General features: G+C 62.1%; 49 protein-coding genes, 4 tRNA genes and 2 pseudogenes (1 of these 55 cut by a window edge). 42 read left to right on the top strand and 13 right to left on the bottom strand.

Annotation, left to right across the window (positions count from 1 at the left end; genetic code table 11):
* Together P8H27_RS14430 and P8H27_RS14435 are read left to right on the top strand one after the other, a co-directional pair.
* Positions 1 to 401, top strand: a 401-nt coding sequence (locus P8H27_RS14430; RefSeq protein WP_289638266.1) for a hypothetical protein, incomplete at its 5' end; no start/stop codon positions are given.
* Between the two features lie 91 nt (positions 402 to 492).
* Complete coding sequence (locus P8H27_RS14435) at positions 493 to 894, top strand: hypothetical protein (protein WP_289638267.1); 402 nt, start codon at positions 493 to 495, stop codon at positions 892 to 894.
* A gap of 283 nt (positions 895 to 1,177) precedes the next feature.
* Here the strand turns inward: P8H27_RS14435 and P8H27_RS14440 are convergent.
* Positions 1,178 to 1,366: pseudogene (locus P8H27_RS14440) on the bottom strand (IS110 family transposase); the annotation flags it as partial.
* A 146-nt stretch (positions 1,367 to 1,512) separates the two neighbouring features.
* Here P8H27_RS14440 and P8H27_RS14445 point away from each other — a divergent pair.
* From P8H27_RS14445 to P8H27_RS14480, 8 genes are all read left to right on the top strand, one after another.
* Positions 1,513 to 1,785 carry a CopG family ribbon-helix-helix protein gene (locus P8H27_RS14445; protein ID WP_289638268.1) on the top strand — a complete coding sequence of 91 codons (273 nt, stop codon included), beginning with the start codon at positions 1,513 to 1,515 and terminating at the stop codon, positions 1,783 to 1,785.
* Positions 1,782 to 2,072, top strand: coding sequence for a type II toxin-antitoxin system RelE/ParE family toxin (locus tag P8H27_RS14450; protein ID WP_289638269.1), 291 nt, complete (start codon positions 1,782 to 1,784; stop codon positions 2,070 to 2,072). The genes P8H27_RS14445 and P8H27_RS14450 overlap by 4 nt, the downstream gene beginning before the upstream one ends.
* A 78-nt stretch (positions 2,073 to 2,150) precedes the next feature.
* Positions 2,151 to 2,582, top strand: coding sequence for a hypothetical protein (locus P8H27_RS14455; protein ID WP_289638270.1), 432 nt, complete (start codon positions 2,151 to 2,153; stop codon positions 2,580 to 2,582).
* A 73-nt stretch (positions 2,583 to 2,655) separates the two neighbouring features.
* Complete coding sequence (locus P8H27_RS14460) at positions 2,656 to 3,129, top strand: AAA family ATPase (RefSeq protein WP_289638271.1); 474 nt, start codon at positions 2,656 to 2,658, stop codon at positions 3,127 to 3,129.
* A 114-nt stretch (positions 3,130 to 3,243) separates the two neighbouring features.
* Positions 3,244 to 3,768 (top strand): DinB family protein, encoded by a 525-nt coding sequence (locus P8H27_RS14465; protein ID WP_289638272.1) that lies wholly within the window; start codon positions 3,244 to 3,246, stop codon positions 3,766 to 3,768.
* Between the two features lie 106 nt (positions 3,769 to 3,874).
* Positions 3,875 to 4,216, top strand: a complete 342-nt coding sequence (locus P8H27_RS14470; protein WP_289638273.1) for a hypothetical protein — start codon at positions 3,875 to 3,877, stop codon at positions 4,214 to 4,216.
* A gap of 77 nt (positions 4,217 to 4,293) precedes the next feature.
* Complete coding sequence (locus P8H27_RS14475) at positions 4,294 to 4,668, top strand: hypothetical protein (protein ID WP_289638274.1); 375 nt, start codon at positions 4,294 to 4,296, stop codon at positions 4,666 to 4,668.
* 89 nt (positions 4,669 to 4,757) lie between these two features.
* Positions 4,758 to 5,198, top strand: a complete 441-nt coding sequence (locus P8H27_RS14480; protein ID WP_289638275.1) for an acetyltransferase — start codon at positions 4,758 to 4,760, stop codon at positions 5,196 to 5,198.
* Positions 5,199 to 5,524: 326 nt separating this feature from the next.
* On the opposite strand, the gene P8H27_RS14485 is transcribed toward P8H27_RS14480, so the two are convergent.
* From P8H27_RS14485 to P8H27_RS14495, 3 genes are read right to left on the bottom strand one after another with little or no spacing between them, the layout of a single operon-like run.
* Positions 5,525 to 5,869 (bottom strand): YdbL family protein, encoded by a 345-nt coding sequence (locus P8H27_RS14485; protein ID WP_289638276.1) that lies wholly within the window; start codon positions 5,867 to 5,869, stop codon positions 5,525 to 5,527.
* 11 nt (positions 5,870 to 5,880) lie between these two features.
* Positions 5,881 to 6,072 (bottom strand): YnbE family lipoprotein, encoded by a 192-nt coding sequence (locus P8H27_RS14490; protein ID WP_289638277.1) that lies wholly within the window; start codon positions 6,070 to 6,072, stop codon positions 5,881 to 5,883.
* 15 nt (positions 6,073 to 6,087) lie between these two features.
* Positions 6,088 to 8,697: a YdbH domain-containing protein gene (locus P8H27_RS14495; RefSeq protein WP_289638278.1), complete on the bottom strand. Its 2,610-nt coding sequence runs from the start codon at positions 8,695 to 8,697 to the stop codon at positions 6,088 to 6,090.
* Positions 8,698 to 9,429: 732 nt separating this feature from the next.
* Here P8H27_RS14495 and P8H27_RS14500 point away from each other — a divergent pair.
* Positions 9,430 to 9,777, top strand: a complete 348-nt coding sequence (locus P8H27_RS14500) for a tetratricopeptide repeat protein (protein WP_289638279.1) — start codon at positions 9,430 to 9,432, stop codon at positions 9,775 to 9,777.
* 195 nt (positions 9,778 to 9,972) lie between these two features.
* Positions 9,973 to 11,334, top strand: coding sequence for a DNA recombination protein RmuC (gene rmuC / locus P8H27_RS14505; protein ID WP_289638398.1), 1,362 nt, complete (start codon positions 9,973 to 9,975; stop codon positions 11,332 to 11,334).
* Between the two features lie 46 nt (positions 11,335 to 11,380).
* On the opposite strand, the gene P8H27_RS14510 is transcribed toward rmuC, so the two are convergent.
* Positions 11,381 to 12,637, bottom strand: coding sequence for an MgtC/SapB family protein (locus tag P8H27_RS14510; RefSeq protein WP_289638280.1), 1,257 nt, complete (start codon positions 12,635 to 12,637; stop codon positions 11,381 to 11,383).
* Between the two features lie 136 nt (positions 12,638 to 12,773).
* Positions 12,774 to 16,256, bottom strand: a complete 3,483-nt coding sequence (locus P8H27_RS14515) for a PAS domain-containing hybrid sensor histidine kinase/response regulator (RefSeq protein WP_289638281.1) — start codon at positions 16,254 to 16,256, stop codon at positions 12,774 to 12,776.
* Positions 16,257 to 16,505: 249 nt separating this feature from the next.
* Here P8H27_RS14515 and P8H27_RS14520 point away from each other — a divergent pair, with 249 nt between their 5' ends.
* From P8H27_RS14520 to P8H27_RS14540, 5 genes are all read left to right on the top strand, one after another.
* Positions 16,506 to 17,075: a GNAT family N-acetyltransferase gene (locus P8H27_RS14520; RefSeq protein WP_289638282.1), complete on the top strand. Its 570-nt coding sequence runs from the start codon at positions 16,506 to 16,508 to the stop codon at positions 17,073 to 17,075.
* Positions 17,076 to 17,078: 3 nt separating this feature from the next.
* Positions 17,079 to 17,909 carry an AraC family transcriptional regulator gene (locus P8H27_RS14525; RefSeq protein ID WP_289638283.1) on the top strand — a complete coding sequence of 277 codons (831 nt, stop codon included), beginning with the start codon at positions 17,079 to 17,081 and terminating at the stop codon, positions 17,907 to 17,909.
* An 84-nt stretch (positions 17,910 to 17,993) separates the two neighbouring features.
* Positions 17,994 to 18,704, top strand: coding sequence for an AzlC family ABC transporter permease (locus P8H27_RS14530; protein WP_289638284.1), 711 nt, complete (start codon positions 17,994 to 17,996; stop codon positions 18,702 to 18,704).
* Positions 18,704 to 19,033 carry an AzlD domain-containing protein gene (locus P8H27_RS14535; RefSeq protein WP_289638285.1) on the top strand — a complete coding sequence of 110 codons (330 nt, stop codon included), beginning with the start codon at positions 18,704 to 18,706 and terminating at the stop codon, positions 19,031 to 19,033. Before P8H27_RS14530 ends, P8H27_RS14535 begins: the two co-directional genes overlap by 1 nt.
* Before the next feature lie 200 nt (positions 19,034 to 19,233).
* Positions 19,234 to 21,111 carry an MFS transporter gene (locus tag P8H27_RS14540; protein WP_289638399.1) on the top strand — a complete coding sequence of 626 codons (1,878 nt, stop codon included), beginning with the start codon at positions 19,234 to 19,236 and terminating at the stop codon, positions 21,109 to 21,111.
* A gap of 46 nt (positions 21,112 to 21,157) precedes the next feature.
* On the opposite strand, the pseudogene P8H27_RS14545 reads toward P8H27_RS14540, so the two are convergent.
* A pseudogene (locus P8H27_RS14545) lies at positions 21,158 to 21,526 on the bottom strand (biotin/lipoyl-binding protein); the annotation flags it as partial.
* 105 nt (positions 21,527 to 21,631) lie between these two features.
* Here P8H27_RS14545 and P8H27_RS14550 point away from each other — a divergent pair.
* From P8H27_RS14550 to P8H27_RS14585, 8 genes are all read left to right on the top strand, one after another.
* Complete coding sequence (locus P8H27_RS14550; protein WP_289638286.1) at positions 21,632 to 22,552, top strand: LysR family transcriptional regulator; 921 nt, start codon at positions 21,632 to 21,634, stop codon at positions 22,550 to 22,552.
* Positions 22,553 to 22,584: 32 nt separating this feature from the next.
* Positions 22,585 to 24,066 (top strand): glutamate--tRNA ligase, encoded by a 1,482-nt coding sequence (gene gltX / locus P8H27_RS14555; RefSeq protein WP_289638287.1) that lies wholly within the window; start codon positions 22,585 to 22,587, stop codon positions 24,064 to 24,066.
* A 123-nt stretch (positions 24,067 to 24,189) separates the two neighbouring features.
* A tRNA-Ala gene (locus P8H27_RS14560) sits at positions 24,190 to 24,265 on the top strand.
* 65 nt (positions 24,266 to 24,330) lie between these two features.
* A tRNA-Glu gene (locus P8H27_RS14565) sits at positions 24,331 to 24,406 on the top strand.
* Between the two features lie 51 nt (positions 24,407 to 24,457).
* Positions 24,458 to 24,533, top strand: a tRNA-Ala gene (locus P8H27_RS14570).
* Between the two features lie 211 nt (positions 24,534 to 24,744).
* Positions 24,745 to 24,820, top strand: a tRNA-Glu gene (locus P8H27_RS14575).
* 171 nt (positions 24,821 to 24,991) lie between these two features.
* Entirely contained in the window at positions 24,992 to 25,531 is a 540-nt protein-coding gene (locus P8H27_RS14580; RefSeq protein WP_289638288.1) for a TetR/AcrR family transcriptional regulator, read from the top strand.
* A gap of 42 nt (positions 25,532 to 25,573) precedes the next feature.
* Complete coding sequence (locus P8H27_RS14585) at positions 25,574 to 26,413, top strand: alpha/beta fold hydrolase (RefSeq protein WP_289638289.1); 840 nt, start codon at positions 25,574 to 25,576, stop codon at positions 26,411 to 26,413.
* Here the strand turns inward: P8H27_RS14585 and P8H27_RS14590 are convergent.
* Positions 26,383 to 28,242 (bottom strand): diguanylate cyclase, encoded by a 1,860-nt coding sequence (locus P8H27_RS14590; RefSeq protein WP_289638290.1) that lies wholly within the window; start codon positions 28,240 to 28,242, stop codon positions 26,383 to 26,385. The genes P8H27_RS14585 and P8H27_RS14590 overlap by 31 nt on opposite strands.
* A gap of 358 nt (positions 28,243 to 28,600) precedes the next feature.
* On the opposite strand from P8H27_RS14590, the gene P8H27_RS14595 reads away from it, so the two are divergent.
* Both P8H27_RS14595 and P8H27_RS14600 read left to right on the top strand, forming a co-directional pair.
* The gene (locus P8H27_RS14595; RefSeq protein WP_289638291.1) at positions 28,601 to 29,050 is read left to right on the top strand and encodes a thioesterase family protein; all 450 of its coding nucleotides are present in this window, start codon (positions 28,601 to 28,603) and stop codon (positions 29,048 to 29,050) included.
* A gap of 102 nt (positions 29,051 to 29,152) precedes the next feature.
* Positions 29,153 to 30,136 (top strand): tRNA-dihydrouridine synthase, encoded by a 984-nt coding sequence (locus tag P8H27_RS14600; RefSeq protein WP_289638292.1) that lies wholly within the window; start codon positions 29,153 to 29,155, stop codon positions 30,134 to 30,136.
* Between the two features lie 34 nt (positions 30,137 to 30,170).
* Here the strand turns inward: P8H27_RS14600 and P8H27_RS14605 are convergent, their stop codons facing one another.
* From P8H27_RS14605 to P8H27_RS14615, 3 genes are all read right to left on the bottom strand, one after another.
* Positions 30,171 to 30,917, bottom strand: a complete 747-nt coding sequence (locus P8H27_RS14605; protein WP_289638293.1) for an SDR family oxidoreductase — start codon at positions 30,915 to 30,917, stop codon at positions 30,171 to 30,173.
* A 68-nt stretch (positions 30,918 to 30,985) separates the two neighbouring features.
* Positions 30,986 to 34,288, bottom strand: coding sequence for a PAS domain S-box protein (locus P8H27_RS14610; protein WP_289638294.1), 3,303 nt, complete (start codon positions 34,286 to 34,288; stop codon positions 30,986 to 30,988).
* Positions 34,289 to 34,380: 92 nt separating this feature from the next.
* The gene (locus tag P8H27_RS14615) at positions 34,381 to 35,286 is read right to left on the bottom strand and encodes a LysR family transcriptional regulator (protein ID WP_289638295.1); all 906 of its coding nucleotides are present in this window, start codon (positions 35,284 to 35,286) and stop codon (positions 34,381 to 34,383) included.
* A 215-nt stretch (positions 35,287 to 35,501) separates the two neighbouring features.
* Between P8H27_RS14615 and leuC the strand changes: the two genes are divergently transcribed.
* The 14 genes from leuC (at position 35,502) to P8H27_RS14685 (ending at position 52,043) form a co-directional block, all read left to right on the top strand.
* Positions 35,502 to 36,929 carry a 3-isopropylmalate dehydratase large subunit gene (gene leuC / locus P8H27_RS14620; protein WP_289638400.1) on the top strand — a complete coding sequence of 476 codons (1,428 nt, stop codon included), beginning with the start codon at positions 35,502 to 35,504 and terminating at the stop codon, positions 36,927 to 36,929.
* Positions 36,930 to 36,940: 11 nt separating this feature from the next.
* Positions 36,941 to 37,588, top strand: coding sequence for a 3-isopropylmalate dehydratase small subunit (leuD, locus tag P8H27_RS14625; RefSeq protein ID WP_289638296.1), 648 nt, complete (start codon positions 36,941 to 36,943; stop codon positions 37,586 to 37,588).
* 76 nt (positions 37,589 to 37,664) lie between these two features.
* Positions 37,665 to 38,747, top strand: coding sequence for a 3-isopropylmalate dehydrogenase (gene leuB, locus P8H27_RS14630; protein ID WP_289638297.1), 1,083 nt, complete (start codon positions 37,665 to 37,667; stop codon positions 38,745 to 38,747).
* Positions 38,748 to 38,802: 55 nt separating this feature from the next.
* Complete coding sequence (gene asd, locus P8H27_RS14635; RefSeq protein WP_289638298.1) at positions 38,803 to 39,915, top strand: aspartate-semialdehyde dehydrogenase; 1,113 nt, start codon at positions 38,803 to 38,805, stop codon at positions 39,913 to 39,915.
* 162 nt (positions 39,916 to 40,077) lie between these two features.
* Positions 40,078 to 41,088 carry an aspartate-semialdehyde dehydrogenase gene (locus P8H27_RS14640; RefSeq protein WP_289638401.1) on the top strand — a complete coding sequence of 337 codons (1,011 nt, stop codon included), beginning with the start codon at positions 40,078 to 40,080 and terminating at the stop codon, positions 41,086 to 41,088.
* Between the two features lie 155 nt (positions 41,089 to 41,243).
* Entirely contained in the window at positions 41,244 to 44,060 is a 2,817-nt protein-coding gene (locus P8H27_RS14645; RefSeq protein ID WP_289638299.1) for a FimV/HubP family polar landmark protein, read from the top strand.
* A gap of 3 nt (positions 44,061 to 44,063) precedes the next feature.
* Positions 44,064 to 44,930, top strand: a complete 867-nt coding sequence (truA, locus tag P8H27_RS14650) for a tRNA pseudouridine(38-40) synthase TruA (RefSeq protein ID WP_289638300.1) — start codon at positions 44,064 to 44,066, stop codon at positions 44,928 to 44,930.
* Positions 44,931 to 44,975: 45 nt separating this feature from the next.
* Positions 44,976 to 45,596, top strand: coding sequence for a phosphoribosylanthranilate isomerase (locus P8H27_RS14655; protein ID WP_289638301.1), 621 nt, complete (start codon positions 44,976 to 44,978; stop codon positions 45,594 to 45,596).
* Positions 45,597 to 45,817: 221 nt separating this feature from the next.
* Positions 45,818 to 46,708, top strand: coding sequence for an acetyl-CoA carboxylase, carboxyltransferase subunit beta (accD, locus tag P8H27_RS14660; RefSeq protein ID WP_289638302.1), 891 nt, complete (start codon positions 45,818 to 45,820; stop codon positions 46,706 to 46,708).
* Positions 46,705 to 48,012, top strand: coding sequence for a bifunctional tetrahydrofolate synthase/dihydrofolate synthase (gene folC / locus P8H27_RS14665; RefSeq protein ID WP_289638303.1), 1,308 nt, complete (start codon positions 46,705 to 46,707; stop codon positions 48,010 to 48,012). The genes accD and folC overlap by 4 nt, the downstream gene beginning before the upstream one ends.
* The gene (locus tag P8H27_RS14670; RefSeq protein WP_289638304.1) at positions 47,996 to 48,580 is read left to right on the top strand and encodes an SPOR domain-containing protein; all 585 of its coding nucleotides are present in this window, start codon (positions 47,996 to 47,998) and stop codon (positions 48,578 to 48,580) included. Before folC ends, P8H27_RS14670 begins: the two co-directional genes overlap by 17 nt.
* 67 nt (positions 48,581 to 48,647) lie before the next feature.
* Positions 48,648 to 49,202, top strand: a complete 555-nt coding sequence (locus tag P8H27_RS14675; protein ID WP_289638305.1) for a CvpA family protein — start codon at positions 48,648 to 48,650, stop codon at positions 49,200 to 49,202.
* Between the two features lie 46 nt (positions 49,203 to 49,248).
* Positions 49,249 to 50,754 (top strand): amidophosphoribosyltransferase, encoded by a 1,506-nt coding sequence (gene purF, locus P8H27_RS14680; protein WP_289638306.1) that lies wholly within the window; start codon positions 49,249 to 49,251, stop codon positions 50,752 to 50,754.
* Between the two features lie 77 nt (positions 50,755 to 50,831).
* Positions 50,832 to 52,043 (top strand): O-succinylhomoserine sulfhydrylase, encoded by a 1,212-nt coding sequence (locus tag P8H27_RS14685; RefSeq protein WP_289638307.1) that lies wholly within the window; start codon positions 50,832 to 50,834, stop codon positions 52,041 to 52,043.
* A gap of 401 nt (positions 52,044 to 52,444) precedes the next feature.
* On the opposite strand, the gene gspD is transcribed toward P8H27_RS14685, so the two are convergent.
* Both gspD and P8H27_RS14695 read right to left on the bottom strand, forming a co-directional pair.
* Entirely contained in the window at positions 52,445 to 54,400 is a 1,956-nt protein-coding gene (gene gspD, locus P8H27_RS14690; RefSeq protein ID WP_289638308.1) for a type II secretion system secretin GspD, read from the bottom strand.
* 4 nt (positions 54,401 to 54,404) lie between these two features.
* The gene (locus P8H27_RS14695; protein WP_289638309.1) at positions 54,405 to 55,019 is read right to left on the bottom strand and encodes a type II secretion system protein N; all 615 of its coding nucleotides are present in this window, start codon (positions 55,017 to 55,019) and stop codon (positions 54,405 to 54,407) included.
* Between the two features lie 273 nt (positions 55,020 to 55,292).
* Here P8H27_RS14695 and gspE point away from each other — a divergent pair, with 273 nt between their 5' ends.
* A protein-coding gene (gene gspE, locus P8H27_RS14700) for a type II secretion system ATPase GspE (protein WP_308446825.1) crosses the window boundary here: on the top strand, positions 55,293 to 56,548 show its 5' portion. The gene runs 232 nt beyond the window's last position; only the first 1,256 of its 1,488 coding nucleotides appear in the window; its start codon is at positions 55,293 to 55,295; its stop codon lies off the right edge, out of view.

Below are 56,548 nucleotides of genomic sequence, written 5' to 3' on the forward strand. Positions count from 1 at the left end.
TGCAGCTCATGACTAATGCACAGTGGCAAGAATTTCTAAAAACCGCGCGACGCATCCTTGGGCAAGGAGCGCCCGTTTCATGGGCAAGCAAATCTTGGTGTGCCTGGACTACGTTTCAAAGCTTGAGCTCAGACATAAATTACTGGAAAAGTGGTCTTCCAGATGAGCATGATATTTATGAGAGTTACACGGCCGACGGTGGAGTTTGGGGGCAACCGTTCCACTACGGGCAAATTGCCCACTTTATAATTCCTGCACAATTCTATTGGGAAAAAATTGAAAACAAAGAATTTACCCATGGCCACAGACAACAAAATATAAGCGAACTATCGCAAGAATTAACCACACTTGGAATTCCTCACAGACTGACCGAGTTGGTCCTAGAGATAAAGCTTTACTAGCGAGTGGCCACATCTAACTACTGGTTCAAGTCGTTCGCTTCGCTCACTCGGGACCGGCTAAAGCCGGCCCCTTAACCAAACGTTATGCACTATGAATAAAATAATCAGCGTTGCCTTGACGATTCTCTTGAACGGCTGTGCAACTTACAAAGTTGAAAGAGCCGATAACGCTTCCGCAACGAAAACTAAAATCGATGCGGGCAACCAAATAACCGTTACAAAAGAAAATCTATATCCTGGTGGATTTCAGTGCTTTGAACCAATGATGTTTGTACTCACACTGGGGATAATACCCACTCACTGCGTATACGCATATAGCGCAACGAGTATCACCACATCCTTAGATCAGCAAGAAATTGTATCGCTTGGGAATTTTAAAATAACTACCATAGGTGGCTGGGCTGCGCTACTGCTAGCACCACTACCGAAATGGAACTTTGGATCACCAACCGATCCCGAGCGTGAAATACAACAAATAATTATTAGCGAGTAATAGCGCATAACAATTGGTATATGGACTCTCCCCACAAGCAGTGAGCAAAGCTTTTCTTTTACCCCTGTCGTCAGCGCGGTTGCATTCGTATATCCGGCCTGTTTTGGGCTTCACCGCCCTGGCCACTCTGTAGTTCGCGCAGCGGGGGGCCAAGCGTTCAATCGATCACGAAGATCATGATTGTTATCGGCCTTATTCCGCTGCAGGACTCGCCTGTTCCGACAGTGTTGCTGCTCACCACAACCACAAGAAAACCACTATTCCTTTCTGATTACACCCGCCGTCAGGCGGGCTTTACGCTTTGCCAGTCACCACTGAAACGTCGCTCATGGCACCACACCGCCCAGCAAATCCTGACCAGTTTGTTGGCCAGGGCCACGGCCGCCTTGTTGTGGCCGATACGGGCTGCGGTCTCGACGGCCCAGCGCTGTAACTGGGTCAATTTCTCTGGTGTGCGGGCCTGACAGCGTTCAAACCGTTTGCTGCGCTCACTCGGGATTGGCTAAAGCCCGCCCCTTAACCAAACGTTAGATGCTTTGGCCCACCATCCGTCAACGCTCGCTTGCCCCGGTGAATACCATGTAATACATTGCATTCACCAGTATGGAGGGCATCCCAATGAGCGTCACAACCGTCCGGCTACAACCTGAACTCGAAGAAAGTCTTGGAGCCATGGCCGAAAAGCTTCATCGGAGTAAAAGCTGGCTTATAAATCAAGCGCTTAGAGAATTTTTTGAGCGCCAGACATTAGAGCAAAGCCGCTGGCAGGAAACGCTACAAGCCATGGAGTCCGTAGCACAAGGCAAGGTTGTGTCCGGTGAAGCAGTGAACACCTGGCTCCAAAGCTGGGGCAGCTCCAATGAACTGCCACCGCCGAAGGCGGGCCAATGAAACTGGTCTATTCAGAAGAATCCGTCGCAGATTTGGTTCGTCTCCGGGCATTCATTGCTGAAAAAGATCCCCTTGCCGCCGCACGTGTAGCAACAGAGCTTATTGCGCGCATCGAGAATCTTCGCCTATTCCTGACAATGGGCCGCGCAGTCGAATTAGCTCCAGACCCAAAAGTAATTCGTGACGCAGTTTTCGGAAAATACGTAATTCGGTATGCAACTCATACCGAAACTGTCGTGATCTTGCGTATATGGCACCACTATGAAGACCGCATGCAAAGCACCTAACTACTGGTATTCAAATCGTTCGCTTCGCTCACTGGGACGGGCTAAAGCCCGCCCTTAACCAAACGTTAGGAACCATACATGCGCCTATTCGCCATTTTGATCACTTTTCTTTCTCTGTACGGCTGCACTGAAAAAATAAATGATGTGCTACCAACAATAGATCACCCGATTTTGGGAGCATGGCAATTCACCGCAACTCAAATCAACTGTAATGAAAGGTACGAATTTCATCCCAATGGCACAAGAACATATGCGAGTGCGGAGGAGGAGGGCGAAAGTAAATATGAAATATCACCTGCCCCGCTCCCATCAGGATTTTATAAAATAAAAAACACAATAACAAATAATAATGGCAAGCATGACTGTGCCGGCGGCAGCACTCCTGCGGGTGACGAAGTTGTGATTTTTATTCTCTTTAATTCTTCAAAAGAACAATTCATCATGTGTCAAAGTGAGTCATTAGAAAGCTGTTTTGGCCCTTTTACTCGACTAACCAAAAATGGCTCATAACTAGTGGCTCAAGTCGTTCGCTTCGCTCACTCGGGCCGGCTAAAGCCCGGCCCTTAACCAAACGTTAGGCCTAATGAAAGTTCTTATCTTTGGCAACTCCGGTTCTGGAAAGTCCACGCTTGCTCGGGGTCTAGTTCAAGATCACGGGTTGGCCCATCTCGATCTTGATTCAATCGTATGGGAGCCCGGCAAGATCGCCGTTCCGCGGACAGCAGAAGCTGTGAGCCAGTCACTTCAAGCATTTCTTGCCTCTCACGAACATTGGGTTATTGAGGGCTGTTACGGCGAGCTCATTGAAGCAGCCGCTAATCATTGCTCTGAACTGATCTTTCTTAACCCTGGTCTTGAGGCCTGTCTTGAGCACAATCGACATCGCCCATGGGAACCTCATAAATATTCGTCCAAGCGCGCTCAAGATGAAATGCTGGACAACCTACAAGCTTGGGTAGCCGGCTACTATGAGCGCCAGGATCAATGGTCGTACCACGCTCACCGTCGTGTCTTTGATACTTTCGCAGGCCACAAGTGCGAACGTTTTACAGAATAATCAGCTGTGGCCTAACAACTGGTTAAAACCGTTCGCTTCGCTCACTGGGACGGCGTGCCGCCGCCCTTAACCTAAACGTTAGACAAAGTCAGCGTAGAAGTCGGGGGCATTTTCATGAAGCAAAAAGCCTTTGGTATCAGAGGTGCACCAACTGAGAGCGAGCTAGATCTCAACATTCGATTCGCCCTGCATAATGTTCACTGTGCGGTTGAAGACATAATTCAGTTGTTCAGAATACCCGTGTTTGATCTGTCCCGGCCGGTAAATCCCCGCTGGGACATGAAGGATATGCTTGCGCATCTGGTTGCTTGGCATGAGAGCTTCGCAAAAAACTTGGTGCTACTTGCAAAAGGGGAGCCGCCTGACCCTCCGCGAGGTTCGTTGGGAGAGGTTAATCGAGAAGGTGTGCTGAGGCTTCGGGGGCAATCCATAGATCAGCTTATTCGGCGATTCAGAAAAGCGCAGAAACTTATTGAAGCACACGCCCTCGACGAGCGTATTGTCATTATTCCTTATCGGAAACCTGGCACAAGCTACACTCGCTTGCAGCATCTAGATGTTGTTGCGCATCACATCCGAGGGCATTTTTGGGAAATGCTCAGAAAAAGTCTGGAAAATCCGGATAGGGCTGCCGAATAGGACGTTATACATGTGGCCTCGCCCATCATTCAACACCGGCTGGTGCGATAAAGCCGTGCCAGCCGGTTAATTCAAACGCCATGCACCACCAAGGAACCACATTATCATGCGATACCTAATCGCTTTAGGTCTTACCATGATTGTTTCTTCATGCATTTTAATTGGTGACGGGATGTTTTTGGTCAAAGGAGAGTTAACTGGCCTGGCAGTCAATGAAACCTGCTTGCTTTCCCTGAATTTAAACAGCGAAGAAAAAACACCACGTTGGAGAACTCGCGGGGTAAGCGGAAATTTCAGTGCCGACTTCACTGTCTCGCCATACTCGGCAATTTACCAAATAAAAGTTTCGTGCAATGGGAAAATCGTCGCGTCAAGAGATGTTAGATACCCCGAAGATATGGGAGTCGGTGGGAAAGTACAGCTGGGTGCAATCAATGTGCAATGGTGAAGTATGATAAGCGATTTAAGTCGCTCGCTTCGTGTGATGTCCCTTAATCTTTACGTTAGGCAATGCAGGAGAAATCCATGGAAAACCCATATAGCCCACCGCAGAGTAATCTTTCAGCAGGCTTGTTGAATGATAGCGTCGGGGTAAATGCAGTCAGAATAGGCCAGAAATTCATAATTTTTGCGATTTTGACTAACTTTGCCTCTACCGCGCTAACTCAGTTAAACCCACTCTTGGGGTTGTTTGCTTTCATTGCTCTCGGCATGGCTATTTATGGTTTATTTTTGCTTGGGAAAGGCATGGGAGCCTCTATATGGCTAAAAATCATTGTTGTCATTCTTATGATAGTTCCGCTTGTAAATATTATTACGTTGCTGGTTATAAATGGAAAGGCGACCAAGCTTCTTAAGCGCGCCGGATATAAAGTTGGCCTTGCCGGAGCCTACAAGTAAGGGGTAAGGGGGCTTGATTACACTGAATCGGCTCATGTCATTTAAAGCCCGATCCTTGGCTTAATCGTTATTTTTGTTAAAGGTTCAGCATGCATATTGATACCGCCACGAAAGCCGATTATTTCGCATTAATTGAGATTTGGGAGTCATCTGTTCGTGCCACCCATGATTTTTTAAGTGACGAAAATATTGCATCATTAAAACCATTGTTGCTTGAGCGTTATTTTGATGCGGTAGATCTGCGAGTGGCTAAAAATGAAAATAGCGAAATTGTTGGTTTTATTGGGGTGGCAGAGTGCAATGTCGAAATGCTATTTATCTCGCCCGACTATAGGCATAAAGGTATTGGTTCGTTATTGCTTAGGCATGCCATAAAGAATCAGGCTGCACACAAAGTAGATGTAAATGAGCAAAACCCCGATGCGATTGGTTTTTATAAGCGCTTAGGGTTTAACGTAATTGGTCGTTCGCCATTGGATGGGCAAGGTAATCCATTCCCTTTGCTTCATTTGGAGCTAGCCGGAACATAACAAGCTGTTACGCAAGGACAAGGCACCCTGGTGGCGCAGCGCACCCTGTACGCCGCGCTTACCTTGTGCGCGATCCGCCGATCCGGCAGATCCTGCTTGAGGCCGATCGAAGATCGGCATGTCAGGCCTCAAGGGGCGGCAGGCATTACGGATTTTGCAGCGAGAAGGGGCTCGGGTTGGTTCGAGAGAGGTTCATGCGGGCTTGCGGGATAAGGGCGAGCGAGCTCACGCCGAGGTGTGCAGCAGGCCATTGCTGGCCTGTTAAAAACCCCTGAAGTTTGTGCTTCAGGGGTTTCTCCGTGTTCGCGGGTTGCGTGGCCGTCTGGCTATTTGCGCCGCCACTGCCCTTGCAGCTGGATGTACTGGCCCGGTGGGGTCTTGTCGATGGCTTTCTGGCCGGCGATGGCTTCCACGTCGCTGCGCTGGATGCCGTTCTGGGTCGCCAGTTTCTGGTATTCGGCGCGGCGCGCCTGGTTGATCAGGCGCGCGATTTCGTCTGCGCCGGCGCCCGACTTGACTACGCCGAGGTAACCGTTGGGCATTTCGCCGAGCTGGCCGCTGGCCTTGGCAGCGCCGAGGGCGGACATGGCTTCGTTGAGGTTCAGGGCCAGCACCGGCAGGCTCAGGCTGAGCAACAGGAACAGGCTGGCGATTCGTTTGGTCAGGGTCATGGTGTGGCTCCTTAGAACAGTCCGCTGGACTCGCTGAACATGCTGTCCAGTGCCTTGTCCACCTTGATATAGATTTCGTGCTCGATCTTTACGTTGAGGTTGATGTTGATCGGCTCTTTGGGCGCCGCCAGCTGTACCGTCGGGGTACAGGCCGCGCTCAGCAGGCCCATCAACAGGGCCGCGAAACAACTACGCAAGCGCATGGCGCTTCTCCTTGGCTAAGGTTCCTTGGGGGATGCCGCATTGCGTTCCAGCATACGCTGCTGCACCCGTTGCTTGATGATCGCGTTCACTTTATCGGTCAATTGCAGGCTGGCCAACAGGGTCGGGATGTCTTCCTCCAGGTTGATGTTGAAGTGGATCGGATAGCCCTGTTCGATGGCCGGGTTGCGCCCTTCCAGGCGCATGGCCAGCTGTAATTTGCCTTGTCGAGCATAATTGACCTGGCTGCGCAGTGTCGTGTAGTGGAAGTTTTCCAAAGATTGCGTCACCAGTTGCATGGTCGGGTTGCTGCGGCCCAGTGCCCTGATGCGCTCCGAATGAAATTCCAGGCGCCCGCCCGGGGCGCGCGCCAGCAGCTGGCCCTGTTCGATCTCGACACCGGCGGGGCTGATGCTCAGCGGCAGTTGACCGTCGATGAGGCCGCTGCCCGCCAGGCCCTCGGCCGGGTAGAGGGTGAAGAACTGATTGAGGTCGAGACCTTGCAGGTGCAGGGGGAATACCAGGCTGGACTGCTGCAGATCCCACTGGCCGGGGTTGAGCCAGAGCGTACCGCCCATTACCGAGGCCTGGGCCTGTTGCAGCTCGAGCAAGCCCCGGCTCGGCTGGGCGCGTGCGGCCTTGTAGGTGGCGCGTAGCAGTGTCGGGCCGATGGGTATGCCCGGGTCGACTTGTTCCAGGCGCAGCTCGCTCAGCTCGAGATGGAGCTGGCGCTGATCGAGGCGCAGTTGCAGGCGCGCGTCCAGGCCGCTGAGCTCGCTACGGTCATAGATGCCGGCCAGGCCTTGGCCGCTGAGGTTGAGCTGGATAGCGGGCGAGGCGCGGCCCGGGGCGAGGTTGAGGCTGGCGTCGCCGCTCAGGCGGCCGTTGTTGAGGTCGAGCAGCGCCGGCCAATCGGTCAGGATCTTAGCCAGCGGATTGCCGGCACGCAGAAACACTTCAGTCAGCTGCGCCTTCAGCTGCAGGCCCTTGCTGCTGGTGTGTTGCAGTTGCACGGCCAGCTGCAGATCGGCATCTGCCGCCACCTGGCCGCTCAGCTCGAGCCGTTGCGGGCTGGCCGCTAGCGTGCCTTGCCAGCGCCAGCCCTGTGGCTCGAGGCTGGCCTGTTCGAGGCGCTGGGTGGCCAAGCTGGCCGAACCGTGCAAGTGCCACGCCTGCAAGGTGCCGGCCTGGTGCTGCGCGTGCAGCTGCAAGTCCCGGGAGGTCGCACCGAGCTGCAGCAGACGCAGCTCGGCAGTGCTCAGTTCGCCCAGTTCGAGTTGCGAGTCTGGGCTCAGGTCGAGGCGCAGTTGTTCGGTGTCCAGGTAGCCGTTGAAGTGCAGCCTGGCTTGCAGGTCGCGGAGTTTCCAGTCGTCGACAGCCAAGCCCGGGCTGTCGACGCTGAGCTGCGCGTTGTCCAGCTGCACGGCCCAGGGCGGTGCGTTGGCCAGGGCCAGCCTGGCCTGCAGCTCGAGTTGGCTGGCGCCGCTACTGGTCAGGCTGAGCGCCAACGGCAGCGAGCGCTCGGCCAGGTTGCCGGGTAGCTCGCTGAGTGGGCTGGCGGGTTGAATGCGCAGGTGCAGCGCGTCGGGGTGCAAGGTTAGCGGCAGTGCGCTTAGCCACTCGGCGGGCAGTTGCTTGAGCTGCAGGTCGGCTTCCAGGCCTTCGGCGAACCATTGCCCCTCGACGCCGCGGGCGCTGACGCTGAAGTCGCCTTGCACCTGACCGGCACCGGGGATGGGCCAGGGTTGAGGCAGGCTGGCGCTGGCGTCGAATCGGCCACTGGCGCGGCGCAGTTGCTCCAGGTTCAGGCTGCCGGTCGTTAGCTGCAGTTGCCAATTCGCCGTTAGTCGCGCCGCGCTCGGGGCGCTGGGCAGTCGTGCGTCAGGGGCGAGCAGCCACTCGCTGAGCCAGTCTTGCAGGGTCACGGCCTGGCTGAGATCGGGCGCACTCAGCTGGCCGCTCCATAACGGCCCGGCAGGGCTGTCGCGCAGGCTGCTGTGCAGGCTCAGTTGGCGTTGTCCGTCGACTGCCAGGCTCAGTTGCAGGGCCGCCGCCTGAGCGTCGCCCTGTAGCTGTGCGCGCCAGGCCAGCTGTTGCTCGCGGTGTTGCAGGTTGAGCTGCAGCTGCAGTGCCCGCCGGGCAGTTTGCTGCTGGGTCAGTTGCAGGTCGCCTTGCAGGCTGCAGCGTCCGCTGGCGCAGGGCAGCTCGGCGACGACCTCATCGACGCGCAGGCTGAGCGGCAGCCAGGCGAGGGCTGCTGCCAACTGCTGCCGATCCAACTCGGTGCTGGTGGGTTGCACGGCGCTGCTCTGCGCGGCGGGTTGCCAGGTCACGGCGAGCCGTTGCAAGCGAATATGCTGGAAGAAGGGCGGGGCGAGGCTGAATTGCCGCCAATCCAGATGCAGTCGCTGCGCCTCTACTGCTGCCACGCCGGGGTTGCCATGCTGTTGCAGGGCGAGGTGCGCCAGGTCGATGCCGGTGAGCGATAGGCTGAGTCCCTGCCACTCGAGCTGGCGAATCGCATGCTGCTCGAGCAAACGCAGCCAACTGAAATAGCCGTAACCGCCTAACAGCACCAGCAGCGTGAGTACGCTGATGATTCGCAGCCCGGAACGCCGGCTGATCATGAGTACATTTCCATTGTGGTAAGGGCAGGGTGCTGCCTGGACGTTAACCCATGAGTCAGGGGCTGCCAATCAAGCGTTGGCGGGTGGTTGCAGAACCAGTGTGCCGGTCGTCGGCTATGTCGCTGAACCTGGCCGCGATAGCCGTTTGTTTAGCCGCAATATGTCGGCAAATACCCAAAAAGTGGCTATCGAGCGTCGCCCCCGGGCGTGCTTGGCGGCTGGCCTTTGCCGCCGCAAACGCTTGTGTTGCGGAGCTGCGTCGAGACCTGGCGGTATTCCTCCGGGAAGACCGCCTGAGGGCCAGTCCTGCTCGGGACAGGCCCCTAAATAGAGCGTTCTGGCCGGCCGGTGGAAAAACTTGTGCACAATTGCGCTGCGCCTTGTCAAGGCTGAATTTGTGATTGATGTAAATCCTTGATTCCGTATGAATATTTTTTAAGTCAATGAAAAATATGATTTTTTTGCGTTGGTGAAAAAATCATCAGTTTGACCCCAGGCCCCATGGCATAGGTGATCAGGCGGCTTGCGCCCATGTTATCCACTGAGTTATCCACAGCTTCTGTGGATTGTCGCAAAGCTGTGCTGCGATCCTCCTTGGGGCGGGCTTGTCCGGGCTTTACCTCGGCGAAAAAAGGAGTAGAGTGCGCGCCTTTCCCGCTTCAGCTGCTGCTTAGGTCACGCGCATTGCCTCGTTTATCCGCTGCAACGTCCCCTGTTAACCCTCGCTTGCCGATGCGGGTTGCGCTCTGGCTGCTGGACAGCCCGCACTTCGGTCATGCAGCAAGCGTCAAACGCTTCGCCGGCCAGTTGCTCAAGCAGCCGGCGCGGCAGGGTGTGGTGCTGGCTCAGAGTCGGCTGGGGCAATTGCTCTGCCGCGACTGTGGCAATACCCGCGACCGGCGTATCGGCCTCGAATTGCTGCGTCAGGCTGCACGTTCCGGCGATCGTTGCGCCCAGCTGGAGCTGGGGCGGCTGTATAGCCAGCCACGCAGCAATGCAGCGCTGCAGGCGCGCCACTGGCTGGAGCTGGCGGCGGCGCAGGGTTCGGCTGAAGCCGAGCAGTTGCTGACCGGCCTCTGATCCCCGTCTCAGGGTTCTGCGTGGGGCCGGGCTGGGTATACTGCCCGGCAATCTTGCGCGGAGCCGCTTATGCCAATCGATTTACTTTCCCAGCTCCCTGCGCTGCTGTTCGGCCTGGTCGCTGCCGGCCTGCCGTTGCTGGCGTTGGCCTGGTCGCTGCAACGGCGGGCGGCCGCTGCGCAATTCGAAACCGGCCTGCTGCAGGAGCGCCTGAGCGCTGCGCAGTTGGCCCAGGCCGGCTTGAGTGCGCAGCTCGAAGAGTGCCGCCAGGAGCTCGCCGAGATCAGCGAGATCAAGGCCGATCAGCAAGCCGAGTTGGCGGCCAAACGGCGCGAGAGCGAACTGCTCCAGCACGAACGGCAGATCGCCCGCGACGCCGCCCTGGCCTGGCACCAGCAACGCGAACAGCAGGAAGCCGAACTGCGTCGTCTGGGCGCCGAGCGCGCGGGCCTGAGTGCCGAGTTACGTGAGCAGCAGGCGAGTCATCAACAGCGCCTGGACGACCTGCAAGGCTCGCGCGATGAGCTGCGCGCCCAGTTCGCCGAGTTGGCCGGGAAGATCTTCGACGAGCGCGAGCAACGCTTTGCCGAGACCAGCCAGCAGCGCCTTGGCCAGTTGCTCGATCCGCTCAAGGAGCGCATCCAGTCCTTTGAACAACGCGTCGAGGAGAGCTACCGGCAGGAAGCCCGCGAGCGTTTCTCGCTGGGCAAGGAGCTTGAGCGCTTACAACAGCTCAATCAGCGTCTGGGCGATGAAGCGACCAACCTGACGCGCGCCCTGAAAGGCCAGAAAACCCAGGGCAACTGGGGCGAACTGGTGCTGGAACGGGTGCTGGAGCAGGCCGGGCTGGAAAAGGGGCGCGAGTACCAGACCCAGGTCAGTCTGAAGAGTGCCGACGGCCAACGCTTTCAACCCGATGTGCTGATCCAGCTACCCGGCGACCGCCAGGTGGTGGTGGATGCCAAGGTCAGCCTGACGGCCTACCAGCAATACATCGCCGGTGCAGACGAACCCGCCCGGCAACAGGCCCTGAAGCAGCATGTGCTGTCGTTGCGTGGTCATCTGAAGGGCTTGTCGCTGAAGGATTACCAGCGCCTGGAAGGGTTGCACAGCCTGGATTTCGTGTTGTTGTTCGTGCCGATCGAGGCGGCTTTCGCCGCCGCCCTGCAGGCCGACAGTGGGCTGCTCCAGGAAGCCTTCGAGCAGCACATCGTGATCGTCAGCCCGACTACCCTGCTGGCGACCCTGCGGCTGATCGACAGCCTCTGGCGCCAGGAGCGGCAAGGCCAGAACGCGCGTGAGATCGCCGAGCGCGCCGGGGCCTTGTACGACAAGTTCGTCGCCTTCATCCAGGATCTGGACGAAGTCGGCGCGCGCCTGCAGCAGCTGGACAAGGCCTACGCCGCGGCGCGCAACAAACTCTGCGAGGGTCGCGGCAATATCGTCGGCCGGGTGGAGAACCTCAAGCTGCTCGGCGCCCGGGCGAGCAAGAGCCTGCCCGCCGAGCTGCTCGAACAGGCCGCCGGTGTGCCGCTGCTGGACGAGGTGGGCGAGTGAACCGCGCGGGCAATGGCGCCAACCGGCCATAAGGATGCGTCCGCGCTCAGACCAGCCACAATACCCCGAGCCCCGCCAGCAGGCCGACGGCCATCACCGGCAAGGTGCGCAGCGCCAACTGGCGCCCGCCGATCAGGCCAATCAGCAGTCCCTTTACCAGGCTGTTGCTCAGCACCGCGAGGAAGATGCCTTGCACCGCCACCTGGGCATTCAGCTCGGCCCCGGCGCTGCGTGCCAGGGACAGGGTGATGGCGTCGACATCGGTAAGCCCGGCGAGCAGGGCGACCAGGTACACGCCGACATCGCCGAGCCAGTGTCGCGCCGCTTCGACCAGGAACAGGATCAGCAGCAAGAGTGCGCCGAAGCGCAGCGCCGGGCCGATCTCGAACGGGTTCTGCAGCGCCGGCTCGGCGTTTTCTTGCGGTGTGTGGCTGGCGATGCGGAAGTAGCCCAGCGCGCCGAGCGCATAGCACAGGGTCGCCACGCCCAGCGGCCAGATCAGCTGCGGCAGCAGGCGGGAATTGACCAGGCCGACCTCCAGCAGCACGCGCGGGAACATCAGCGCCGAGGTCGCCAATAGCCCCGCGGCCAGCAGGGCCTGCAGGTCGCGGCCATGATGCAGGCGGGCGAGGGTGACGGTCATGGCGGTGGAGGACACGATGCTGCCCAATAGGGCGGTCAGCATCAGGCCATGGCGGTTGCCGGCCAGGCGAATCGCCACATAGCCGATGAAGCCGATGGCGGCGATCAGCACCACCATCCACCAGAAGATATAGGGGTTGAAGGCCTGCCAGGGGCCATAGCCCTTATTGGGTAGGGCTGGCAGCAGCACCAGGGAGATGAACAGCAGTTTCAGAACGCCGGACAGCTCGGCCTCGCTGAGCCGCTGCAGCGAACCGTGCAGCACCCGCTTGAGGCTCAGCAGCAAGGCCACCGCCACGGCGCCGGCGGCGGCCAGCGGCGGGTGGCCGGCGACCGCCAGGCTGCCGAGGAGGAAGGTGATCAGCAGCGCCACCTCGCTGGTCATGCCCAGGTCGCCCTGGCGTTGCAGGTCGCCGAAGTAGGAGGCGATCACCAGGGCGGCGAAGCTGGCGAAGATCACTGCCCAGGCGGCGACCCCGAAGCGTTCGCCGAGCAGCAGGGCAAAGCCGCCGAGCAGCCCGCTCAGGGCGAAGGTGCGGATGCCGGCGGCGAAGCGGCCGTCTTCGATATTGCGCTGCTGCCAGCCGCGTTCGGCGCCGATCAACAGGCCAGCAGCCAGGGCGCTGGCGAAGTTCAGCAGGGTATCCAGGGCCTCGGGCATGGCGCGTCCTTGAGCGGGCGGTATGCTGGCAGTCTAGCCAGTTGGCGCTGCGCCGCATTGCGCCAGGTCAGGAACGTGGGCGCGGCGCAACGCCAATCGCGGCGATGGGTTGTCCGGATTTCATCCCGCTGGCCGTTCAGCGCAGGGTCAGGTGGCGGCTGAGCAGGGCGCGCAAGGCGGCCGGTTTGACCGGCTTGGCCAGGTAGTCGAGGCCGGCGGCATGCACCTCGGCGATCAGTTCGGGGCGGCCGTCGGCGCTGATCACCACACCGGGCACCGGCTCGCCTAAACGGGTGCGCAGCCAGGCCATCAACTCGGTGCCGGTCTCGCCTTCGTCGAGGTGGTAGTCGACCAGGGCCAGGTGCGGGCGCACATCTTCGCCGAGCAGGTGCTCGCATTCCAGGCGGTTGCGGGCGGTCCACACCTGGCAGCCCCAGCGTGACAGCAGGCTGTGCATGCCGGTGAGGATGCTGTCCTCGTTGTCGATGCACAACACCTGGCTGCCGGTCAGCGACTGGCCATTGAGTTCGGCGCTGGCCGACTTGGGCTTGGCCAGCGGGGTGCGCGCCAGCGGCACGCTGACGCTGAACACGCTGCCCTTGCCCGGCCAGGAGCGCACCTCCAGTTTGTGTTCGAGTACCCGGCACAGGCCGTCGGCAATCGCCAGGCCGAGGCCGAGGCCTTTCTCGGCGCGGGTCTGGTGGCTGTCCAGGCGCTTGAATTCTTCGAAGATGACCTTGAGCTTGTCGTGCGGGATGCCCGGGCCGCGATCCCAGACTTCCAGGCGCAGCTGCCCGCCTGCGCGGCGTACGCCCAGCAGCACGCGGCCCTTGGCGTAGCGGAAGGCGTTGGTGAGGAAGTTCTGCAGCACCCGGCGCAACAGCTTGCTGTCGCTGTCCACGCGCAGGCGGCTGCCGCGCAAGCGGAAGTCGACGCCTTGCTCGGCCGCCAGAACCTTGAACTCGGCGCCCAGGGTGTCGAGCAGTGAGTTGAGCTCGAAGGCGTTGCGCTCCGGGGTGATGCGGCCATTTTCCAGGCGCGAGATGTCCAGCAGGTCGCTGATCAGGTCTTCCGCCGAACGCAACGAGCTGTCCAGGTGGCGCACCAGTTCCTGGGCCTCGTGCGGTAACGCGTCGTCCTGGTGGGAGAGGGCGGCGGAGAACAGCCGCGCGGCGTTCAGCGGCTGCATCAGGTCGTGGCTGACGGCGGCGAGAAAGCGGGTTTTCGACTGGTTGGCGGCCTCGGCCACGCCCTTGGCCTCGATCAGCGCCTGGTTCAGTTGCGACAACTCATGGGTGCGCTCGGCCACCCGTTGTTCCAGGCTTTCGTTGGCCTCCTTGAGTGCCTGCTCGGCCTCGCGGAATTCGGTGATGTCGGTGAAGCTCATGACGAAGCCGCCACCGGGCATCGGGTTGCCGATCAACTCGATCACCCGGCCGTTGGGGAAGGTGCGTTCGTAGCTGTGTGGCGTGCCTTGACGCATCCAGTGCAGGCGCCGGGCGACGCTTTCTTCGATATCCACGTCGTCAGCGCCGAGCAGGCCGCGCTCGGCGTTGAAGCGGATCAGCTGGCCAATCGGCCGGCCGACATAGACCTGGCCGTCGGGGTAGTCGAACAGCTCGAGGTAGCGCTGGTTCCAGGCCACCAGGCGCAGCGCCTGGTCGACCACGCTGATGCCCTGGGTGATGTTCTCGATCGCGCCCTGCAGCAGGGCGCGGTTGAACTGCAGCACCTCGCTGGCTTCGTCGGCGATGCGCACCACATCCTCGACCTGCATCTCGCGCCCCTCGATGGCCGCCTTGACCACTGCGCGGGTCGAGGAGGCGCCGAGTACGCCGGCGAGCAGGCGCTCGGTGTGGGCAATCCACTCGCTGTTGGCCGGCAGATTGGGGTTGAAGCTTTGCCCCTGGCGGTAGGCGCAGCGCATGAAGCTCTGCTGCGCGCGCTCCTCGCCGACGAAGCGGCTGGCGAGGAGCAGCAAGTCGTTGACCTGCACCGCCAGTAGGCTGCGGCTGCTTGGCTTGGCACCGAAATCGTGGCCGATGAAGCGCCCGGCCTGCCAGTGTTCGGAGACGCGCGTGCGGGAGAAGTAGGAGACCCAGGCGAACAGGGTGACGTTGCCGGCCAGCGACAGCACCACGCCGCGGGTCAGGGCGTCGACTTCGAAGCCGATCGGCGTGTAGAGCAGGCCCCGCAGGCCGGGGAAGCTTTCCAGCGGCCAGCCCAGGCTGCGTGCCACCAGGGGCAATACCAGGCTGTAGAACCACAGCAGCGAGCCGACGGCCAGTCCGGCGAACACCCCGCGGCGGTTGGCCTGCTTCCAGATCAGGGCGCCGAACATCGCCGGTGCCAACTGGGCGATGGCGGCGAACGAGACCTGGCCGATGGTCGCCAGGCTGGCGTTGGAACCGAGCAGGCGGTAGCACACGTAAGCCAGCAGCAGGATCAGCACGATGCTGACCCGGCGCGCCGTGAGCATCCAGTGGCGAAAGGCCTCGAACGGCCGTTCGGTGGTCTGCCGCCGTAACAGCCAGGGCAGTAACATGTCGTTGGAGATCATGGTCGACAAGGCGACGGACGCGACTATGACCATGCCGGTGGCGGCCGAGGCGCCGCCGATGAAGGCCAGTACGGCCAGAGTCGGGTGCGCCTGGGCCAGCGGCAGGCTGATGACGAAAGAGTCCGGGGTCACCCCGGCCGGCAGCAGCATCTGCCCGGCCAGGGCGATCGGTACGACGAACAGGGCGGCGAGCACCAGATAGATCGGGAACACCCAGCGGGCCAGGCGCAGGTCCTGCGGCTCGATGTTTTCCACCACGGCGACATGGAACTGCCGCGGCAGGCAGATGATGGCGATCATCGACATGCCGGTCAGCGCCAGCATCGCCGGCCAGTTCACCGCCTCGGCCCAGAAATCATCGAGGGCGGGAGTACTGCGGGCCTGCTCGAACAGGTCGCCGAAACCGTTGTACAGGCCATAGGTGACGAAGGCGCCGACAGACAGGAAGGCCAGCAGCTTGACCAGCGACTCGAAGGCGATCGCCAGCACCATGCCGCGGTGGTGTTCGGTGACGTCCAGGTTGCGGGTGCCGAACAGGATGGTGAACAGCGCCAGAACCAGCGATACGATCAGCGCGGTGTCTTGGGCGCGGATGCCGGTGGAGTCGGCGCCGGCACCGATCAGCAGGTTGACCCCGAGGACGATGCCCTTGAGTTGCAGGGCGATATAGGGCAGCACGCCGACCAGGCAAATCAGCGCCACCACTATCGCCAGGGTCTGGGATTTGCCGTAGCGCGCGGCGATGAAGTCGGCGATGGAGGTGATGTTCTCCTCTTTGCTGATCATCACCATCTTCTGCAGCACCCAGGGGGCGAACAGCATGAGGATGATCGGCCCCAGGTAGATCGGCAGGAACGACCAGAGCTGCTCGGTGGCCTGGCCGACCGCGCCGAAGAAGGTCCAACTGGTGCAATAGACCGCCAGCGACAGGCTGTAGACCCAGGCGCGCATGCGCGGCGGCAAGGGCGCGCGGCGGCGGTCGCCATAGAAGGCGATGGCGAAGAGAATGGCCATGTAGATCAAGGCGACCGCTGCGATCAGCCCGCTGGACAACGACATGAGTGCTCCGGCAGCAAACTAGGTGGAACTTATCCGGTCTTAATTCAGGTGCTGATCACAGCGCCCGCCAAGAGCAGACAATACTTCAAATGAATCCCCAACAGTGTCGCAGCAAAGCCCCGTGCCGTCAGGCGCGACCAAGGTCGCAGGCAGGGGCGAAAGCCAGTGGGCTGCTACCGTTTGGTAATTGTGGCCGGGCGTCCGCCCTGTTAGCGTGGCGCGCTTGCGCCTAGTCAGAGGAGGGAGCCCATGTTCAAGCCGCAACTGATTACCCTGCAGCGCGGAGCGCTGCGTGTCGAACCGATGCTCGATGCCGATATTCCGGCGCTGGTGGCCTTGGCCGAAGCCAATCGTCAGGAGCTGATCCACATGAGTGGCACCCAGCGTCTGGATTGGTACCGCCAGGGCCTGCTCGAGCAACGCGAAGGCAAGGCGTTGCCGTTCGTCATTCGCCTCGGCGAGCAGTTGGTGGGCACCACCCGTTTCGGCGACTTCATGCCGGCACTGCCCGCCGCCGAGATCGGCTGGACCTGGCTCGATCACCGCCAGCACGGCACCGGCCTGAACGCCATGGTCAAGTACCTGATGCTGCGCCACGCCTTCGAGAACTGGTGCATGGTGCGGGTGCAGTTGAAAACCGCCGCCAGCAACCTGCGCTCGCAGCGCGCCATCGAAAAACTCGGCGCCCAGCGCGAAGGCGTGCTGCGCAACCATCGCCGGCTGGCCGACGGGCGCCTGGACGACAGCGTGCTGTACAGCATCACCGACCAGGATTGGCCGGCCATCAAGCAACAACTGGAGGCGCGCTTCAGCGCTTGAGCGATGGCCCAGGACAGTACCGAACAGACCCGTTTCTGGCAGTCCCGCGAGCTCGGTGGGGTCGAGTTGCTGCACGCCCATTATGTGGAACAGCGCTTTTCGCCTCACGTACACGACAGTTTCGTCTTCGCGGTGATCGAGCGGGGCGCCCACCGCTTTCGTCATCTGGGGAGCGAGCATCTGGCGCCCACCGGCGGGATGATCCTGATCAACCCGGATGAGGTGCATTCCTGTGCCAAGGCCGGCGATGCCGGCTGGCACTATCGCGCCTTCTATCCGCAGGTGGCCCAGGTCAATGGCGTGCTGGACGAGCTGGGCTTGGCGAGTAGCGGTCAGCCGGGGTTTGCCAGTAGTGTGCTGTACGACCTGCAGTTGCATCGGATGTTTGCGCGTCTGCACCGCTTGCTCGAAGGCGATGCCAGTGCCTTGCAGCAGCAGACCGCTTGGCGCGAGGCGATTCTGTTGCTGTTTCAGCGCCATGCGCGTATCCCCCAGGCGCCGCTTCCCGGGCGTGAGCCGCAGGCGGTGGCGCGGGCCAAGGAATTGCTCAACAGCCAGCTCGCCGAACCGCCGTCGCTGGAGCAGCTGGCGGCGGCGGTCAACCTGTCGCCGTTCCACTTCGCCCGGGTATTTCGCCGTGCCACCGGCCTGCCGCCGCATGCCTGGCTGCAGCAGCGACGCCTGGAGCGGGCGCGTGTCCTGCTCAAGGGCGGTTGCGCGCCGCTGAGCGTGGCCATGCAGCTGGGCTTCGCCGACCAGAGCCACCTGGGTCGGCAATTCAAGCAGGCCTACGGCGTCGCTCCCGGCGAGTACCGCAAGGCCTGCCAGGGTTGAGGGCGGCGCACTGCAGCAGCGCAAGATCGTTCAAGACCTTGGGCTGAGGCGGCGCTAGGCTGTCGGGTCAGGAGGAGAACCCATATGACCCGCTCGCAAGAATTCGCCCAGGGCACGCGCGACATGCTGCCGATGCTGCTTGGCGCCATGCCCTTCGGCATCATCTTCGGCAGCCTGGCCGGCGCCGCCGGCCTGAGCGCCTGGCAAACCATCGGCATGTCGTTGCTGGTGTTCGCCGGCTCGGCGCAATTTATCGCCATCAGTTTGCTCGGCGCCGGCACCGGCCTGGCCGTGCTGCTGCTCACCACGCTGGTGGTCAACCTGCGGCACGCCCTGTACAGCGCCAGCCTGCAGCCCTTCGTCCGCCATCTGCCCAAGCGCTGGCGCATGCCGCTGGCGTTCTGGTTGACCGACGAGGCCTACGCGGTGGTGCTGCATCGCTACACCGACGCGGACAGCTCGCCGCACAAGCACTGGTATTTCCTCGGTGCGGCGCTGGCCATGTACCTGAACTGGCAGCTGTGCACCCTGGTCGGCGTGCTGTTCGGCCAGCGCGTGCCGAACCTCGCCGCCTGGGGCCTGGATTTCGCCATGCTGGCGACCTTTATCGGCATCGTCGTGCCGATGCTGCGCAACCGTCCGCAGGTGGCGGCGGCGCTGGTGGCCGGCGCGCTGGCGCTGGCCGGCCATGCCTGGCCGTACAAGCTCGGCTTGCTGGCCGCGGCATTCGGCGGGATCGTCGTCGGCGTGCTGTTGGAGCGCTGTAATCAAGCGGTTGTCGAGGAGTTGGCCTGATGGATAACTGGTGGTTGATCCTGGGCATGCTGGCGATCACTTTTTCGATTCGCTACAGCCTGTTCGCCTTTCCCGAGCTGCGCTTTGCGCCGCTGGTACGCCAGGGTCTGCATTTCGTGCCGACCGCCGTACTCACCGCCATCGTGGTGCCGGGCATGTTGTTGCCGGACGGCCAGCACTGGGCGCTGCGCCTGGACAATGCCTACCTGTTGGCGGGGCTGGCGACGGTCGCCATCGCCGCCGTCACCCGCCATCTGCTGGCGACCATCGGTGGCGGTCTGCTGGTGTTCTTCCTGTTGCGTTGGGCGCTGGGCCAGTTGCCGCTCTGAAGCCGACGTTTCGCGTCGGCCTGAGTCGGCGGCGGGAGGGCGTCGGCGCTGGCGCCACTCCTGGCCTTCACGCGAACTCGCCGGCAAAAATCGTCGTTGCCTGTGGCTTTGCCGGGGCTTGATGCAGTCCAATGCTGGACGGGCGCCGAGGCGTTCGCGGTTTTCCCGGCCCTGCACGGCCCTATTCAGGTACACGGATGATGACCCCACACTCGCAATTCACCCTGCTCGGTAAAAGGCGTTTCCTGCCGTTTTTCCTGACCCAGCTGTTGGGCGCCTTCAACGACAACATCTTCAAGCAGTCGCTGATCCTCGCCATCCTCTACAAACTCAGTTCCGGTGCAGACAGCAGCCTGTTGGTCAATCTGTGCGCGCTGCTGTTCATCCTGCCGTTCTTCCTGTTTTCCGCGCTCGGTGGGCAGTTCGGCGAGAAGTTCGCCAAGGACAGCCTGATCCGCGCGATCAAGTTCGCCGAGATCCTGATCATGCTCGCCGGCGCCGCCGGAGTGCTGCTCAATAACCTGCCGCTGATGCTCGCCGTGCTGTTCTGCATGGGCACCCAGTCGGCGCTGTTCGGCCCGGTCAAGTATTCGATTCTGCCGCAGCACCTGCGCGAAGAGGAATTGGTCGGCGGCAACGCGCTGGTGGAGATGGGCACCTTCCTGGCCATTCTCGCCGGCACCATCGGCGCCGGCATCATGATGGCCAGCAGCGGCTATGCCAGCCTGGTCGCCGCCACCGTGGTGACGGTGGCGGTGCTCGGCTATCTGGCCAGCCGCGGCATTCCGCGGGCCCATGCGGCGCTGCCGGAGCTGGTGCTGGACTGGAACATCCTGCGCCAGTCCTGGCGCATCATGCGCCTGGGCCTGGTCGAGCAGCGGCCTGCGGTGTCGCGTTCGCTGCTTGGCAACTCCTGGTTCTGGTTCCTCGGTGCGGTCTACCTGACGCAGATCCCGGCCTACGCCAAGCAGTGGCTGTACGGCGACGAGAGCGTGGTGACCCTGATTCTGACGGTGTTCTCGGTGGGCATCGCGTTGGGTTCGATGCTGTGCGAGCGGATGAGCGGGCACAAGGTGGAAATCGGCCTGGTGCCCTTCGGCTCGATCGGCCTGACCCTGTTCGGCGTGCTGCTCTGGTGGCATTCCGGCGACTTCGCCCAGGGGGCGCAGGCCCACGATTGGCTGGCAGTGCTGGGTTATGCCCAGGCCTGGTGGATTCTCGGCTCGATCCTCGGTATCGGTTTGTTCGGCGGCTTCTACATAGTGCCGCTGTACGCCCTGATCCAGTCGCGCACCCTGGAGCATGAGCGGGCGCGGGTGATCGCCGCCAACAACATCCTCAACGCGCTGTTCATGGTGGTCTCGGCAATCGCCTCGATCCTCTTTCTCAGCGTCGCCGAACTGTCGATTCCGCAGCTGTTTCTGGTCATCTCGCTGATGAACGTCGCGGTCAGCAGTTACATCTTCAAGGTCGTGCCGGAATTCAGCATGCGCTTTTTGATCTGGTTGCTCGGTCACTCGCTGTACCGGGTCGAGCACCAGGGGCTGGACGCTATTCCCGAGGAAGGCCCGGCGGTGCTGGTGTGCAACCATGTGTCCTTCGTCGACGCGCTGCTGGTCGGCGGCGCGGTGCGTCGGCCGGTGCGTTTCGTCATGTATTACAAGATCTACAACCTGCCGCTACTCAATTTCATCTTCCGCACCGCCGGTACCGTGCCGATTGCCGGGCGTAGCGAGGATCTGCTGATTTACGACGCGGCGTTCAAGAAGATCGCCGAGTACCTGCGGGCTGGCGAGCTGGTGTGCATCTTCCCGGAGGGCAAGTTGACCGGCGACGGCGAGATCAACGAGTTCAAGAGCGGTATCGAACGCATCCTCGCGGAAAATCCGGTGCCGGTGGTGCCCATGGCGCTGCAAGGCCTGTGGGGCAGCTTCTTCAGTCGAGATCCGCGCAAGGGGCTGTTCAAGCGCCTGTGGTCGCGGATCAAGCTGGTGGCGGGCGCCCCGCTCAGCCCGGAACAGGCTGACCGCCAGCGGTTGCAGGCCCAGGTGGCGGCGTTGCGTGGCGATCTGCGCTGAGCCGCTTGTATCAATGCGCCGCGCTACCGGTAGTGCCCGCGGGCAAGCGCCTGGTCAGCAGCACCGCGAGCATGCTGGCGGCGATGCCGATGGCGCCGCCGAGGTTGCGCAGGATGTTGAACAGGCTCGAGGCCGAGCCGGCATCCTCGGGCAGGACGTAGGCGGTGGCGATCAAGGAAATGGTCACCATCACCAGCAGTTCGCCTCGTGCTACGTGCTGGTTGTCCTGCACCAGGACTTGCTCGATGCGCGCGCCGAGCTGGCTGGACACGCGGGTGATTTCGCCTTGAGCGTAGGCGTTGTCGGTACTTTCGAGAAAGCGTCCGACCAGCAACCAGTGCGCGAAGAGTATTGCCGCGATCAGGCCGAGTACGGCTAAGACAACAAACAGGCGGCGTTTCAGTTGGGCGGGCATGGCTGCGCTCGGAGCTCGGACAAAAGTGGCAACGAATTTAGCAGTGTTCCTTTAACATCTGCAGTCGTTAGACTTCAGCAATTTTGTTGCTTATAGGGAACAGTCATGGGGCTGGATGATGCGCTGATCTTTACCCGCGTGGTCGAATGCCACAGCTTTACCCAGGCGGCCCAGGGACTGGGCATGCAGAAATCCACGGTCAGCCGGCGCATCGCCTTGCTCGAGGAACGCTTGGGCGTGCGTTTGCTCAATCGCACCACCCGCAAGTTGCGCCTGACGGAGGTCGGCCAGGCCTATTACGAGCGCTGCCGGCAGATCATGTTGGATTTTGCCGAGGCCGAGCAGGCGGTCATGCAGTTACAGCAGGCGCCGTCGGGCTTATTGCGCATCACCGCGCCGATCGAGTTCGGTCAGTTGCTTCTCGGGCGGGTGCTCGGCGACTTCATGCGTCAATACCCGCAGATTACCGCCGAGGTGGAGCTGACCTCGCGGCATGTCGATCCGGTCGAGGAGGGTATCGATATCGCCATTCTGGTCGGCCAGCCGCAGGATTCCACCCTGATCGCGCGTAAGCTGTTCGAGACCGAGCGGTGCCTATGCGCCAGCCCCAACTACCTCGCCAGCCATGGCATGCCGCGCTCTGCTGCTGAGTTGACGGATCACCGGGCGATCCTGCTGCCCCACGACTCGCCGCGTTATTGGCCGCTGCTGGGCGAGAACATTGCCTGCCGGCGCGTGCTGTCGTGCAACAACATCACCTTCGCCCGCGAAGTCGCCTTGGCCGGCGCCGGCATCGCCGCGCTGCCGCGCATGATCTGCGAGGAGGCGCTGCGCAATGGGCGCCTGGTGCAGCTATTGCCTGGGGCACGCCTGCCGGTCGGCGAGTTATATGCGGTCTATCCGTCCCGGCGCTTTCAGGCGATGAAGGTGAAAACCTTCCTCGATTTTCTGATGGGCTGCCTGCCGATGCAGCGGGCGCCTTCGCTGGAGCCGGTGGCGGCAGGCCTGTTAACATCGCCGCCTTAACCGGCTTTCACTGCACTTCTTCGAGAATCTCAATGACCACCGTCCGTACCCGTATCGCGCCGTCGCCGACTGGCGATCCGCACGTAGGCACCGCCTATATCGCCTTGTTCAACCTGTGCTTTGCCCGTCAGCACGGTGGCGAATTCATTTTGCGTATCGAGGATACCGATCAGTTGCGTTCGACCCGCGAGTCGGAACAGCAAATCTACGACGCCTTGCGCTGGCTCGGCATCGAATGGAGCGAAGGCCCGGATGTCGGCGGCCCGCATGGCCCGTATCGGCAGAGCGAGCGCGGGCATATCTACCAGAAGTACAGCGCCGAGCTGGTGGGCAAGGGCCATGCCTTCCACTGTTTCTGCAGCGCCGAACGCCTGGACAAAGTCCGCGCCGAGCAGATGGAGGCCAAGCAGACGCCGCGCTACGACGGTCACTGCATGAGCCTGGCTGACGCTGAGGTGCAGCAGCGCCTGGCGGCCGGCGAGCCCAACGTGGTGCGCATGAAGGTGCCGAGCGAAGGCGTCTGCGTGGTGCCGGACATGCTCCGCGGCGAGGTCGAGATCCCCTGGGATCGCATGGACATGCAGGTGCTGATGAAGACCGATGGCCTGCCGACCTATTTCCTGGCCAACGTGGTCGACGACCACCTGATGGGCATCACCCATGTGCTGCGCGGCGAGGAGTGGTTGCCGTCGGCGCCCAAGCTGATCCTGCTGTATGAATACTTCGGCTGGGACAAGCCGCAGTTGTGCTACATGCCGCTGCTGCGCAATCCGGACAAGAGCAAGCTGTCCAAGCGCAAGAACCCGACCTCGATCACCTTCTACGAGCGCATGGGTTACCTGCCCCAGGCCATGCTCAACTACCTCGGGCGCATGGGTTGGTCGATGCCGGACGAGCGCGAGAAGTTCAGCCTCGACGAGATGGTCGAGCATTTCGATATCCAGCGCGTGTCACTCGGTGGGCCGATCTTCGACCTGGAGAAACTGTCCTGGCTCAATGGCCAGTGGATGCGCGAGCTGAGTGTCGAGGAGTTCGCCGCCGGTGCGCAGAAATGGGCGTTCAACTCCGATTACCTGATGCGGATCGCGCCGCATGTGCAGGGCAGGGTGGAAACCTTCAGTCAGATCGCTCCTTTGGCCGGTTTCTTCTTCGCCGGTGGGGTTAACCCCGACGCCAAACTGTTCGCGCACAAGAAGCTCGCACCGGATCAGGTGCGTCAGCTCATGCAGTTGATCCTGTGGAAGCTGGAAGCGCTGCGCCAGTGGGAAAAAGATCGCATCACCGGCTGCATCCAGGCGGTGGCCGAGCATCTGCAACTGAAGCTGCGTGACGCCATGCCGCTGATGTTCGCGGCTATCACCGGTCAGGCCAGTTCGGTGTCGGTACTCGATGCCATGGAAATTATCGGCCCGGATCTCACCCGCTTCCGTCTGCGCCAGGCCGTTGAGTTGCTCGGCGGCGTGTCGAAGAAGGAAAACAAAGAGTGGGAAAAACTGCTGGCAGCCATCGCTTGATCGGGTCGTTATCGGTGGGCAAGGGTAAGTGATTGTTATGCCAGCAGAAAAAAACAGGGAAGTGGTTAAAATTTTGTTGACAGTACCCAGGGGCGCCCTTAACATGCGCCCCGTCCTTGAGATGGGGCTATAGCTCAGCTGGGAGAGCGCTTGCATGGCATGCAAGAGGTCGACGGTTCGATCCCGTCTAGCTCCACCAATCTCAAAGCCGCAAGGCTTGCCACAGTCAGCTCTCGAGTTGGCTGAGTTTTGAAGGGTATCTGCGTCCCCTTCGTCTAGTGGCCTAGGACACCGCCCTTTCACGGCGGTAACAGGGGTTCGAGTCCCCTAGGGGACGCCATTATTTCCAGCCGCAATGCTTCGGCATTGTGCGTCGAGAGACATTAAATCCGGGGCTATAGCTCAGCTGGGAGAGCGCTTGCATGGCATGCAAGAGGTCGACGGTTCGATCCCGTCTAGCTCCACCAATTCCACGACAGGCCAGCTTGGGAGCCTGTCTGACTTGACCGTTCGTAGCGAGGGAAAGCTCGGTTTGAGTCAGTTTTGTTGGTCTTTCGAGGCGAATAGCTAGCTATTTAACGAGAAAGAACGGCAAAAATGACCAATCCGGCTTTTCCGCAGTAGAACAGCGTTAAGTCCGACAGGCTCCTCACGCTGGCCTTGTTTTTCGAAGGTTTCGTCCCCTTCGTCTAGTGGCCTAGGACACCGCCCTTTCACGGCGGTAACAGGGGTTCGAGTCCCCTAGGGGACGCCATTTTTGCCCGCCCTGCGGGATTTTAAAGGGTCATTCTTCACGGAATGGCCCTTTTGTTTTTCTGCTTTGACTTTCCTTTCCGATAGAGCAGCCGACCAGCGGTAAGGTCTTCGCCTTGCTTAAATTTATTACATGCATAATATTTCAATCGTAATATTTTTGGAGGCGAGCATGAACGACAAGAAAGCCCAGACCCGCGAACGCATCCTGGCTGCGGCAAGTGCCGCGCTGGTTCGGCGCGGTCCCGCCGAGCCGAGTGTCGGCGAGGTGATGGGGGCCGCCGGGCTGACCGTGGGCGGCTTCTACGCGCATTTCGAGAGCAAGGATGCGCTGATGCTGGAGGCGTTCAGGCAGTTGCTCGGCCAGCGTCGCGAGCTAATCAAGCAGATGGACAACGATCTGCCGGCCGACGAGCGCCGGGCGTTGCTGGCGGCGTTCTATCTGTCGCGCAAGCACCGCGATGCCAGCGAGCAAGCTTGCCCGCTGCCCAGTTCGCTGGGCGAGTTGACACGTTTGCCCGATGGCTTTCGCACGGCCTTGGCCGAGCACCTGGAATTGATGGTGGCGCAGTTGTCGGCAAGCGCCGAGGAGGCGCCCAGCGTGCTTGCCGATATTGCCCTGATGGTAGGGGGGCTGGCGTTGGCGCGGGCGCTGGGCCCCGGCGAGTTGTCTGACCGCGTTTTGCGTGCCGCCAAGTCGGCAATCGTTTGAGGCAATCGTTTGATGTGAGCCTGTCGTTTGAGGAGAAGGGCAATGAGCAACTTGAGCTGGGTTCGTGGATTCAACGCCACCTTCGGTTGGGTGGCGCCCTATGCAGTGGCGAGCAAGATGCGCCGCGAGTTCATGACGCCGCGCGAGCTGCCGCCACGCAATTGGGAGTTGCCGATGCTGGCCCAGGCCGAGCGCATTACCCTGCGTTTCGGCCTGTCGGCATTGCGCTGGGGTAGCGGGCCGACGGTGCTGTTGATGCACGGCTGGGAGGGTCGGCCGACCCAGTTCGCCGAGTTGATCAAGGCTCTGGTGCTGGCCGGTTACGGCGTGGTCGCCCTGGATGCCCCGGCACACGGGCGCTCGCCAGGGCAGGAGGCGAATGTGGTGCTGTTCGCCCGCGCCCTGCTCGAGGCCGCCAGTGAGCTGCCGCCGCTGCACGCGGTGATCGGCCACTCGATGGGCGGTGCCAGCGCCTTGCTGGCGACGCAGATGGGGCTGCGTGCCGAGTCCGTGGTCAGCATCGCGGCGCCGAGCCGGATTCTTACCATGCTGCGGCGTTTTGCCCGCTATATGGGCTTGCCCGCCCAGGCACGGGCGCATTTTGTCCGTCTGGTCGAAGAAAAAGCCGGCATGCCGGCCGGGCATCTCGATGTGGCGCGCTATCGCCTCGACTTCCCCGGTTTGATCGTGCATGCCGCCGATGATCCCATGGTGCCGTTCAGCGAGGCGCAGGCGATTCATGAGGCCTGGTTCGACAGCCGCTTGCTGCGCCTGGAGCAGGGCGGGCACCAGCGGGTGTTGGCCGATCCGCGTTTGGTGCAGGCGGTTATGCAGTTATTGGGTGGGCTGCGTCAGGCTTCGTTAAGCGAGCTGGCCTCATAGTTTTCCACGCGGTTACGGCCGCCGGCCTTGGCCCGATAAAGCGCCTGGTCGGCGCGATTGAGTAGCTGTTTGCTGTCCGCACTGTCGGGGATCTCGGCGCACACGCCGATGCTGATGGTCAGTTCGATGCTCTGGTCTTGATAGCTGCAGGGGTGACGGGCCAGATCATCGCGCAATTGTTCCGCCAGGCCATGGGCGCCGGCCAGATCGGTATCGCCCAGCACGGCGACGAACTCTTCGCCGCCGAAGCGGGCGAGCAGATCGCCCGCGCGCAAGCGCTGTTGCAGGCGTTGGGCGGCGTGGTGCAGGCAGGCATCGCCGGCCAGATGGCCGTAGCGGTCGTTGACCTGTTTGAAATGGTCAAGATCCATCATCAGGATGGCCATGGGACGCTGGCTGCGCACGGCTTGGGCCAGGCTGCGGCGCAATTCTTCGTTGAGGGTCTGGCGGTTGAACAGGCCGGTAAGGCTGTCCCGGCGACTCAGCTCGGACAATTGCTGGTGGGCGCCGGACAGCGCCGCCAGGGCCTGTTCCAGCGCCGCTGTGCGTTGCTGAACCCGGGTCTCCAGGCCTTCGTTGAGTTGTCGTTGCAGGTTCAGGTTTTTGGTCTGCTCCAGGCTCAGTTGTTGCTCCTGGGCGAGCAGTTGCATCTGGGCCAGGCCTTGGGCGTGCTGCGCCTGGCGGATGCGTGCTGCCAGGGCGATGGAGAAGACCGCCAGCTCGATCAGTCCGCCGATCTGTTGCGCGTGCAGGGCCAGCCGCGAGTGGGCGATCAAGCCAGTGCCGCTGAGGATGCTGAACAGGCTGGCGGCGATCAGCACGAACCAGCCGATGGCGAATAGCCGGGCGGGTTTATAGCCCTCGCGCCAGCGCAGCAGGGTGAACAGGCAGGCGAGCACGGCGCAGGCGATGACCAGGGCAAAGCTGGCGAGCAGCGCCACCCGGTAGGGGGCGAACAGGGACAGGCCGATGGCCAGGGCGGTGCAGCTCAGCAGGATGCGGACGACCTGGGTGTAGCGCTGCGATGCGTGCCTGAGGTCGAGCACGCCATGGGTGAACAGGATGCCGAAGAGGATGGCTACGGTTGAGCTGAGCGGGAAGCTTAGCTGGTGCCAAGCAAGCGAATGCGGCCACAACCATTGCAGGGCGAAGCCGAGCTGGATGAACTGGTAGCCGCCGAAACTGGCGACGAACAGGCTGTACCAGAGGTAGTTGCGGTCGCGGGTGATGATGAAGATCGACAAGTTGTAGATGCACATCGCCGCCAGCGCGCCGAAGAACAGGCCTTGCAGAAGCAGCATGCGTTGTTCGTGGCGGTTGAAGGCTTCGCGGGTCATCAGGCTGGCGCTGAGGTTGGCCGAACCTTCGGTCTGCATGCGCAGGATCAGCTCGCGGCTTTCCCCGGCGGCCAGGCTTAGCGGTAGCAGCAGTTGCCGGTGCTCGAGCCAGCGTGCCGCGAATGGGCGCTGGTCGCCGGAGCGATAGACCCGCTCGCCCTCCAGGCCGTAGGCGTCGAGGTAATCCAGTAGCGGATTGCCGATCAGCAGCAGCCAATCCATGGGGCGGGCTGCGGGGTTATGCAGTTGCAGGCGCAGCCAGTAGGCACTGCCGGTATAGCCAAAGCTGGCATCGCGGCGCCCCACCGGCTGCCAGGCCGAGTCAGGCAGGCTGCGCACATCGTCCAGCGTGGCCCGTTGCTGCGGGTCTTGCCAAACCTGCATGAATGGCCCGGGCAGCACGGCTTGCCCGGTGGCGGGCAGCGACAGAACACTCGCCTGGCTCAGGCTGGGTAATAGCAACAACAGCAACACGCGTAAGGCTGCAAGCAAGTGCAAGGTTCTCGGATAAGTGAAGGTCGAGATGGGGCAGTGCCGGACGATAGCCTAGTGGCTTCGGGCTATTAACCAAAATCTTTTAGGTCGGTGCTGATGCTCGGCGGCCGATCCATGCCGTGCTGCTGGCGACCCGTCAGGGGGGCGGCATGGAGTTGTCGCGCCTTTAGCGTCTAGAATGGGGCGTCGGCCAAGCACGGCAGTCCATCATTTCAAGATTCAGGAGCGAAGCCATGAACCCGGCGGTGAAGAGCGATCCAGTACCGGTGCGTCTTGAGGTTGCGGGTGTCCGGGGCTGGCGCAGCGCTTCGGCCACGCCTGCGGGCGCGTTGAGCGGCAATCCGGAGCAGTCGCGATGAACTGGGATCTGGCTAATCCATTCGTGATCGACCTCCGTGTGGTTGCCGACGACATCGACGGCCTCGGCCATGCCAATAACGCGGTCTACGTCAGCTGGCTGGAGCGCTGCGCCTGGCGTCACTCGCAATACCTGGGCCTCGACCTGGCCGAGTACCGCCGACTCGACCGGGCCATGGCAGTGCTGCGCCACGAGATCGACTACCTGGCCAGCGCTTATGAAGACCAGGAGTTGCAGATGGCCACCTGGATCGTCGATTCGGATCGGCGTCTGAAGATGGATCGGTGCTTTCAGCTGATCCGCCCGGCGGATGGCACCACCCTGTTACGGGCCAAGACCACGTTCGTCTGCATCGAATTGTCCAGCGGCAAGCCCAGGCGCATGCCGGCCGAGTTCGTCGAAGGCTACGGCCGTGCTCTGCAGTTGCCCTTCCCGCTAGAGCTTTGACCGGCGTTTTCATTGCGCTCGTGGGGGCGCGTGCCCTGGCGGACATTTCATCCGGGGCAATTGGCCGCGTACACTACGCGGCGTTTTTCCGAGAATATTGCTATGCAGATCGCCCTTGCGCCGATGGAAGGATTGGTCGATGAGATCCTCCGCGATGTGCTGACCCGGGTCGGCGGCATCGACTGGTGCGTGACCGAGTTTATCCGTGTCACCGAGCGGGTGCAGCCTGCCTCGACCTACCGCAAGTTGGCGCCGGAGTTGTTCGCTGCTGCGCAAACGGCCGCCGGCACGCCATTGCGCGTGCAGTTTCTCGGCTCCGACCCGCAGTGTTTGGCGGATAACGCCGCCTTTGCCTGTGGCCTCGGTGCACCGGTGATCGACCTCAACTTCGGCTGTCCGGCGAAAACCGTGAACAAGTCCCGCGGCGGCGCGGTGCTGTTGAAAGAGCCGGAACTGCTCCATGCCATCGTCCGCGAGGTGCGCCGCACGGTGCCGGCCGCGATTGCGGTAACCGCCAAGATGCGCCTGGGTTTCGAGCATAAAGACTACGCCCTGGAATGCGCCGAGGCCCTGGCCGAAGGCGGTGCGGCGCAGCTGGTGGTGCACGCGCGAACCAAGGTCGAGGGCTACAAGCCGCCGGCGCATTGGGAGTGGGTGGCGCGGGTGCAGGAGGCGGTCAAGGTGCCGGTGTTCGCCAATGGCGAGATATGGACGCTGGATGACTGGCGGCGCTGCCGCGAAATCAGCGGCGTCGAGGACATCATGCTCGGCCGCGGCCTGGTGGCGCGGCCGGATCTGGCCCGGCAGATCGCCGCGGCGCGGGCCGGGCAGGCCGTGGTCGAGATGGACTGGGCCGGGCTGCAACCCTTGCTCGCCGAGTTCTGGCGGCAGGCGCGGCGCAAGATGTCCCCGCGTTATGCGCCGGGGCGCTTGAAGCAATGGCTGGCGATGCTCACCCGCAGCTACCCCGAGGCGTTCGCATTGTTCAATCTGCTGCGCCGGGAAAACGATTGCCGTCGGATCGATGCCTTGCTCGGCGTCGATTTCCCGCCGAGCGAGCGCCAGGAACAACTGGCCATCGGCTGAGCGCAAGGCGTTCTCGTCGGCGCCAGGGGCATCTTCAGCGTCCGCCGCTGACATCCAGCAACGCGCCGCTGGTGTAGGAGGCCTGCTCGCTGGCCAGCCAGAGAATCGCCTGGGCGACTTCCTCGGCCAGGCCACCACGGCCCATGGGCACGCTCCGGCTGACCCGGGCGACCCGCGCCGGTTCGCCGCCGCTGGCGTGGATCTCGGTGTCGATCACCCCGGGGCGCACGGCATTCACCCGGATGCCTTCTGCCGCGACTTCCTTGGCCAGGCCCAGGGTCAGGCTGTCGATGGCGCCTTTGGCGGCGGCATAGTCGATGTATTCGCCGGGCGCGCCGAGGCGGGCGGCCACCGACGACAGGTTGACGATGGCGCCGCCACGGCCGCCATGGCGGGTCGACATGCGCTTGATCGCCTCGCGGGCGCAGAGAAAGCTGCCGAATACGTTGACGCCGAAGACCCGCTGCCAGCGGCCGAGATCCATCTGTTCCAGAGGCATTTGTTGCTCCAGGATGCCGGCGTTGTTGACCAGCACGTCGAGGCGGCCGAAGTGTTGCTCGAGGCTGGCGAACAGCCGCAGCACCTGGGCCTCATCGGCGACGTCGGCCTGCACGGCGATGGCCTGGCCGCCGGCGTCGACGATCTGTTTGGCCAGGGCCTCGGCGGTTTGCCTGTGCTGGCGGTAATTGAGGCATAGGGCATAGCCCTGGGCCGCTGCCAGCCGGGCGGTGGCGGCGCCGATGCCGCGACTGGCACCGGTGATCAGCATGACTTTACGCATGGGGCGGGTCTCCGGAACGCTCTGGGCGCGGTTGGCGGCGTGGCGCGGGTGTATTGCGGCGCGGCCCTTCAGGACGTCGCCGGACGCTGGCGGGTGTGTGCCAGCAGCGCGCGGAACTCGGGCAATGGCAGCGGCTTGCTGAACAGGTAGCCCTGGTACAGGTGGCAGCCTTGTTGCTGGAGAAAATCCAGCTGTTCTTGCTGCTCGACCCCTTCGGCGATGATCGCCAGGCCCAGGCTGCGCGCCATGGCGACGATGGCGCGGATGATTTCCGCATCGTTGCCATCCTGGGGGGCGTCGCGGACGAAGGATTGGTCGATCTTCAGCAGGTTCACCGGCAGGCGTTTGAGGTAGGTCAGCGAGGAATAGCCCGTGCCGAAATCGTCCATGGCGAAGCTGACTCCGAGCTTCTTCAGGCGATTCATCTTGGCGATGGTGTCCTCGATGTTCTGGATGACGATGCCTTCGGTGATTTCCAGCTTGAGCATGGGGTTGGGCAGGGTGCTGTTGCGCAGGCTGCTTTCCACGCGCTCGACAAAGTCGTTGTGGCGGAATTGGCGCGGGCTGATGTTGACGCACAGGCTGAAACTCTGCGCATCGATCAAGCCTTCTTCGAGCAGTTGCGCGCAGGCATGGCAGGCTTCGGCGAGCACCCAGCCGCCGACTTCGAGGATCAATCCGCTCTCTTCCAGGACGTGGATGAACAGTGCCGGCGACTGTGCGCCCAGGGTTGGATGGAGCCAGCGCAACAGGACTTCGGCGCCGATGATCTGGCCGGAGCGGGCATCCGCCTGGGCCTGAAAGTACAGCTCGAACTCGCCGCGCGCCAGGGCCAGGCGCAGATCGTTTTCCAGGCGTAAACGCTCGCTGGCGGCTTGCTGCATGGTGCTGCGAAACAGCTTGATGGTGTTGCGCCCCGAATCCTTGGCCCGGTACAAGGCGATATCGGCGCGTTTGAGCAGGTCGGTCGGGGTGTTGCCATGGTCGGGAATCAGGGCGATGCCGATGCTCGGGGTGATTTGCAGGCGGTGGCCATCCAGCATCATGGGTTCGGCCAGCAGGTGGCGCAGATATTCAGCGACCTTGCGGGCCTGGCGGATGACTTCCGAGCGCTTGCCTTCGAGACCGGAGAGCAGCACGACGAATTCGTCGCCGCCGAGGCGGGCGACCGTGTCTTCCTGGCGCACGCTGGCTTCCAGGCGGGCGGTGACCAGCTTGAGCACCGCGTCGCCGACCGGGTGGCCGAGCGAGTCGTTGATGTGCTTGAAGTGGTCGAGGTCGAGAAACAGCAGGGCGCCGCGCAGGTCGTGGCGCTTGAGCAGGGCGATCTGCTGGGTCAGGCGATCCATCAGCAGGGCGCGGTTGGGCAGGTTGGTCAGCGAGTCGTGATAAGCCAGGTGCTGGATGCGCGCCTCGGCCTCTTTCAGCTTGCCGACGTCGCGGGCGGTGAGCAGCAGGCATTGGCGGCCATCGAGTTCGATGAGTTCGACCGAGACCTCGACCAGCCTGGTGCTGCCGTCGCGGTGGCGCCCCAGCATTTCCCGGTGCAGTATGCGGCCGTCGCGCTGGAGGATTTCGAGCATCTCCTGGCGCTGTCCGGGGTCGGCCCAGATATTCATTTCCAGGGCGCTGCGACCGATGACCTCCTCGGCGCGGTAGCCGGTGAGGCGGGTGAAGCCTTCGTTGACCTCGATGTAGCGGGCGCTGTCGCGCTCGGTGATGGTGATGGCATCGGGGCTGGAATGGAAGGCTTTGGCGAATTTCTCCTCGCTGGCCTTGAGCGCGGCTTCGGCATGCTGGCGCGCGCTGATGTCCATCAGGGTACCGGCCATGCGCAGCGGTTCGCCCTGCTCGCTGCGATAGAGTTTGGCGGTGCTTTCCAGGTAGTGGGTTTCGCCGTTGCGAAAGCGCGCCCGGTAGGTGATCTGAAATTCGTTGCGGCGGCCACTGAGCAATTCCCGGTAGGCCTGACGAATATGCGCCCGGTCGTCTCTTGGCACCTGCGCGAAGAACAGCCGGAAATCGCCGTGATAGGGTTCGGGCGCTAGCCCGTGGAGCGCCGAGGCGCGTTCCGAGCCGTACAGCATGTCGCTGGGAATATGCCAATCCCAGGTGCCGAGACTGGCCGAATCCAGGGCCAGGGTCAGGCGTTCCTGGCTGTCGTGCAGGGCCTGCTCCTGGAGCCGTTGCTGGGTGATGTCGCGTACGGTCAAGACCAGGCAGGGGCGGCCGTCCAGTTCGATTTCGCCGCCGTGTATCAGGTTGTAGATGATGTGCCCGTCGCGGCGGGTTAACTGGGACTCCAGCGGAGGCAGCCGACCGTCGGGCTGCAGGGCGTCGAGCAGGCGCTGGCGGTCGTCGGAGCTCCAGATGCCCAGTTCGAGCGAGGTGTGCCCCAGCACTTCGTCATTGCTCCAGCCGAACTGGCGCGCGAAGCTGGTGTTCACCTCGATAAAATACCCACTGGCTTTTTCGGTGATCACCATCGCGTCGGGGCTGTGGCGGAAGGCCTTGGCGAATTTATCTTCGCTGGCTCGCAGCGCCGCCTCGGCATGCTTGCGTTCGCTGGTGTCGAGGAAGGTGCAGAGCAAAAAGGCTTGCCCGTCCAGCTCGATGTACTGGCTGGACATCAGTCCGTCGAGAATGCGTCCGTCACGGGCGCGCATCTGCACTTCCTGGACGATAGGCTCGGGACTGGTCGCGGCGTTATGGCGCAGAAAATCGCGCTGCTCGATGTCCACCCAGAGTTTCAGGTCGAGGGTCGAGCGACCGATGATTTCGCTGCTCGACCAGCCGAAGGTGCTTTCGAAGTGCTGGTTGGCTTCGGTGATGACACTGTCGACGAAACGCACCAGCAGCACTACGTCGGGGCTCAGATGAAACAGAGTGGCGAAGCGCTGTTCGGAATTGATCAGCGCCTGGGCATGTTCCTGTTGGGCACTGATGTCGCGGATGACGCCGAACATCTGCTGACGACCGTCGTTGCCGACGTGCAGGCTGCCGCTAATTTCCAGCCAGTGCAGGCTGCCGTCCGGCCAGCGAATCCGGTGGCGTAGGGCGCGATGACGCGGCGAGCCGTCGAGGATCGCCCGAAACACTTGCAGCACCTCTGGGCGGTCTTCTTCGGGAATCAGGCCGATGTAGTCGACTTGGCTGGGTAACGGACGATGCGGATCCAGGCCAAACAGCGCTTGTGCGCCACGCGACCAACTGACCTGGCCACTTTCCACGTCCCAGAACCAGGCGCCTAGTTGCGCGCCGTTCAGCGCCGCCAGCAGGCATGGGGCATCGTCCCAGCTGCTCTCGAATGCAGCGGGATCCAGGGCCGGAATATGTGGCAGCGGTGGCAGGCGATCAGAAGATTTGGCCACGACCGATCCTTTCTGTGCGCAGAGAAACGTGACGACCCTTGGAGTATCGCGGTGGCTGGATCATGCAGGCGCCTTCGTTAGCGTTATGCGGCTCACGTTAGCCTTTGCCTGGGCGCCTGTGCAAGGCTGTCGCGCTGGGCGTCGAGCAGTAGCATAAAGGCCTGTGCGGCATTCGACAGGGTGCGCTCGGTGTGCGAGATATAACCGAGCTGCCGCGACAGCTGGATGCCGGGCAACGGCAGGCGCGCGACCTGTTCGTCGAGCATGGTGCGCGGCAATACGCTCCAGGCCAGACCGATGGACACCATCATCTTGATGGTTTCCAGGTAGTTGGTGCTCATGGCGATATTCGGCGTCAGCGCCTGGGCTTCGAACAGGCGCCGCACTATGTGGTGGGTGAAGGTGTTGCCGCCGGGAAATACCGCCGGATGGCGGGCCACGTCGGCCAGGCTGATTACGCCGCTGCGGGCCAGCGGGTGTTCGGGGGCGGCGACGAAATCCAGCGGGTCGTCCCATACCGCGACCGCATGCACCGGTTCGCGGGTCTCCGGAGCCAGGGTGATCACCGCCAGCTCGGCGCGGCCATGCAGGACTTCCTCATAGGCCACTTCGGAGTCGAGAAACTGGATGTCCAGTGCCACCTGCGGGTGCATTCGGGTGAAGGCGCGCAGCAGCGGCGGCAAACGGTGCAGGCCGATGTGGTGGCTGGTGGCCAACGTCAGCCGGCCGCCGACCTCGCCGTTGAGGTTGTTCAGGGCGCGGCGGGTGTCGTCCAGCACATTGAGAATCTGGTAGGCGCGCGGCAATAGCGCGCGGCCGGCCTCGGTCAGGCTCACCTCGCGACCCAGGCGGTCGAACAGGCGCACATTCAATTGCTGTTCCAGGCTGGCGATGCGTTTGCTCACCGCCGGCTGGGTCAGGTGCAGGCGTTCGGCGGCCTCGGAGAAGCTGCCCAGCTCGGCGATGGCGATAAAGGCATTGAGGGGGGCGAGATCCATAACGAAATAGCTCCAAGCGCTAAGCCATAGGCTGCAAGGGGAAAGCCGCGAGCCCTGGCGTGCAGCTTGAGGCTTACAGCGTATGACTATTCCTATCAGGAATCCTTTGAATAAAAAATATGAATTTGAGTAATTGAACCCAAGCCCATAGGATCACCCTATAAATACAGGGCTATTCGTCCTTGGATAGAAACACGCTGATGAGGGAACCGCTGATGGCCGGCAAAACGCTCTACGACAAGCTCTGGGAAATGCATGAGGTGAAGCGCCGCGACGATGGTTCGTCGCTGATCTACATCGACCGCCATATCCTCCACGAAGTGACCTCGCCGCAGGCTTTCGAAGGGCTGCGTCTGGCTGGACGCAAGCCGTGGCGTATCGATGCCAACATCGCCACCCCGGATCACAATGTGCCGACCACCAAGGCCGAGCGCCAGGGCGGTCTGGAGTCCATCGCCGATGAAGTCTCGCGCATTCAGGTGCAGACCCTCGACGAGAACTGCGACGACTTCGGCATCCTCGAATTCAAGATGAACGACCTGCGCCAGGGCATCGTCCATGTGATCGGTCCGGAGCAGGGCGCGACCTTGCCGGGCATGACCGTGGTCTGCGGCGATTCGCACACCTCGACCCACGGCGCCTTCGGTGCTTTGGCCCATGGCATCGGCACCTCCGAGGTCGAGCATGTGCTGGCCACCCAGTGCCTGGTGGCGAAGAAGATGAAAAACATGCAGGTGCGCGTCGACGGCACCCTGCCGTTCGGCGTCACCGCCAAGGACATAGTGCTGGCGGTGATCGGCAAGATCGGCACCGCCGGCGGCAACGGCCATGCCCTGGAGTTCGCCGGCAGCGCGATCCGCGAGCTGTCCCTGGAAGGGCGCATGACCATCTGCAACATGTCGATCGAGGCGGGCGCGCGGGTCGGCCTGGTGGCGGTGGACGAGAAGACCATCGCCTACGTCGAGGGCCGCCCGTTCGCGCCCAAGGGCGCCGACTGGGGCAAGGCGGTCGCCCAGTGGCAGGAGCTGGTCTCCGATGCCGATGCGCAGTTCGATAAAGTCGTCGAGTTGCGTGCCGAAGAGATCAAGCCGCAAGTCAGTTGGGGCACTTCGCCGGAAATGGTGCTGGCGGTTGACCAGTACGTGCCGGATCCGGCGGTCGAGGCCGATCCGGTGAAGAAGGACTCGATCACCCGTGCCCTTAAGTACATGGGCCTGAATGCCAACCAGGCGATCACCGATATCCAGTTGGATCGGGTGTTTATCGGCTCCTGCACCAACTCGCGCATCGAAGACCTGCGCGCCGCCGCCGCCGTGGCCAAGGGCCGCAAGGTCGCCGCGACCGTCAAGCAGGCCATGGTGGTGCCGGGTTCCGGCCTGGTCAAAGCCCAGGCCGAACAAGAGGGGTTGGACAGGATCTTTATCGAAGCGGGTTTCGAATGGCGTGAGCCGGGTTGCTCCATGTGCCTGGCGATGAACCCGGACAAGCTCGGCAGTGGCGAGCATTGCGCCTCGACCTCCAACCGCAACTTCGAAGGCCGTCAGGGCGCCGGTGGGCGTACCCATCTGGTCAGCCCAGCCATGGCGGCCGCGGCGGCGGTGACCGGCCACTTTATCGATGTGCGCGAATTGATCCGGCCTTAAGGAGAGCGAAGATGAGAGCCTTTACCCAACATACCGGCCTGGTCGCCCCCTTGGATCGCGCCAACGTCGACACCGATCAGATCATTCCCAAGCAGTTCTTGAAGTCGATCAAGCGCAGCGGCTTCGGCCCCAACCTGTTCGACGAGTGGCGCTACCTGGATGTCGGTCAGCCCAACCAGGACAGCTCCAAGCGTCCGCTGAACCCCGATTTCGTGTTGAATTTTCCGCGTTACCAGGGCGCCAGCGTGCTGCTGGCACGGGAGAACTTCGGTTGCGGCTCGAGTCGCGAACACGCGCCCTGGGCCCTGGAAGAGTACGGTTTCCGCGCGATCATCGCGCCGAGCTTTGCCGATATCTTCTACAACAACAGCTTCAAGAACGGCCTGCTGCCGATCGTCCTCGACGAGCAGGAGGTCGATGAGCTGTTCCAGCAGAGCGAAGCCAGCGAAGGCTACCAGCTGACCGTCGACCTGGCGGCGCAGACCGTGACCCGCCCGGATGGCAAGCAATACGCTTTCGAGGTGGATGCCTTCCGCAAGCATTGCCTGTTCAACGGCCTGGACGACATCGGCCTGACCCTGCAGGATGCCGAGGCGATCAAGGCCTTCGAAGTCGACTGCCAGCAGCGCAGCCCCTGGTTGTTCGGCGCAATTAAATAATTAGCGGTGCGCCGCGCGCACCCGTTAACCGAGTTGAGGGTGCGCACGGCGCACCCTACGGCGTATTGAGGACAAGATGAGCAAACAGATTCTGATTCTGCCCGGCGACGGTATCGGCCCGGAAATCATGGCCGAGGCGGTCAAGGTGCTGCGGCTGGCCAACGACAAGTTCGACCTGGGGCTCGAACTGTCGTTCGACCAGCTGGGCGGCGCCGCCTATGAGCAATACGGCGTGCCGTTGGCCGACGAGACCCTGGCGCGCGCCCGCGCCGCCGATGCGATCCTGCTCGGCGCGGTGGGTGGCCCCCAGTGGGATGCCATCGATCCGGCCCTGCGCCCGGAACGCGGGTTGCTGAAGATCCGCTCGCAACTGGGTCTGTTCGCCAACCTGCGCCCGGCCATCCTCTATCCGCAGCTGGCCGATGCCTCGTCGCTCAAGCCCGAAGTGGTTGCCGGCCTGAACATCCTGATCGTGCGTGAACTGACCGGCGGCATCTACTTCGGCAGCCCGCGCGAATCCCGCGTGCTGGAAAACGGCGAGCGCACGGCGTTCGACACCCTGCCGTACAGCGAGAGCGAGATCCGCCGCATCGCCCAAGTCGGCTTCGACATGGCGCGGGTGCGCGGCAGCAAGCTGTGCTCGGTGGACAAGGCCAACGTACTGGCCTCCAGCCAGTTGTGGCGCGCCGTGGTCGAGGAAGTGGCCAAGGATTACCCGGACGTCCAGCTCAGCCATATGTACGTCGATAACGCGGCGATGCAGCTGGTGCGCGCGCCCAAGCAGTTCGACGTGATGGTCACCGACAACATGTTCGGCGACATTCTGTCGGATGAGGCTTCCATGCTCACCGGTTCTATCGGCATGCTGCCGTCTGCTTCGCTGGATGCCAACAACAAGGGCATGTACGAGCCGTGCCATGGTTCGGCGCCGGACATTGCCGGGCAGGGCATCGCCAATCCGCTGGCGACCATTCTCTCGGTGTCGATGATGTTGCGCTACAGCTTCAACCAGGGCCAGGCCGCAGATGCCATCGAGCAGGCGGTCAGCAAGGTGCTCGATCAAGGCCTGCGCACCGGCGACATCCATTCCGTCGGTACGACCAAGGTCGGCACTGCGGCCATGGGCGATGCGGTAGTCGAGGCGTTGCGTAGTCTGTAATCTTCCAGGTTCTCCGGAGCGTTTCCGGCGGTCTGTTCATATAGGTGTAGTGGTTATGAAACGTGTAGGTCTGATCGGTTGGCGTGGCATGGTCGGTTCCGTGCTGATGCAGCGCATGCTGGAAGAGCAGGATTTCGACTTGATCGAGCCGGTGTTCTTCACCACCTCCAATGTTGGCGGTCAGGGGCCGGCCATCGGCAAGGACATCGCCCCGCTGAAGGATGCCTACAGCATCGACGAGCTGAAGAACCTGGACGTGATCCTCACCTGTCAGGGTGGCGACTACACCAGCGAAGTCTTCCCCAAGCTGCGCGAAGCCGGTTGGCGGGGTTACTGGATCGATGCCGCATCCTCGCTGCGCATGGCCGACGACGCGGTGATCGTGCTCGATCCGGTCAACCGCAAGGTGATCGATCAGCAGCTGGATGCCGGAACCAAGAACTACATCGGCGGCAACTGCACCGTCAGCCTGATGCTGATGGCCTTGGGCGGTCTCTACGAAGCCGGTCTGGTCGAGTGGATGAGCGCCATGACCTACCAGGCGGCGAGCGGTGCCGGCGCGCAGAACATGCGCGAGCTGATCAAGCAGATGGGTGCGATCAACGCCTCGGTCGCCGATGAACTGGCCGATCCGGCCAGCGCCATCCTGGATATCGACCGCAAGGTGGCCGAAGCCATGCGCGGCGAGTCCTTCCCGGTGGACAACTTCGGCGTGCCCCTGGCCGGTAGCCTGATTCCCTATATCGACAAGGAGCTGCCCAACGGCCAGAGCCGCGAAGAGTGGAAAGGCCAGGCGGAGACCAACAAGATTCTCGGCCGCTTCAAGAACCCGATTCCGGTCGACGGCCTCTGCGTGCGCATCGGCGCCATGCGCTGCCACAGCCAGGCGTTGACCATCAAGCTGAACAAGGACGTGCCGCTGTCCGACATCGAAGGCCTGATCAGCCAGCACAACCCTTGGGTCAAGTTGGTGCCCAATCAGCGCGAAGCCAGTATCCGTGAGCTTGGCCCAACCGCCGTTACCGGCACCCTGAGCGTACCGGTCGGGCGTCTGCGCAAGCTGAACATGGGCTCGCAATACCTCGGCGCCTTCACCGTCGGCGATCAGTTATTGTGGGGCGCCGCCGAGCCGCTGCGCCGCATGCTGCGGATTCTGCTGGAGCGTTGATCGCACCCGCAGTGAGTTTTGCCTGAGCAGGCCCGGCGGCAATGAATGGGAGCGAGTGGTGCCGATGATCGAGAGGTTGAGCGATCATCGGTGCAGCTGGCTCCTTTGCATTTGTGGGGCTGCGCTATACAGTGCGGTGCTAATCTCGTCAGAAGCCTGTCCATGACCCGTACCTTTGATATTGCCGTGATCGGCGCCACCGGCAGTGTGGGCGAAACCCTCGTGCAACTGCTCGAAGAGCGCGATTTTCCCGTGACCAATCTGCACCTGCTGGCCAGCGGCGAATCGGCCGGGCGCTCGCTGTCTTTCAAGGGCAAGAATCTGCGGGTGCGCAGCCTGGAAGCCTTCGATTTCTCCAGCGTCGGCCTGGCGTTCTTTGCCGCCAATGAGGCGGTTACCCGCCGCTATGCGCCCAAGGCGCATGCGGCCGGTTGTACGCTGATCGATCTGGCCGCCGCTCTGCCGGCCGAGCAAGCGCCTCGCGTGGTGCCTGAAGTAAACCCCGAGGTCTTGAGCAGGCTCGGTGCACCCTATCAATTGACCAGCCCGAGTCCCTCGGCGATTGCCGTGGCAGTGGTATTGGCCGCTCTGCGCAAGCAGATCAAGGTGCAGCGGGTGGCGGTCACCGCGTGTTTGGCTGTTTCCAGTCGCGGGCGCGAAGGGGTGTCCGAGTTGGCGCGGCAAACCGCTGAGCTGCTTAACGGTCGTTCATTCGAGCCGCAGTTGTTCGATCGGCAAGTTGCCTTTAATCTGCTGGCGCAAGTGGATGCGCCGGATAGCGACGGCCATGGAGTGCTGGAAAAGCGTTTGGCCAGTGAGCTGAAGGAATTGTTCGGTGCGCCGCAATTAAAGGTATCGGCAACCTTCATTCAGGCTCCGGTGTTTTTTGGTGACAGCCTCAGCGTGTCGCTGCAGGCCGATGCAGTGGTCGATCTCGCGGCGATTTGCACGGCTTTGCAAGGATGCCCCGCCCTGGAATACATTGAACCGGGCGATTATCCGACGGCGGTGGGCGATGCGGTCGGTCAGGATGTGGTGTGTGTAGGCCGCGTGCGTGGCGGACAGGATGATCCTGCCGAACTCAATTTGTGGATTGCGTCTGATAATGTGAGGAAAGGCGCCGCCTTGAACGCTGTGCAATTGGCTGAGTTATTGATAAAACACTATCTGTAAAAGATACTTACCTAGAAATCTGAATAACCTTTCGAGCTTAGCAATACTGGCTGAGTTGGTTGCTGAATGGGGAGCCACCGTCGGGTGGATGCAGGCAGCAGCTATCAAGACCCTCTCGAATATCGAGAAAAAAAGATAAAACAAGGGATAACGCTATGGTTCGGGTTCGCAAACTGGTGCTGGCAATCGCAGCTGCTTCGGCGCTGTCCTCCGGTATGGCGCATGCGCTGGGACTGGGTGAAGTGACCCTGCAGTCGGCGCTGAATCAGCCGTTGGTGGCTGAGATCGAATTGCTGGAGGTGCGCGACCTGGCCTCCACTGAATTGCTGCCGAGCCTGGCGTCCCCTGAAGAGTTCACCAGGGCTGGGGTCGATCGCCAATACTTTCTGACCGACCTCAAGTTCACCCCGGTACTCAAGCCGAATGGCAAGAGCGTCATTCGCGTGACCTCCAGCAAACCGGTGCGTGAGCCCTACCTGAATTTTCTGGTCGAGGTGTTGTGGCCCAATGGCCGCCTGTTGCGCGAGTTCACGCTGCTGCTCGATCCGCCTCTCTACTCGCCGCAAACCGCGGCCGCCGCTGCGCCACAGCTGCCAGTAGCTGCTCCGGCGCCACGCCCGCTAGCCGCCCCCATTCAGCGTTCCGCCCCGCAAGCCAGTGCTCCGGCAACGCGTGCGCCTGCCGCCGCGGCAAGTGCCCTGCAAGGCAATGAATACAAGACCACCGCCAATGACACGCTGTGGGAAATCGCCCAGCGCGTGCGCGGTGGTGGCAGCGTGCAGCAAACCATGCTGGCCATTCAGGATCTGAACCCTGATGCCTTTATCGGTGGCAATATCAATCGCCTGAAGAGCGGCCAGGTGTTGCGTCTGCCCGAAGAGCAGCAGATCAAAAGCCGTGCCCAGACCGAAGCCGTGACCCAGGTTACCGAACAGAATGCGGCCTGGCGCGAGGGGCGTGGCGTTGCTGCCGGCGCACGCCAGATGGATGCGACCAGGCGCAGTGTCGCCGGCGCCGCTCCAGCCGAGGCCAAAACTCAGGACAGCCTGAAGCTGCTCTCTGCCGATACCGGCAAGGCCGCCACTGGCAGTGACGCCGGTGCCGCCGACAGCAAGGCACTGAGCGACAAGTTGGCGGTGACCCAGGAAGGCCTGGATTCCACTCGCCGCGAGAACGAAGAGCTGAAAGGGCGCATGAGTGACCTGCAAGGTCAGCTGGAAAAATTGCAGCGCCTGATTCAACTGAAAGATGACCAGCTGGCCAAGCTGCAGGCCGATCTCGCCGCGCAAGGGCAGGCTCCTGTCCTGGAAGCCCCGGCCCTGGCGGCAGTACCGGCAGCACCTGTAACTGCGCCGGTTGCCCCTGCTGAAGCCGAAACCCCCGGCCTTAACTACAGCGAGGCGCCTGCGGCGACAGAAGAGCCCGCGGCTCCAGCAGTTGAGCCCCAGCAGCCGGTCGCTCAGCCTGCTGTAGCCGTTGAGCCTGCAGCGGCGCCCGTCGCCGAGCCGGCGCCAGCTCCGGTGGTAAAAGCGGCTGCACCAGTTCCGGCCAAGCCTGTTGAGGCGCCGCCACAGCTCAACACGCTCGATGATTTGCTCGCCAATCCCATGCTGCTAGGGCTGGCCGGCGGTGGCGCTTTGCTGGTGCTGTTGATCGGGTTGATGATGCTGTCGCGCCGCAATGCTTTGAAGGAAGCCGAATCGCAGCAGGCCCTGGCGGCCGAGAACCGTGACAATAGTTTCGATGGCGATATGGAGCTACCGGCCGACAGTTTTGCCGATGCCCCCCTCGACAGTGCAGACAGCGCTGAGCCAGGCGAAGAGCGTGTGATTGCGCAAACCAGTGATGCGCTGGGCGAGGCGGACATCTATATCGCCTACGGCCGTTTCAATCAGGCCGCCGAATTGTTGCAGAACGCCATCAACGATGAGCCGCAGCGCAGTGACTTGCGACTCAAATTGCTGGAGGTTTGTGCCGAGTTGGGCGACCGTGAAGGCTTCGCCCGCCAGGAAAGCGAGCTGCGTGAGATAGGCGGTGCTTGCGCCGAAGTCGAGCAATTGAAAGGCAAGTATCCGGCAATCGCGGCTTTCGCGGGCGCTGCGGTGGCCGGTGCGGCTGTCGCCAGCTTGGCCGATGATGATTTTGACAGTTTCAGCCTGGATGATCTGACCTTGGATGAGCCTGAGCAGCCGGCCGCTGAAGCAGGCGAGCTGGACGATGCCTTCGACCTGAGCCTGGATGATCTTGAGTCCGATCTTGAACGCGATTTGAATGCTTTGGGGGCTGATGCTTCGTTGGACGATCTGGACAGTCTGTCGTTGGACAGCGACCTGGATCTGAGTGCTCCAGTCGAGTCGCTTGCGGGTAAAGACGATGGGCTGGAATTCGATCTGAGTCTTGACGCTGACTCCAGCGATAGCGTGGAGTTGGGCGGGGAGCTGGCGGATTTCAGCTTGGATCTGGAACTCGAGAGTAAGCCGGCAGAAGCCGAGGAAGATGAGTTCCTGTTGAGTCTGGACGATGAACCGACTGTCGAGGCAGTTGCTGACGAGTTGGCTGGTTTGCGTCTCGACCTGCCGAGCGAAACCGCAGGTGCTGATTTCGATCTGCCTGACGATTTCGATCTGTCGCTCAGCGATGATGTTCCCGCTCAGCCCGCCAGCGATAGTTTCGCAGCTCGGCTCGATGAAGTGACCGCAGAGCTGGAGCAGTTGTCGGAGAATCTGGAGCAGCCCGCCGAGTTGGCTCAGCCTGCCCTTGACGCTGCGCGGCAAGGGGCGGATCTGGATGGTGACGATGATTTCGATTTCCTCTCGGGAACCGATGAAAGCGCCACCAAGCTCGATCTGGCGCGCGCCTATATCGACATGGGCGATACCGAGGGTGCGCGTGACATCCTCGGTGAAGTGATCGCCGAAGGTAGCGATGATCAGCAGCAGGAAGCGCGTGAGTTGATCTCTAACTTGGTTTGATACATGTCTGAAGCATTACTCGCAACGGCAGCCGACTCGGCTGCCGTTGGCATTTACAGGGTCGCCCTCGGTGTCGAATACAAAGGCTCACGTTACCGTGGCTTTCAGCGTCAGCGTGCCGGCGTGCCGACCATCCAGGCGTCTCTGGAAAAAGCCTTGGCGAAAGTGGCTGGTGGCGCGCCGGTCACCTTGAGTTGTGCCGGGCGTACCGATGCACTGGTGCACGCCAGTGCTCAAGTGGTGCATTTCGATACGCCGGTCGAGCGCTCCACGCTCGCCTGGGTCATGGGGGCCAACAGGAATCTGCCGGCCGATATCAGCGTGGTGTGGGCCAAGCTCATGCCGGCGCACTTCGATGCGCGCTTCTGCGCCATGGCCAGGCGTTATCGGTATGTGATCTACAACGATCAAATTCGCCCGGCGCATATGGCCGAGGAAGTGACCTGGAATCATCGGCCGCTGGATATCGGGCGTATGCGCGAAGCGGCGCAGGCCTTGGTCGGTACCCACGATTTCAGCGCCTTCCGCGCCCGTCAGTGTCAGGCCAAGTCGCCGATCAAGACGGTGCACCACTTGACGCTGATCGAGCATGGCCGCTTTATCGTTCTGGATATCCGTGCCAATGCGTTCTTGCATCACATGGTGCGTAACATTGCCGGGGTGCTGATGGCCATTGGCGCCGGCGAGCAGCCGGTGGAATGGGCGCGTGCGGTGCTGGAAACCGGAGTGCGGCGCACCGGCGGGGTGACTGCGCATCCTTACGGGTTGTATCTGGTGCAAGTCGACTACCCGCAGGAGTTCGACTTGCCCGGGCGTTATCTCGGCCCGCACTTCCTCTCGGGGTTGCCGGATGTGATGGCAGACGCTTAGGCAGGCATTTGCTACCATCGGCCCTTTACTGGAGGTATTCGCCCGTTGTCAGTCGTGCGCTGCAAGATCTGTGGAATTACTCGCGTAGAAGACGCATTGGCCGCTGTTGAGGCGGGTGCCGACGCTATTGGCCTGGTGTTTTATGCCAAGAGCCCGCGAGCTGTCACTGTGGCGCAGGCGCAGGCGATCCTGACGGCGTTGCCGCCGTTCGTGACCGCTGTGGGGCTTTTCGTCGATAGCGAACGCAGTGAATTGAACGCTATCCTCGATGTGCTGCCGCTCGATCTGTTGCAGTTCCATGGCGATGAATCTCCGGCTGCTTGTGAGGGCTTTCGTCGGCCGTACATCAAAGCCTTACGGGTCAAGCCGGGTGACGATATGGCTGCGCGGATCGGCTTGTATGCCTCTGCCGCCGGGGTCTTGCTGGATACTTTCGTGCCGGGCGTGCCGGGGGGAACCGGCGAGGCGTTCGACTGGTCATTGGTGCCCCGCGGCTTGCCGGTGCCGATCATCCTGGCAGGCGGTCTGACGCCGGAGAATGTGCGCGCCGCTATCGAGCAGGTGCGACCCTATGCGGTGGATGTCAGCGGTGGCGTCGAGGCGAGCAAGGGGCTGAAGGATCGCGACAAGATTCATGCATTCGTGCGCGCGGTCAGGAGCGCCTGAGGCAATGGTTGTGCGATGTGACGGCGGCGCAGGCTTGGCCGTCCATAACCCTGATGCAGGTACTGTAATGACCGCCTTTGGCAGTCGAGGTCAAGGTGGCGGGCTTTTCGCTTGCAGAGGCCGGCCCCTGGTAAGACTGCCCTCGTGAATTTGCTTGGATGTGCCGACAAGGCCCTGTGCCAGACGCCTGTTCGAGCCCACAGTTTTGGAGAATCAAGAGCATGAGCAACTGGTTGGTAGACAAACTGATCCCATCGATCATGCGGTCCGAAGTCAAGAAGAGTTCGGTGCCCGAGGGGCTCTGGCACAAGTGCCCGTCTTGCGATGCGGTGTTGTACAAGCCCGAGCTGGAGAAGACTCTGGATGTCTGCCCCAAGTGCAACCACCATATGCGCATCAATGCGCGTGCGCGTCTGGATATCTTCCTGGATGCCGAAGGCCGCGCAGAAATCGGCGCGGAACTGGAGCCGGTTGACCGCCTGAAGTTCCGCGACAGCAAGAAATACAAGGATCGCCTGACCGCTGCGCAGAAGCAGACGGGCGAAAAAGACGCGCTGATTGCCATGCGCGGCACGCTTGAAGCAATGCCGGTGGTGGCCTGCGCCTTCGAGTTCTCCTTCATGGGAGGGTCGATGGGAGCGATCGTTGGCGAACGCTTCGTGCGCGCCGCCAATGTGGCGCTGGAGCAGCGTTGCCCGTTCGTGTGCTTCTCCGCTTCGGGCGGTGCGCGGATGCAGGAAGCGCTGATCTCCCTGATGCAGATGGCCAAGACGTCTGCGGTGCTGGCGCGTCTGCGCGAAGAAGGTATCCCGTTTATCTCGGTGCTGACCGATCCGGTTTATGGCGGCGTTTCCGCCAGCCTGGCCATGCTCGGCGATGTCATTGTCGCCGAACCCAAGGCGCTGATCGGTTTTGCCGGCCCGCGGGTGATCGAGCAGACGGTGCGTGAAAAGCTCCCGGAAGGTTTCCAGCGCAGCGAGTTCCTCATCGAGCACGGCGCCATCGACATGATCATTCCGCGTGACGAGTTGCGTGCGCGCCTGGCCAGGCTGTTGGCTCAGTTTATGGGGCTGCCGTCGCCCGTCGCTGCTGCGTTGCCGGTCACGGCATGAGCGAACGCTCCCTGGCCGATTGGCTGGCGTACCTGGAGCAATTGCATCCAAGCGCCATTGATATGGGGCTGGAGCGATCCGCGGCAGTGGCGCAGCGCTTGGGCTTGTCCCGGCCGGCGCCGCGGGTGATCACGGTCACCGGCACCAATGGCAAGGGTTCGACCTGCGCTTTCCTGGCGGCCTTGCTGCAAGAACAGGGGCTCAAGGTCGGGGTGTATAGCTCACCCCATCTGTTGCGTTATAACGAGCGGGTGCAGATTGCGGGTGTCGAAGCCAGCGATGCCGCGCTTTGTCAGGCCTTCGCTGCAGTCGAAGCCGCGCGTGGCGAGATTTCCCTGACCTATTTCGAGATGGGCACCCTGGCGGCTTTCTGGCTGTTTCAGCGTGCAGCCTTGGATGCCGTGGTGCTGGAAGTCGGGTTGGGCGGGCGACTGGATGCGGTCAACCTGATCGACGCCGATCTGGCCCTGGTGACCAGCATCGGTATCGATCACGCGGAATGGCTGGGCGATAACCGTGAGTCGGTGGCCTTCGAGAAGGCGGGTATCTTTCGCCCGGGCAAGCCGGCGTTGTGCGCTGACCTCGATCCGCCGCAGACGTTGCTGGAGCAAGTGGCGCTGCTGGATGCGCCGTTTTTTCTGCGCGGGCGTGATTACGATCTGAGCATCGAAGGGTTAGGCTGGTCCTGGTTCGGCTTGAATGGCAAGGGCGAGGCCCTGCGGCTGGAGCACTTGCCATTGCTCGATCTGCCGATGGAAAACGCCGCGCTGGCCTTGCAGGCCTATGCCTTGCTCGATCTGCCCTGGCAGGCTGAGCAAATCGCCAAGGCCTTGTCGCGCACCCGGGTAACCGGTCGTCTGGATCGCAGAAGGCTGAATTGGCAGGGTAAGCCACTGACGCTGCTGCTGGATGTTGGGCATAATCCCCACGCGGCCGAGTATTTGGCGCAGCGCTTGTCTGGCACGCCGCCGATCGGCAAGCGCGTGGCGGTATTCGGCCTGCTGGCCGATAAGGACTTGGCCGGCGTAGTGGCGCCCTTGCTCGCTGAGGTGGTGGACTGGGCCGTGGCGCCGCTGCCGACCAGTCGCACCCGTCCGGCTGGCGAGCTGCAGGCGTACTTGCACAACCGTGGCGCGCAGGTGACGGCCTACGCCGATGTGCAGGCGGCGTTGCAGGCGCAATGTACGCGCGCGTCGGCTGGGGATGAAATCCTGCTGTTCGGGTCTTTTTACTGCGTGGCCGAGGCCCTGGACTGGCTGGCCCGCCATGCCAAGGGGGATGTGCAGGATGGCTTTGCTGGATAAAGGATTGAGGCAGCGCATGGTTGGTGCCTTGGTGTTGGTAGCCTTGGCGGTGATTTTTCTGCCCATGCTGCTGTCGCGTGAAGACGAGTTGCGGCGGGTGGCGGTCGATGCGCCGGCCATGCCGCAGGCGCCGGCCATGCCGCAGATTGAAATGCAGCCCGTGATCGTGCCGGAGCCCCAGGTGTTGCCCGAGGAGTTGGAGCCCATTGCCGAGGCCGAACCCCCGGCGGAAGTGGCGCCTGCGCCGCAGCCTGAGCCGGTGCTGACGCCCTCCGCGCCAGTCAGTGCGCCGGCACAAGCGTCCGTCAGTCGCCTGGATGCCAACAGCTTGCCGGTCAGTTGGTCGGTGCAGTTGGCCAGCCTGTCCAGTCGCGCGGGTGCGCAAACGCTGCAGAAGACCCTGCGCAGTCAGGGCTACAACGCCTATATCCGCCATGTGGATGGGATGAATCGGGTGTTTGTCGGCCCCGTGATCGAGCGAACCGAAGCCAATCGCTTGCGTGAGCAGTTGAACCGTCAGCACAAGCTCAGCGGCATTGTCGTGCGCTTTCAGCCGGAACGCAGCTAATCCTTTGCTTACCCCATGCGAGGGGCTCTGTTAAAATGCAGCGCCTTTCTCGTCGGTAATCTGCATCGTGGCATTCACTTGGGTCGATTGGGCGATTATCGCCATCATCGTCGTATCGAGCTTGATCAGTTTGAGCCGTGGTTTCGTCAAAGAAGCCTTGTCCTTGCTCACCTGGATCATTGCCGGCGTGGTTGCCTGGATGTTCGGTGGGGCGTTGTCCGAGCACCTCGGCGGATGGATCGAAACCCCTTCGGCGCGGGTGATAGCAGCCTGCGCCTTACTCTTTATCGTCACCTTGCTGGTTGGCGCGCTGGTCAATTACCTGATCGGCGAGCTGATCCGTGTGACCGGACTTTCCGGCACCGATCGTTTTCTCGGCATGGCCTTCGGCGCTGCCCGCGGTGGTTTGCTGGTGATCGTACTGGTCGGCCTGCTCAGCCTGGCGCCGGTGCAGCAAGATCCGTGGTGGCAGCAATCGACGCTGTTGCCGCATTTTTTAATGGTCGCGGACTGGTCGAAGAATCTCATTTTGGGGCTGTCCAGCCAGTGGCTTGCCAGCGGCATTAGCGCACCGGCCGAGCTGCCGTTCAAAGAAGCGCTGATGCAGCATAAACTGCCTTAAACGCATTCAGAATTAGCCTGTTTCACTTCAGTAGGGGTTGCGTCACATGTGCGGCATTGTCGGTATCGTCGGTAAATCGAACGTCAATCAGGCGCTGTATGACGGTCTAACCGTCCTTCAGCACCGCGGCCAGGATGCTGCCGGTATTGTCACCAGTCATGATGGGCGGCTGTTCCTGCGCAAGGATAATGGCCTGGTGCGCGATGTCTTTCACCAGCGCCATATGCAGCGCCTGGTCGGCCACATGGGCATCGGCCATGTGCGCTACCCCACCGCCGGCAGTTCCAGCTCGGCCGAGGCGCAACCCTTCTACGTCAACTCGCCCTACGGCATCACCCTGGCGCACAACGGCAACCTGACCAACGTCGAACAGTTGGCCAAGGAAATCTACGAATCCGACCTGCGTCACGTCAACACCAACTCCGACTCGGAAGTGTTGCTCAACGTATTCGCCCACGAACTGGCCCAGCGCGGCCAGTTGCAGCCGACCGAGGAAGACATCTTCGCCGCGGTCAGCCAGGTGCATGAACGCTGCATCGGCGGTTACGCGGTGGTGGCGATGATCACCGGTTACGGCATCGTCGGTTTTCGCGACCCCTACGGCATTCGTCCGATCGTTTTCGGTCAGCGTCACACCGATGAAGGCGTGGAGTACATGATTGCCTCGGAAAGCGTGTCGCTGGACGTGCTCGGCTTCACCCTGATTCGCGATTTGGCGCCGGGCGAGGCGGTGTACATCACCGAGGACGGCAAGCTGTCGACCCGCCAGTGCGCGAGCAATCCGCAGCTCTCGCCGTGCATCTTCGAGCATGTCTATCTGGCGCGTCCGGACTCGATCATGGACGGTGTCTCGGTGTACAAGGCACGCCTGCGCATGGGCGAGAAGCTGGCCGAGAAGATCCTCCGCGAGCGCCCCGATCACGATATCGACGTGGTCATCCCGATTCCCGACACCAGCCGCACCTCGGCGCTGGAGCTGGCCAATCACCTGGGCGTGAAGTTTCGCGAAGGCTTCGTCAAGAACCGCTACATCGGCCGCACCTTCATCATGCCGGGCCAGGCGGCGCGCAAGAAGTCGGTACGCCAGAAGCTCAACGCCATCGAGCTGGAGTTTCGCGGCAAGAACGTGATGCTGGTGGACGACTCCATCGTGCGCGGCACCACCTGCAAGCAGATCATCCAGATGGCCCGCGAAGCCGGGGCGAAGAACGTCTACTTCTGTTCGGCGGCACCTGCGGTGCGTTACCCCAACGTGTATGGCATCGACATGCCCAGCGCCCACGAGCTGATCGCGCATAACCGCAGCACCGAGCAGGTTGCCGAGCTGATCGGGGCCGACTGGCTGGTGTATCAGGATCTGCCGGATCTGATCGAGGCGGTCGGTGGCGGCAAGATCAAGATCGAGCACTTCGACTGCGCGGTATTCGACGGCCAGTACATTACCGGCGATGTCGATGAGGTGTACCTGAACAAGATCGAGCAGGCGCGTAACGATCTCTCCAAGGTCAAGTCCCAGGCGGTCAGCGCGATTATCGACCTGTATAACAATTGAGCTGCAAGCTTCAAGTCGCAAGCTGCAAGCCTGTAGCCCGGATTGCATCCGGGCTCCGCTGTGTGTGAGGTGGGAAAATGACGCAAGAATGGGATGCCGGTCGCCTGGACAGCGATCTGGACGGTGTGGGTTTCGCCACCCTGGCGGTGCGTGCCGGCCAGCACCGTTCGCCTGAGGGCGAGCACAGCGAGGCGATTTACCCCACCTCCAGCTATGTGTTCCGTAGCGCCGCCGATGCCGCCGCCCGCTTTGCCGGCGAAGTGCCGGGTAACGTCTACTCGCGTTACACCAACCCCACCGTGCGCGCCTTCGAGGAGCGCATTGCCGCGCTGGAAGGCGCCGAGCAGGCGGTCGCGACCTCGTCCGGCATGTCGGCGATTCTGGCCTTGGTCATGAGCCTGTGCAGCGGCGGTGATCACATACTGGTGTCGCGCAGCGTGTTTGGCTCGACCATCAGCCTGTTCGAGAAATACCTCAAGCGCTTTGGCGTGCAGGTCGATTACGTGCCGCTGGCCGATCTGCACGCCTGGGCCGCTGCCTTCAAGGCCAATACCAAGCTGCTGTTCGTCGAGTCGCCATCCAACCCGTTGGCCGAGCTGGTGGATATCAGCGCCCTGGCGGAAATCGCCCATAGCAAAAATGCGCTGCTGGCGGTGGACAACTGCTTCTGCACCCCGGCGTTGCAGCAGCCGCTCAAGCTGGGCGCGGACATCGTCATGCATTCGGCGACCAAGTACATCGACGGCCAGGGTCGCAGTATGGGTGGCGTGGTCGCCGGCAAGGCCGAGCTGATGAAGGAGGTGGTCGGTTTTCTGCGTACCGCAGGGCCGACCCTCAGCCCGTTCAACGCCTGGATCTTCCTCAAGGGCCTGGAAACCCTGCGCGTGCGCATGCAGGCGCATTGCGCCAGTGCTCAGCAGCTGGCGGAGTGGCTGGAGCGGCAACCGGGCATCGAGCATGTCTATTATTCCGGTCTGCCCAGCCATCCGCAGCATGAGCTGGCCAAGCGTCAGCAAAGCGGCTTCGGCGCGGTAGTCAGTTTTGAGGTCAAGGGCGGTAAGGCGGCGGCCTGGCGCTTTATCGACGCCACCCGGGTGATCTCCATCACCACCAATCTGGGTGACACCAAGACCACCATCGCCCACCCGGCTACCACTTCCCACGGTCGCTTGTCGCCGGCCGAGCGCGCCAGCTCCGGCATTCACGACAACCTGATTCGGCTGGCGGTGGGCTTGGAGGACATCGTCGATCTGCAGGCGGATTTGGCCCGCGGTCTGGCGGCGCTCTAGCAGCTCGAAGCAACAAGCCCCGGCGAGAGCCGCAATGCTGTTCACTGAAGAGGGGCAGCGTTGCGCTCAATCGGGAAGCGGGTGTTTGCCATCTTCATCGTCCTGGGTCTCGATGATCCGGAACGAATGGTTGCAGCCATGCCCACTGACTGGCGCCGAACTGACGGGCAAACGTTGAAGCCAACGTCGCTCGGCGCCCGCCGATGAGCCATCGCCAGCCTGGCTGGCCTCCCTTCGGGCCAGGTTATAGGCCATGCCCCCGTTACGTGTTGCATGAGGGGGTAATGCTTGTGGCGACGCGGATTTACCCACGAATTTCGCGGCTGAAGCCGCTCCGGCAGCTAGAGCCTCACCCCGGGGCGTGCTTGCGCTAACTGGGACAGAGCCTTTGGGGGCGGGGGTCATTCGCGCAGGTCGATGGCCGGTGTGTTGTCGTCGCGATCGAACAACTTGCTTGGGTCGCGCGGCAGGATGCCGGGGCGGTAGTTCTCGCGGGTGTCGTCAAGTATCCGGATGTCGCTGTACTTCTTGCCCGACAGGGCTGCCAGGCCAGCGGCGTCGCGCACCACGGTAGGGCGCAGGAACACCATCAGGTTGCGTTTGATATGGGTGTCCTTGGTTGAGCGGAACAGCCGGCCGAGCAGGGGAATGTCGCCCAGCAGCGGGACTTTCGAGTTGGTCTGGGTGACGTCGTCCTGGATCAGTCCGCCCAATACGATGACCTGGCCATCCTCGGCGAGGATGGTGCTCTTGATCGAGCGCTTGTTGGTGATCAGATCCACCGCCTGGACAGTCTGGGTGACGACGGGGGCGATGGAGGAGATTTCCTGCTCGATCTCCAGGCGCAGACTGGCGCCTTCGTTGATGTGCGGGGTGACCTTGAGGGTGACGCCGATGTCCTTCCGTTCGATGGTGGTGAAGGGGTTGTCGGCGCCGGCGGCGCTGGTGGTGAAGGAGCCGGTCTGGAAGGGGACGTTCTGGCCGACCAGGATTTCCGCTTTCTGGTGATCCAGGGTGAGCAGGCTGGGCGTCGACAGCAGGTTGCTCTTGGCGTTGGCCGACAGCGCGGTGATCAGCACGGCGAAGCTGTCGGTGCCGAGGCCGATGATGGCGCCATCCGGCAGGTTGTTGAGGAGCGGGTTGTCGATGTTGTTGCGTTGATCCTGGATGGCTTGCAGCACGCTGCCGACCGGGAGCCCAGTGCCGCCGAAGTTCACCGTGCCGAGGCCGCCGGTGTCGCCGCGCGCATCGACCGCCCACTGCACGCCAAGGGCCTCGCTGATGTCGCCGGAGACTTCGACTATGGCGGCCTCCACCATCACCTGCGCCCGGGGTACGTCGAGTTGACGGACGATGTCTTCAAGGGTTGCTACTACATCGGGTTCGGCCAGCAGCACTAGTGCGTTGAGGCTCTCGTCGGCACGGATCAAGATATTCTGCGGCTTGCCGGCGGCTTCGCTGCCGTCCTGGGCATTCAGGCCTTCGGATATGTCGCCGAGGGTTTCCGCCAGGGCCTTGGCGTCGTTATGCCGCAGGCGGATGACCCGGGTATTGGCCGAGCGGCTGGTCGGGGTGTCCAGCGACTGGGCCAATGCCAGCAATTTGGCGCGGGCAGCCGGTGGGCCGAGCAGGATCAGGCGATTGGTGCGCGCGTCGGCAATTACCTGAACTCCGGAGGCGCCTTTGGCCTGGCCGCGCTCCAGGGAGCGATTGAGGACTTCGGCGGTGTCCATGACCCAGGCGTGTTGCAGGTTGAGCACGCTGTAGTCGCGCTCGCCTTTCTGGTCGAGTTGGCGCAGCAAGTCTTCGATGCGGGCGATATTGGCACTGCGATCGCTGATGATGATGGCGTTGGCCGAGGTGACGGCGGCCAAGTGGCCGTACTGCGGCACCAGCGGGCGAATCAGTGGGATGAGTTCGGTTGCCGAGGTGTGCTGTACTTGGATCAGGCGGGTCTCCAGGCGATCCGGGGCGGCGCGGCCTTGGCCGGCATCGGCCTTGGCTTCGGCGTTGGGTACGATACGCGCCTGTTCGCCCTGGGTGATGACGCTGAAGCCGTGGGTGGCCATCACCGAGAGAAACAGTTGATAGATTTCGCTCAGGGTCAGTGGTGTGCTCGAGACCACGCTGACTTGGCCTTTGACCCGTGGATCGACGATGAAGGTTTCCCCGGTGATCTGCGCAATCTGGTCGATAAACTCGCGGATATCGGCGCCCTTCAGGTTGATGGTCCAGCTTTCTTCCTGTTGGTTGGCACTGGGTGTTGTCGGGTTGATGGCGGCATTCAGTGGCAAAGAGCTGACGGCCAGGCCGGCGGCCAGCAGGGCGAAGGTGAGACGCGAGAAGATCGGGGTCATCGGTTCAGTTGCTTTCCGTAGTCTGGTCGGCGGGTTCGGCGTCCGCGGGCAGGGTGCCGGACGCCTCCATCTGTTCGCGCAGGGTGTCCATGCGCTCGCGCAGTTGCGTGAGGTTGTCGGCTTCCAGCTGGTTGAGTTGATCCAGCGCATCCGCCGCGGTCTCCTCGGGCATGTAGGCCGCACCTTCGTCGCTGGAGCGGCTGTGTGGAAATGCCAGGGTTTCCAGGCGGCCATTGCGCAGCAACTCTACTCGATCGGCGTAGACCGCGTGCAGACTTACGCCGCCAGTCACTTCGCTGCCTGTGGTGTGGCGTTGTGCCTGGTTGTTCTCCAGGCGAATGATTGCACTGGAACGTTTGGGGTCGGCATGCACGAAGCTGCCCAGCAGTGTCAGGCGCATGGTCGTGGCTGGCGGTGGTGCATCGTCGTTCTGGCTGCTGCCGAATAATTGCTCCAGGCGTTGACTGGAGGCGGGCGTCGGCAAATTGGCCACATGTGGCGCGCTGGCCGCAATCGGCGCACGTAGCAAGCGCAGCCAGTCGGCGGTTTGCCAGGCCAGGCTGATGCTCATGAGCAGAATGACCAGGGCGCTGACCGAGGTGGTCGCGTGCGGTTGCATCCAGCGTCGAGTAGCCAAAAAAGGCAAAGGCGTCACTCCAGAAATTTATTGTTATGTGGCCTGGATCGCGCGTCGATCATAGCCAGTTGCCGAACATTTGACAGCCCCCCGTCAGGGTGGTGTGTCACGCCCTGCGATGTGCTAAAGATAGCTCAGTGTTTCCGCTCTAGTGCGGGGAATCCATCACAACCCATCGGCGCAAGTGCAGGCGTATAACAAGTTAGAGTCAGTCGTGGTACGCCGGCCAGGTTACCGTTTCAAGGCTTATCCAGGATGAACGCACTGCCCACTGCAGTTCCGCTACGTCGTTTGCCGTTCAGCTTCGCCAAGCGCCACGGCGTGGTCTTGCTGATCGAAGCCGATCCACCTTGCTTGGCTCACCGTGCCGCCGTCGAGCTGGTCGCGTTGGCCGAGGCGCAGCGTTTTGCCGGGCGTCGATTACCCTTGCAGACATTGTCCGAAGACGCTTTCGAGCAGGCGCTGGCCAAGGCCTATCAACATGAGTCGGGGGCCATGCAGCTTGCCGAGGGCCTTGGTGGCAGTCTCGATCTGGCGGCCTTGGCCGAGCAGGTGCCGGAAACCGAAGACCTGCTGGAGCAGGAAGACGATGCGCCGATCATCCGCCTGATTAATGCCATCCTCGGTGAAGCGATCAAGGAGAGTGCCTCGGATATCCACCTGGAGACCTTCGAGAAGCGCCTGGTCGTACGTTTTCGCGTAGACGGCATCCTGCGTGAGGTGCTCGAACCCAAACGCGAGCTGGCGGCGTTGCTGGTGTCGCGGATCAAGGTCATGGCGCGCCTGGATATCGCCGAGAAGCGCGTGCCCCAGGACGGCCGTATCTCCCTGCGTGTCGGTGGTCGCGAGGTGGACATTCGCGTCTCGACGCTACCCTCGGCCAATGGTGAGCGGGTGGTGTTGCGTTTGCTCGACAAACAGGCTGGGCGCCTGACTTTGCAGCACTTGGGCATGAGTGCGCGGGATCGTCAGGTGATGGAGACGACCGTGCGCAAACCCCACGGCATCCTGCTGGTCACCGGGCCTACCGGGTCGGGCAAGACCACCACGCTGTACGCCAGTCTGGTCAGCCTGAATGACCACACGCGCAATATTCTCACGGTGGAAGATCCGATCGAATACCACCTCGAAGGCATCGGTCAGACCCAGGTCAACAGCAAAGTCGACATGACCTTCGCCCGCGGTCTGCGGGCGATTCTGCGGCAAGACCCGGATGTGGTGATGGTCGGCGAAATCCGCGACAAGGAAACCGCCGAAATTGCCGTGCAGGCGTCATTAACCGGGCACCTGGTTCTCTCGACCCTGCACACCAATAGCGCGGTCGGTGCCATTACCCGGTTGGTGGACATGGGCATCGAGCCGTTCCTGTTGTCGTCATCCCTGCTCGGCGTATTGGCCCAGCGCCTGGTGAGGGTGCTCTGCCCGCACTGCAAGACGGCCTACCAGGCCGATGCCGCCGAGTGCGCGCTGCTCGGCGTGGCCGCCGAACCGGCGGCGACCCTGTATCGTCC

It is taken from the genome of Pseudomonas sp. sp1636, from assembly GCF_030376615.1.
Classification (GTDB): Bacteria; Pseudomonadota; Gammaproteobacteria; order Pseudomonadales; family Pseudomonadaceae; genus Aquipseudomonas.

Excerpts from the sequence above, each read along its gene's own strand:
- P8H27_RS14475 (WP_289638274.1), top strand. The coding sequence starts at position 4,294 with ATGGAAAACCCATATAGCCCACCGCAGAGTAATCTTTCAGCAGGCTTG.
- P8H27_RS14645 (WP_289638299.1), top strand. The coding sequence starts at position 41,244 with ATGGTTCGGGTTCGCAAACTGGTGCTGGCAATCGCAGCTGCTTCGGCG.
- P8H27_RS14615 (WP_289638295.1), bottom strand. The coding sequence starts at position 35,286 with ATGGATCTCGCCCCCCTCAATGCCTTTATCGCCATCGCCGAGCTGGGC.
- P8H27_RS14480 (WP_289638275.1), top strand. The coding sequence starts at position 4,758 with ATGCATATTGATACCGCCACGAAAGCCGATTATTTCGCATTAATTGAG.
- P8H27_RS14515 (WP_289638281.1), bottom strand. The coding sequence starts at position 16,256 with ATGTCGTTGTCCAGCGGGCTGATCGCAGCGGTCGCCTTGATCTACATG.
- P8H27_RS14695 (WP_289638309.1), bottom strand. The coding sequence starts at position 55,019 with ATGCAACCGCACGCGACCACCTCGGTCAGCGCCCTGGTCATTCTGCTC.
- P8H27_RS14525 (WP_289638283.1), top strand. The coding sequence starts at position 17,079 with ATGGCCCAGGACAGTACCGAACAGACCCGTTTCTGGCAGTCCCGCGAG.
- P8H27_RS14685 (WP_289638307.1), top strand. The coding sequence starts at position 50,832 with ATGACGCAAGAATGGGATGCCGGTCGCCTGGACAGCGATCTGGACGGT.
- P8H27_RS14460 (WP_289638271.1), top strand. The coding sequence starts at position 2,656 with ATGAAAGTTCTTATCTTTGGCAACTCCGGTTCTGGAAAGTCCACGCTT.
- P8H27_RS14435 (WP_289638267.1), top strand. The coding sequence starts at position 493 with ATGAATAAAATAATCAGCGTTGCCTTGACGATTCTCTTGAACGGCTGT.
- gltX (WP_289638287.1), top strand. The coding sequence starts at position 22,585 with ATGACCACCGTCCGTACCCGTATCGCGCCGTCGCCGACTGGCGATCCG.
- P8H27_RS14520 (WP_289638282.1), top strand. The coding sequence starts at position 16,506 with ATGTTCAAGCCGCAACTGATTACCCTGCAGCGCGGAGCGCTGCGTGTC.
- P8H27_RS14605 (WP_289638293.1), bottom strand. The coding sequence starts at position 30,917 with ATGCGTAAAGTCATGCTGATCACCGGTGCCAGTCGCGGCATCGGCGCC.
- P8H27_RS14445 (WP_289638268.1), top strand. The coding sequence starts at position 1,513 with ATGAGCGTCACAACCGTCCGGCTACAACCTGAACTCGAAGAAAGTCTT.
- P8H27_RS14500 (WP_289638279.1), top strand. The coding sequence starts at position 9,430 with ATGCGGGTTGCGCTCTGGCTGCTGGACAGCCCGCACTTCGGTCATGCA.
- P8H27_RS14470 (WP_289638273.1), top strand. The coding sequence starts at position 3,875 with ATGCGATACCTAATCGCTTTAGGTCTTACCATGATTGTTTCTTCATGC.
- P8H27_RS14495 (WP_289638278.1), bottom strand. The coding sequence starts at position 8,697 with ATGATCAGCCGGCGTTCCGGGCTGCGAATCATCAGCGTACTCACGCTG.
- truA (WP_289638300.1), top strand. The coding sequence starts at position 44,064 with ATGTCTGAAGCATTACTCGCAACGGCAGCCGACTCGGCTGCCGTTGGC.
- gspD (WP_289638308.1), bottom strand. The coding sequence starts at position 54,400 with ATGACCCCGATCTTCTCGCGTCTCACCTTCGCCCTGCTGGCCGCCGGC.
- P8H27_RS14510 (WP_289638280.1), bottom strand. The coding sequence starts at position 12,637 with ATGCCCGAGGCCCTGGATACCCTGCTGAACTTCGCCAGCGCCCTGGCT.
- leuC (WP_289638400.1), top strand. The coding sequence starts at position 35,502 with ATGGCCGGCAAAACGCTCTACGACAAGCTCTGGGAAATGCATGAGGTG.
- P8H27_RS14640 (WP_289638401.1), top strand. The coding sequence starts at position 40,078 with ATGACCCGTACCTTTGATATTGCCGTGATCGGCGCCACCGGCAGTGTG.
- P8H27_RS14490 (WP_289638277.1), bottom strand. The coding sequence starts at position 6,072 with ATGCGCTTGCGTAGTTGTTTCGCGGCCCTGTTGATGGGCCTGCTGAGC.
- purF (WP_289638306.1), top strand. The coding sequence starts at position 49,249 with ATGTGCGGCATTGTCGGTATCGTCGGTAAATCGAACGTCAATCAGGCG.
- P8H27_RS14455 (WP_289638270.1), top strand. The coding sequence starts at position 2,151 with ATGCGCCTATTCGCCATTTTGATCACTTTTCTTTCTCTGTACGGCTGC.
- asd (WP_289638298.1), top strand. The coding sequence starts at position 38,803 with ATGAAACGTGTAGGTCTGATCGGTTGGCGTGGCATGGTCGGTTCCGTG.
- P8H27_RS14670 (WP_289638304.1), top strand. The coding sequence starts at position 47,996 with ATGGCTTTGCTGGATAAAGGATTGAGGCAGCGCATGGTTGGTGCCTTG.
- P8H27_RS14600 (WP_289638292.1), top strand. The coding sequence starts at position 29,153 with ATGCAGATCGCCCTTGCGCCGATGGAAGGATTGGTCGATGAGATCCTC.
- P8H27_RS14595 (WP_289638291.1), top strand. The coding sequence starts at position 28,601 with ATGAACTGGGATCTGGCTAATCCATTCGTGATCGACCTCCGTGTGGTT.
- folC (WP_289638303.1), top strand. The coding sequence starts at position 46,705 with ATGAGCGAACGCTCCCTGGCCGATTGGCTGGCGTACCTGGAGCAATTG.
- P8H27_RS14540 (WP_289638399.1), top strand. The coding sequence starts at position 19,234 with ATGACCCCACACTCGCAATTCACCCTGCTCGGTAAAAGGCGTTTCCTG.
- P8H27_RS14550 (WP_289638286.1), top strand. The coding sequence starts at position 21,632 with ATGGGGCTGGATGATGCGCTGATCTTTACCCGCGTGGTCGAATGCCAC.
- P8H27_RS14585 (WP_289638289.1), top strand. The coding sequence starts at position 25,574 with ATGAGCAACTTGAGCTGGGTTCGTGGATTCAACGCCACCTTCGGTTGG.
- P8H27_RS14485 (WP_289638276.1), bottom strand. The coding sequence starts at position 5,869 with ATGACCCTGACCAAACGAATCGCCAGCCTGTTCCTGTTGCTCAGCCTG.
- P8H27_RS14535 (WP_289638285.1), top strand. The coding sequence starts at position 18,704 with ATGGATAACTGGTGGTTGATCCTGGGCATGCTGGCGATCACTTTTTCG.
- accD (WP_289638302.1), top strand. The coding sequence starts at position 45,818 with ATGAGCAACTGGTTGGTAGACAAACTGATCCCATCGATCATGCGGTCC.
- P8H27_RS14450 (WP_289638269.1), top strand. The coding sequence starts at position 1,782 with ATGAAACTGGTCTATTCAGAAGAATCCGTCGCAGATTTGGTTCGTCTC.
- leuB (WP_289638297.1), top strand. The coding sequence starts at position 37,665 with ATGAGCAAACAGATTCTGATTCTGCCCGGCGACGGTATCGGCCCGGAA.
- P8H27_RS14580 (WP_289638288.1), top strand. The coding sequence starts at position 24,992 with ATGAACGACAAGAAAGCCCAGACCCGCGAACGCATCCTGGCTGCGGCA.
- P8H27_RS14530 (WP_289638284.1), top strand. The coding sequence starts at position 17,994 with ATGACCCGCTCGCAAGAATTCGCCCAGGGCACGCGCGACATGCTGCCG.
- P8H27_RS14465 (WP_289638272.1), top strand. The coding sequence starts at position 3,244 with ATGAAGCAAAAAGCCTTTGGTATCAGAGGTGCACCAACTGAGAGCGAG.
- leuD (WP_289638296.1), top strand. The coding sequence starts at position 36,941 with ATGAGAGCCTTTACCCAACATACCGGCCTGGTCGCCCCCTTGGATCGC.